Annotated in this window: 48 protein-coding genes and 1 riboswitch (2 of these 49 running past the window's edge); of the genes, 14 read left to right on the forward strand and 34 right to left on the reverse strand. The window is 57.3% G+C overall.

Features of this window, described 5'->3' with window-relative positions:
- The 5 genes from IFT53_RS13805 to IFT53_RS13825 form a co-directional block, all read right to left on the reverse strand.
- Nucleotides 1-550 carry the beginning of a methyl-accepting chemotaxis protein gene (locus tag IFT53_RS13805; protein ID WP_192065402.1) on the reverse strand. The gene continues 1,211 nt to the left of window position 1, outside the view, so the window shows 550 of its 1,761 coding nt (coding positions 1-550); its start codon is at nucleotides 548-550; its stop codon lies beyond the left edge, outside the window.
- A gap of 298 nt (nucleotides 551-848) precedes the next feature.
- A complete protein-coding gene (locus IFT53_RS13810; RefSeq protein ID WP_042620080.1) occupies nucleotides 849-1,325 on the reverse strand; it encodes a chemotaxis protein CheW in 477 nt (158 codons plus the stop codon).
- Between the two features lie 219 nt (nucleotides 1,326-1,544).
- Nucleotides 1,545-5,705: a translocation/assembly module TamB domain-containing protein gene (locus IFT53_RS13815; RefSeq protein WP_192065404.1), complete on the reverse strand. Its 4,161-nt coding sequence runs from the start codon at nucleotides 5,703-5,705 to the stop codon at nucleotides 1,545-1,547.
- Between the two features lie 40 nt (nucleotides 5,706-5,745).
- The gene (locus IFT53_RS13820; RefSeq protein ID WP_192065405.1) at nucleotides 5,746-7,671 is read right to left on the reverse strand and encodes an autotransporter assembly complex protein TamA; all 1,926 of its coding nucleotides are present in this window, start codon (nucleotides 7,669-7,671) and stop codon (nucleotides 5,746-5,748) included.
- A 172-nt stretch (nucleotides 7,672-7,843) separates the two neighbouring features.
- On the reverse strand, nucleotides 7,844-8,095 hold the full coding sequence (locus tag IFT53_RS13825) for a YMGG-like glycine zipper-containing protein (protein ID WP_042620082.1): 252 nt from the start codon (nucleotides 8,093-8,095) through the stop codon (nucleotides 7,844-7,846).
- Nucleotides 8,096-8,470: 375 nt separating this feature from the next.
- On the opposite strand from IFT53_RS13825, the gene hemA reads away from it, so the two are divergent.
- A complete protein-coding gene (gene hemA / locus IFT53_RS13830) occupies nucleotides 8,471-9,688 on the forward strand; it encodes a 5-aminolevulinate synthase (protein ID WP_192065407.1) in 1,218 nt (405 codons plus the stop codon).
- 70 nt (nucleotides 9,689-9,758) lie between these two features.
- On the opposite strand, the gene IFT53_RS13835 is transcribed toward hemA, so the two are convergent.
- Nucleotides 9,759-10,415 carry a metal-binding protein ZinT gene (locus tag IFT53_RS13835; RefSeq protein ID WP_192065409.1) on the reverse strand — a complete coding sequence of 219 codons (657 nt, stop codon included), beginning with the start codon at nucleotides 10,413-10,415 and terminating at the stop codon, nucleotides 9,759-9,761.
- Between the two features lie 183 nt (nucleotides 10,416-10,598).
- Nucleotides 10,599-11,798 (reverse strand): 1-deoxy-D-xylulose-5-phosphate reductoisomerase, encoded by a 1,200-nt coding sequence (gene dxr / locus IFT53_RS13840; protein WP_192065411.1) that lies wholly within the window; start codon nucleotides 11,796-11,798, stop codon nucleotides 10,599-10,601.
- Between the two features lie 134 nt (nucleotides 11,799-11,932).
- Here dxr and IFT53_RS13845 point away from each other — a divergent pair, with 134 nt between their 5' ends.
- Together IFT53_RS13845 and IFT53_RS13850 are read left to right on the forward strand one after the other, a co-directional pair.
- Nucleotides 11,933-12,625 (forward strand): phosphatase PAP2 family protein, encoded by a 693-nt coding sequence (locus IFT53_RS13845; RefSeq protein WP_192065412.1) that lies wholly within the window; start codon nucleotides 11,933-11,935, stop codon nucleotides 12,623-12,625.
- 18 nt (nucleotides 12,626-12,643) lie between these two features.
- Nucleotides 12,644-13,876 carry an FAD-dependent oxidoreductase gene (locus IFT53_RS13850; protein WP_192065414.1) on the forward strand — a complete coding sequence of 411 codons (1,233 nt, stop codon included), beginning with the start codon at nucleotides 12,644-12,646 and terminating at the stop codon, nucleotides 13,874-13,876.
- Here the strand turns inward: IFT53_RS13850 and IFT53_RS13855 are convergent.
- From IFT53_RS13855 to IFT53_RS13885, 7 genes are all read right to left on the reverse strand, one after another.
- A complete protein-coding gene (locus tag IFT53_RS13855) occupies nucleotides 13,866-15,053 on the reverse strand; it encodes a glycosyltransferase family protein (protein ID WP_192065416.1) in 1,188 nt (395 codons plus the stop codon). The two genes, IFT53_RS13850 and IFT53_RS13855, sit on opposite strands and share 11 nt — an antisense overlap.
- Nucleotides 15,035-16,282: a glycosyltransferase gene (locus tag IFT53_RS13860; RefSeq protein WP_192065418.1), complete on the reverse strand. Its 1,248-nt coding sequence runs from the start codon at nucleotides 16,280-16,282 to the stop codon at nucleotides 15,035-15,037. Before IFT53_RS13860 ends, IFT53_RS13855 begins: the two co-directional genes overlap by 19 nt.
- Before the next feature lie 35 nt (nucleotides 16,283-16,317).
- Nucleotides 16,318-17,520: a glycosyltransferase family protein gene (locus tag IFT53_RS13865; RefSeq protein WP_192065419.1), complete on the reverse strand. Its 1,203-nt coding sequence runs from the start codon at nucleotides 17,518-17,520 to the stop codon at nucleotides 16,318-16,320.
- 70 nt (nucleotides 17,521-17,590) lie between these two features.
- Nucleotides 17,591-18,766 (reverse strand): ABC transporter permease, encoded by a 1,176-nt coding sequence (locus IFT53_RS13870; RefSeq protein WP_192065421.1) that lies wholly within the window; start codon nucleotides 18,764-18,766, stop codon nucleotides 17,591-17,593.
- Nucleotides 18,763-19,761 (reverse strand): ABC transporter permease, encoded by a 999-nt coding sequence (locus IFT53_RS13875; RefSeq protein ID WP_192065422.1) that lies wholly within the window; start codon nucleotides 19,759-19,761, stop codon nucleotides 18,763-18,765. Before IFT53_RS13875 ends, IFT53_RS13870 begins: the two co-directional genes overlap by 4 nt.
- A 1-nt stretch (nucleotide 19,762) precedes the next feature.
- Nucleotides 19,763-21,664: an ABC transporter substrate-binding protein gene (locus IFT53_RS13880; protein WP_192065424.1), complete on the reverse strand. Its 1,902-nt coding sequence runs from the start codon at nucleotides 21,662-21,664 to the stop codon at nucleotides 19,763-19,765.
- On the reverse strand, nucleotides 21,661-23,553 hold the full coding sequence (locus tag IFT53_RS13885; protein WP_192065426.1) for an ABC transporter ATP-binding protein: 1,893 nt from the start codon (nucleotides 23,551-23,553) through the stop codon (nucleotides 21,661-21,663). The genes IFT53_RS13880 and IFT53_RS13885 overlap by 4 nt, the downstream gene beginning before the upstream one ends.
- Nucleotides 23,554-23,749: 196 nt before the next feature.
- Here IFT53_RS13885 and IFT53_RS13890 point away from each other — a divergent pair, with 196 nt between their 5' ends.
- Entirely contained in the window at nucleotides 23,750-24,712 is a 963-nt protein-coding gene (locus IFT53_RS13890) for a glycosyltransferase family 32 protein (RefSeq protein ID WP_192065427.1), read from the forward strand.
- Here the strand turns inward: IFT53_RS13890 and IFT53_RS13895 are convergent.
- Both IFT53_RS13895 and IFT53_RS13900 read right to left on the reverse strand, forming a co-directional pair.
- Nucleotides 24,704-25,444: a polysaccharide deacetylase family protein gene (locus IFT53_RS13895; RefSeq protein WP_192065429.1), complete on the reverse strand. Its 741-nt coding sequence runs from the start codon at nucleotides 25,442-25,444 to the stop codon at nucleotides 24,704-24,706. The two genes, IFT53_RS13890 and IFT53_RS13895, sit on opposite strands and share 9 nt — an antisense overlap.
- Entirely contained in the window at nucleotides 25,441-26,535 is a 1,095-nt protein-coding gene (locus tag IFT53_RS13900; protein ID WP_192065431.1) for a glycosyltransferase family 4 protein, read from the reverse strand. Before IFT53_RS13900 ends, IFT53_RS13895 begins: the two co-directional genes overlap by 4 nt.
- A 106-nt stretch (nucleotides 26,536-26,641) precedes the next feature.
- Here IFT53_RS13900 and IFT53_RS13905 point away from each other — a divergent pair, with 106 nt between their 5' ends.
- Together IFT53_RS13905 and IFT53_RS13910 are read left to right on the forward strand one after the other, a co-directional pair.
- Nucleotides 26,642-28,003 (forward strand): nucleotide sugar dehydrogenase, encoded by a 1,362-nt coding sequence (locus tag IFT53_RS13905; RefSeq protein WP_192065432.1) that lies wholly within the window; start codon nucleotides 26,642-26,644, stop codon nucleotides 28,001-28,003.
- A gap of 13 nt (nucleotides 28,004-28,016) precedes the next feature.
- Nucleotides 28,017-28,496, forward strand: coding sequence for a class I SAM-dependent methyltransferase (locus IFT53_RS13910; protein ID WP_192065434.1), 480 nt, complete (start codon nucleotides 28,017-28,019; stop codon nucleotides 28,494-28,496).
- Nucleotides 28,497-28,499: 3 nt separating this feature from the next.
- On the opposite strand, the gene IFT53_RS13915 is transcribed toward IFT53_RS13910, so the two are convergent.
- The 9 genes from IFT53_RS13915 to IFT53_RS13955 form a co-directional block, all read right to left on the reverse strand.
- Entirely contained in the window at nucleotides 28,500-30,158 is a 1,659-nt protein-coding gene (locus IFT53_RS13915; protein ID WP_192065436.1) for an adenylate/guanylate cyclase domain-containing protein, read from the reverse strand.
- An 84-nt stretch (nucleotides 30,159-30,242) separates the two neighbouring features.
- Nucleotides 30,243-31,103, reverse strand: coding sequence for an MBL fold metallo-hydrolase (locus tag IFT53_RS13920; RefSeq protein ID WP_192065438.1), 861 nt, complete (start codon nucleotides 31,101-31,103; stop codon nucleotides 30,243-30,245).
- Nucleotides 31,104-31,293: 190 nt separating this feature from the next.
- Nucleotides 31,294-31,749 carry a cyclic nucleotide-binding domain-containing protein gene (locus IFT53_RS13925; RefSeq protein ID WP_042620125.1) on the reverse strand — a complete coding sequence of 152 codons (456 nt, stop codon included), beginning with the start codon at nucleotides 31,747-31,749 and terminating at the stop codon, nucleotides 31,294-31,296.
- Nucleotides 31,750-31,791: 42 nt separating this feature from the next.
- Nucleotides 31,792-34,509: an ABC transporter transmembrane domain-containing protein gene (locus tag IFT53_RS13930; RefSeq protein ID WP_192065440.1), complete on the reverse strand. Its 2,718-nt coding sequence runs from the start codon at nucleotides 34,507-34,509 to the stop codon at nucleotides 31,792-31,794.
- A 200-nt stretch (nucleotides 34,510-34,709) separates the two neighbouring features.
- Complete coding sequence (locus IFT53_RS13935; protein WP_192065512.1) at nucleotides 34,710-37,157, reverse strand: glycoside hydrolase family 2 protein; 2,448 nt, start codon at nucleotides 37,155-37,157, stop codon at nucleotides 34,710-34,712.
- 14 nt (nucleotides 37,158-37,171) lie between these two features.
- Entirely contained in the window at nucleotides 37,172-38,158 is a 987-nt protein-coding gene (locus tag IFT53_RS13940) for a DUF1839 family protein (RefSeq protein ID WP_192065442.1), read from the reverse strand.
- Nucleotides 38,159-38,165: 7 nt separating this feature from the next.
- A complete protein-coding gene (locus IFT53_RS13945; protein ID WP_192065444.1) occupies nucleotides 38,166-39,074 on the reverse strand; it encodes an amino acid--[acyl-carrier-protein] ligase in 909 nt (302 codons plus the stop codon).
- A gap of 4 nt (nucleotides 39,075-39,078) precedes the next feature.
- Nucleotides 39,079-40,260 (reverse strand): acyl-CoA dehydrogenase family protein, encoded by a 1,182-nt coding sequence (locus tag IFT53_RS13950; RefSeq protein WP_192065446.1) that lies wholly within the window; start codon nucleotides 40,258-40,260, stop codon nucleotides 39,079-39,081.
- Nucleotides 40,260-40,511, reverse strand: a complete 252-nt coding sequence (locus IFT53_RS13955) for an acyl carrier protein (RefSeq protein WP_192065447.1) — start codon at nucleotides 40,509-40,511, stop codon at nucleotides 40,260-40,262. The genes IFT53_RS13950 and IFT53_RS13955 overlap by 1 nt, the downstream gene beginning before the upstream one ends.
- Nucleotides 40,512-40,678: 167 nt before the next feature.
- A riboswitch (TPP riboswitch) is annotated at nucleotides 40,679-40,790 on the forward strand.
- A gap of 104 nt (nucleotides 40,791-40,894) precedes the next feature.
- Here IFT53_RS13955 and thiC point away from each other — a divergent pair.
- The 6 genes from thiC to IFT53_RS13985 are packed head-to-tail and all read left to right on the forward strand — an operon-like array spanning nucleotide 40,895 to nucleotide 46,077.
- Entirely contained in the window at nucleotides 40,895-42,718 is a 1,824-nt protein-coding gene (gene thiC, locus IFT53_RS13960; RefSeq protein WP_192065449.1) for a phosphomethylpyrimidine synthase ThiC, read from the forward strand.
- Nucleotide 42,719: 1 nt separating this feature from the next.
- The gene (thiO, locus tag IFT53_RS13965; RefSeq protein ID WP_192065450.1) at nucleotides 42,720-43,715 is read left to right on the forward strand and encodes a glycine oxidase ThiO; all 996 of its coding nucleotides are present in this window, start codon (nucleotides 42,720-42,722) and stop codon (nucleotides 43,713-43,715) included.
- Nucleotides 43,684-43,881: a sulfur carrier protein ThiS gene (gene thiS, locus IFT53_RS13970; protein ID WP_192065452.1), complete on the forward strand. Its 198-nt coding sequence runs from the start codon at nucleotides 43,684-43,686 to the stop codon at nucleotides 43,879-43,881. The genes thiO and thiS overlap by 32 nt, the downstream gene beginning before the upstream one ends.
- Before the next feature lie 3 nt (nucleotides 43,882-43,884).
- Nucleotides 43,885-44,658 carry a thiazole synthase gene (locus IFT53_RS13975; RefSeq protein ID WP_192065454.1) on the forward strand — a complete coding sequence of 258 codons (774 nt, stop codon included), beginning with the start codon at nucleotides 43,885-43,887 and terminating at the stop codon, nucleotides 44,656-44,658.
- Nucleotides 44,659-44,716: 58 nt separating this feature from the next.
- On the forward strand, nucleotides 44,717-45,715 hold the full coding sequence (locus IFT53_RS13980; RefSeq protein ID WP_192065455.1) for a P1 family peptidase: 999 nt from the start codon (nucleotides 44,717-44,719) through the stop codon (nucleotides 45,713-45,715).
- On the forward strand, nucleotides 45,712-46,077 hold the full coding sequence (locus IFT53_RS13985; RefSeq protein WP_192065457.1) for a winged helix-turn-helix domain-containing protein: 366 nt from the start codon (nucleotides 45,712-45,714) through the stop codon (nucleotides 46,075-46,077). The genes IFT53_RS13980 and IFT53_RS13985 overlap by 4 nt, the downstream gene beginning before the upstream one ends.
- Here the strand turns inward: IFT53_RS13985 and modC are convergent.
- From modC to IFT53_RS14005, 4 genes are all read right to left on the reverse strand, one after another.
- Nucleotides 46,071-47,147 (reverse strand): molybdenum ABC transporter ATP-binding protein, encoded by a 1,077-nt coding sequence (gene modC / locus IFT53_RS13990; protein ID WP_192065459.1) that lies wholly within the window; start codon nucleotides 47,145-47,147, stop codon nucleotides 46,071-46,073. The two genes, IFT53_RS13985 and modC, sit on opposite strands and share 7 nt — an antisense overlap.
- Nucleotides 47,144-47,845 (reverse strand): molybdate ABC transporter permease subunit, encoded by a 702-nt coding sequence (gene modB / locus IFT53_RS13995; RefSeq protein ID WP_192065461.1) that lies wholly within the window; start codon nucleotides 47,843-47,845, stop codon nucleotides 47,144-47,146. The genes modC and modB overlap by 4 nt, the downstream gene beginning before the upstream one ends.
- 54 nt (nucleotides 47,846-47,899) lie before the next feature.
- The gene (gene modA, locus IFT53_RS14000; RefSeq protein WP_192065514.1) at nucleotides 47,900-48,688 is read right to left on the reverse strand and encodes a molybdate ABC transporter substrate-binding protein; all 789 of its coding nucleotides are present in this window, start codon (nucleotides 48,686-48,688) and stop codon (nucleotides 47,900-47,902) included.
- A gap of 130 nt (nucleotides 48,689-48,818) precedes the next feature.
- Nucleotides 48,819-50,102: an NAD(P)/FAD-dependent oxidoreductase gene (locus tag IFT53_RS14005; protein WP_192065463.1), complete on the reverse strand. Its 1,284-nt coding sequence runs from the start codon at nucleotides 50,100-50,102 to the stop codon at nucleotides 48,819-48,821.
- A 238-nt stretch (nucleotides 50,103-50,340) separates the two neighbouring features.
- Here IFT53_RS14005 and IFT53_RS14010 point away from each other — a divergent pair, with 238 nt between their 5' ends.
- Nucleotides 50,341-50,577: an Lrp/AsnC ligand binding domain-containing protein gene (locus IFT53_RS14010; protein ID WP_042620128.1), complete on the forward strand. Its 237-nt coding sequence runs from the start codon at nucleotides 50,341-50,343 to the stop codon at nucleotides 50,575-50,577.
- Nucleotides 50,578-50,644: 67 nt separating this feature from the next.
- On the opposite strand, the gene IFT53_RS14015 is transcribed toward IFT53_RS14010, so the two are convergent.
- The 3 genes from IFT53_RS14015 to epmA form a co-directional block, all read right to left on the reverse strand.
- The gene (locus tag IFT53_RS14015) at nucleotides 50,645-50,836 is read right to left on the reverse strand and encodes a hypothetical protein (protein ID WP_192065465.1); all 192 of its coding nucleotides are present in this window, start codon (nucleotides 50,834-50,836) and stop codon (nucleotides 50,645-50,647) included.
- A gap of 380 nt (nucleotides 50,837-51,216) precedes the next feature.
- Entirely contained in the window at nucleotides 51,217-52,269 is a 1,053-nt protein-coding gene (locus IFT53_RS14020) for a lysine-2,3-aminomutase-like protein (RefSeq protein ID WP_192065467.1), read from the reverse strand.
- The gene (epmA, locus tag IFT53_RS14025) at nucleotides 52,266-53,330 is read right to left on the reverse strand and encodes an EF-P lysine aminoacylase EpmA (RefSeq protein WP_192065469.1); all 1,065 of its coding nucleotides are present in this window, start codon (nucleotides 53,328-53,330) and stop codon (nucleotides 52,266-52,268) included. The genes IFT53_RS14020 and epmA overlap by 4 nt, the downstream gene beginning before the upstream one ends.
- Nucleotides 53,331-53,578: 248 nt before the next feature.
- Between epmA and efp the strand changes: the two genes are divergently transcribed.
- Complete coding sequence (gene efp / locus IFT53_RS14030; RefSeq protein WP_042620118.1) at nucleotides 53,579-54,148, forward strand: elongation factor P; 570 nt, start codon at nucleotides 53,579-53,581, stop codon at nucleotides 54,146-54,148.
- 130 nt (nucleotides 54,149-54,278) lie between these two features.
- Here the strand turns inward: efp and IFT53_RS14035 are convergent, their stop codons facing one another.
- Both IFT53_RS14035 and IFT53_RS14040 read right to left on the reverse strand, forming a co-directional pair.
- Nucleotides 54,279-55,730, reverse strand: a complete 1,452-nt coding sequence (locus IFT53_RS14035) for an efflux transporter outer membrane subunit (RefSeq protein ID WP_192065470.1) — start codon at nucleotides 55,728-55,730, stop codon at nucleotides 54,279-54,281.
- 141 nt (nucleotides 55,731-55,871) lie between these two features.
- Nucleotides 55,872-57,671 carry the 3' portion of an efflux RND transporter permease subunit gene (locus tag IFT53_RS14040; RefSeq protein WP_042620120.1) on the reverse strand. 1,290 nt of this gene lie beyond the right edge of the window, so 1,800 of the gene's 3,090 nt are visible here — the last part of the coding sequence; its start codon lies beyond the right edge, outside the window; the stop codon is at nucleotides 55,872-55,874.

Below are 57,671 nucleotides of genomic sequence, written 5' to 3' on the forward strand. Positions count from 1 at the left end.
AGGCAGGATCGCAGAAGATTCTATGATGTTTGCCGACAATATCGCCAAGGCTATATTTCATGGCATTGCAGAAATTCTCATTCGCGGTGATGATTTCGCCCGTCGGCTTGAACTCGATCATGGCTTGCGAACGTGAAATCGCTTCCAGTTTGCTGTTGTCTTCCGCAGCCTTGACCTTTTTCTCGGTAATGACGGTCGCAGTCTTGACGACTTTGTAGGGCCGCCCGCCACGAAACACCGGATTGTAGGACGCTTCGATCCATGCCTCGCTGCCATCCTTGCGGATGCGCTTGTACTCACCGGCATCATATTTGCCTTTTGCGAGGGAAGCCCAGAAATTGGCATATGTTGGAGAAGCGACATAGTCCTTGTCGCAGAATATGCGGTGATGTTTGCCAATGATTTCGGAGAGTTCATAACCCAGCGCTGAACAGAAATTCTTGTTCGCGTTGAGGATGTTACCTTTAAGGTCGAACTCGATCACGGCCTGAGAGCTCGATAGAGCTTCCAGAACGTGGCGGGCATCCGCGTTTTTCCCAAGCCAAAGCATATGATCTCCCAATGAGCTGTCATGCCGCGGCAGTACGCATCAGTATCCGCGTGTGTTTCGTAGAGTTGTCAGCTTCTTATGTCTTCTAGGTTGTATTAAACATCACGCGCATTAATTTTTGATTTATTAGTTAGTCAAAATAAGTATATGTCTATAACAATCAAATTTATCCGTTATTTTATTAGTTTTATTCTATAATTATAGTGCGTCACCTTTTGTTGTTATTACGAGCAAACGAAAAAACGCCGCCCGATGTCGGGCAGCGTTTTTGATAGTGAAGTCCTGTGGAGCCTGGTGCTTATGCGGCCAGATCGTCCAGATCCGAACCCTTGAACATCTTGGCGAGGTTTAGGAAGCAGATCATACCATGCTCATTGGCAATGATGCCTTCGGAGAAGGACTTGTCGAACGATGCAGACACTTCCGGAACCGGCTGAACCTGGCTTGCAGGAATGGTCAGAATGTCTGAAACGCGATCCACCAGCATGCCGATGACCATGTTATGAACTTCTGCCACGACAATCGCGCTGCGCTCATTGGCAACGGTGCTCTTCATGCCAAGCTTGTAGGCGAGATCGATAATTGGAATAACCGAGCCGCGAAGGTTCATCACGCCGATGACGTCCTTCGGTGCGTGTGGAAGAGGAGTGGAAGGAGCCCAGCCGCGGATCTCACGGATCGTGGTCGTTTTGACGCAGAACTCCTGATCGTGCAGACGAAACGCGATAATCTCGAGGGTATCGCCGCCGAAGTTTGTTGAAGTAATCGTAACCATCAGAATTCTTCCCAATCTTTGTTCTGGGCTGTGCAAGCGCACCGACGCTAGCGTATCCGGACTTTGGCTTCCTGCCTGGTGTACGAACAACCGGGATGGTAGTCCCGGCTTCATCCGCTCAGTGTTAACAGAAATATGTTTCTCAAATCTAAACTGCGTTAACAAGTTCTCAGAATATATGCGCCATGCGGAAGTCTTTCGCTGGCGTGTTCCAGCCTATCAATATTCTTTTTCGTAGAATATGCCCGCTGCACCTTCGCCATCGCCGCCTGCCTCGCCGCGCAGCTTTACGCCGCGCCCGACATCCAGATTGATGATGGCCTTGGCACCGGAACTGCCGCTTTGTTCCAGCTCCAGGTAGGTCTTGTCATTGAGATACTTGCCCGCCGACACCCTGGCCTGACCTTCTGAGTCAGTGGAGATATCCAGATCGTCGATGCCAAGATTGCTGCGCAAGCTATCAAACAGCGATGTGGACCGCCCACCCGCCAGTTGCCCCGCCGCATCTGCCAGCCGGGCAATCTGCAACGCCGAGAGCTTCGACATGGATTGGCCAAAAATCAGCTGCGCCATGACCTCGTCCTGCGGAAGGGCAGGGGACGAGGTAAAGCCGAATGCCGGGTCGTTTGCGTTCCCTGTCACCGATACGGTGACCGTGGTCGAGCCTGCGGTCGATTCCGCCGCCATGTTGAGAACCGGCACAAGGCCGCCGCCAAAGGTTATGTCGCCGGTGGTGAAATCGAGGCGGCGGGTCAGGATTTCCAGCCGGCCACGCTTCATTTCAAAGCCGCCGGAAACGGCGGGAGCAGCCGCTGTGCCGCGTACCGTCAGGCTGCCCGTCAACTCGGCATCGATGCCGCGACCACGCACGAATATGCCGCTGGGCGCGTTGATCTGAAGATCGAGCGCTATGGGAGAGGAACTGCCAGAGCCACCCTTGTCGGAATTGATTTCCCGGTCCTGGGCCCGAACGGCTGGCGGCGCATTCTTGTGTTTGATGTTGATCTGGGAAAGCGAAGCGGGCAGGCGTTCCGGAATTGTGATCGCACTTTTTTCAAGTGTGATGGTGCCCCCCAGAACAGGTCCGTTCAAAACGGGACCCTTGAGCGTCAATGTGCCGCTGGCAACGGTTGTGAACAACGTACCGTCATTATAGGCGGCGCGATTGAGCGTGATCGTCAGGTCAGCCGGAAACCCGGAACCGGGCGTGATGCCAACCGAGCCCGTACCTGAAACGGTGCCGCCGCCAGCCAATTTGCCTGTCAGGCGCGAGATCGTTGCCTGATCGCGCTGGAAATTGATCGTAGCGCCGAGATTGTTGACCGTGAGGTTTCTGCGCACATCCGTCACGCGTGTGCCATCTGTCGTCACGCTGCCGCTGATGAGCGGGGCGGCGACAGTGCCGTCGATTTTGACATCGAGCGAGGCCTTGCCTTCAACATCAAAGCCTTGTGCGGCGGTTTGTGCGGCGACTGCACCGAAGGGCAGGTTGCCCCGGAATGCCATTGAAATGGGCCGGTTGCCGCCAACACCCAGCGTGCCACCACCGGAAAGGGCTAGACCGCCCTGTCCGGTCACATTGGTGTCCAGGCGCAACGTGCCGCCAGCAAAGCGGCCATTGGCCTTGATGCCGAGGGCACCGAGCCCGGCAGCGCGCGTCTGGCTGACTGCCGCGTCGGACCATGTCAGATCATAATCGACAGCAGGATCGGATGCAGGTCCCTTGGCGACGACTGTGCCGGAAATTGTTCCGGCTGCATCAAGGCCGGGAGAAAACGCATTTGCCAGATTGGCGGGGAGGGCGCGAATATTAGTATTCAGATTAAGCGTCGATCCAGCTGTACCGCTGACCTCAACGCGTCCGTTTCCGGTCTGGATGACAATGCCTGAAAGGCGTGCAGATCCTGCCTCGACTGCGATGGCCGTCGGCTGCGCGAGCTTGACCGGAATGCCGCGTGGGGTCGCCGACAAGGCGTCGATCTTGACCGCGATGGCGCCACCGCCCGTATCGGCGCTGCCCTTCAGGATCAGCGGCGCGTTGTCATATCGGGCATTAAGGTCGAAGGCCGTGGCCGTGCCTGAGTGGTTGATATCAAGGTTCAAGCCCGAAATGGCGACAGCACCGGCATTGATTGCTTGTGCCTGCACCGTGCCGTTGACGGCGAGTGCTTGCAGATCGTCCACCTTGAGGTCGGCCACGAATTTTGAAACGGCTGCCGTACCCTGTCCAACGGCGTCACCGGAAGCGCCGATGATCGCCGCTATTTTTCCGCCCGCATTGGATAGCTCGATGTTGCCTTTGATATCACCGTTGGCCTGCTGCGCTGCAAGCGCCGCCAGAAGCGAAAGGTCCGGGAAGTCGAAGGCGAGTTTGCCGCTTGGGAGGAAGTCGGGTGTGAACTGAAGCTGGCCGGTCAGCACATTGCGCCCGACCGTAACGTTGAGCTGCGGAATGGCGGTTCCGTTTTCGCCCTGAACGAGTTCGCCCGTTGCATCGATGACCTGACCATCCAGCGACCCGCTTGCCTGCAGCTTTGCCTGGGGAGCGTTGAGGTCGGCTTTTCCGCTCGCAGAAACGTTTAGCGCCTCCAGAGCGCGGCCTGCCAGTGTCGCTTTGGCCGAATTGAGGCTCAGCTGGAAATCGGCAGCCGTGAGTGGTCCCTGAGCTTCGAGCGAAAAGCCGAGTGCACCGGATGCCTGCGGGGTGAGTTTTTCCAGCGCTGGCAATCGCCCGCCGAGCTTTGCCGCCACGGTGCCGTTTTCAAGCGAAACATCGCCATTGGCCTCCAGCGTGCCGGATTTGACGACGAGATTTTCGACGCTCGTGCGGCCGCCGATCGTGCTGTTGACATAGGCATCGATGGCTATGGTCGTGTCGAATTTCTCAGCAAGGGCTGGTGGCAGAACGGCGGGAAGCACGAACAGCCGCAGATTTGTGGCGATGGTTTTGGCCGTGAGGTCATAGGTGCCGCTGCCGGTGCCGCCGATGCTCGCACTTTCCAGTGTCACGCCTTCGAATGCGATGCTCTGCGGGGAAATGCGCAACGGCGCATTCAGCGTCAATGGGGCCTTGATGGCTCTTTCGAGGTCCGGTGCGGTCATGGCGGATTGCGCAATGCTGAGCGATGTCTTGACCGTACCCGTCTGGTTGGCCAGATTGAGATCTTCACTGCTTGCGGTGAGCTTGACGTCTTCCACGCGGCCCTGGGGTGCAGCCAACGAGCGCAGAGATGCGGACAGGCCAAGCTTTGCGGCTGTGGCATTGCCGCGTAGGGAGAGGTCGATGCCGTTGACGAGCGCAGCAATCTCACCGCCTTCAAGCGGCAGACGGATATCAACCGGCCCATTCGTGCCGATGAGATTGGCCGAGAGGTCATTCTGGCCCTGCTGATCGATAGCACCGGATGCTGTCAGCAAAAGCTTGCCGGTTTCAAGATTTCCACTTTCAACACTGATCCGCCCGCCGGGTGCGATGCTGGCTGCAAGGTCAAGCTTCGTCTGGCCTTCAAACAGCTGGCGCAGAAGTGGTGGCAGCAGCATGTCAGGCTGTCCGCCGCCATGCAGTTCGAGCCGCCTTGTGTTGTCGCTTAAGAGTTGATGGCGACCTGTCACGTCAAGCACCGGGTTGCCTGCAACATTGCCAGTCAGCGTCCCTGTCCAGTCGGAAAGTGCGCCCTGGCCCTTCAGGTCCAGCGCAACGGCTGGCGCGTTTGGTAAGCGCAGAAGCGTAGCCAGCAGGCCGCCTTGCGGTTCACTTAAGGAAGCGTCAAGCTTCAGCACATTGTCTTCAGGCGCAAAAACAATATCCGCCTTGACCTGCGCGTTAGGCTCATCCTTGCGATTGGCGGTCAGAAGGAGTGTGATCTTGCTGCTCGTCGCCGTGCCCTGACCTTTGGCGGCCAGTTCGAATGCGCGGCCAGCGAGTTTTTCGCCGAGCCTGATATCCGGCAATGCCAGATCATCAATGGCGATCTCGACCGGGAGGGAAAACCCGCCTGAACTTTCTGGCTGCGGCTCGCTGGGTGGAAGGGGCGCTCTGTCGAGGCTGATATTCGCAGCGCTGATTCGGTGTGCGTGAAACGTGCCGCGCAGCAGGTCCAGAGGCGCCCAGTCCACTTCCACGCCGTTCAATTGCGCATAGGTGCCTTCACGGTCGGCAATCGTCACCTGCGCCAGACGCAGATTGCCCGTTAGCAGGCCTGATGGTGCGGAAAGGGTGATGGTTTGGTCCGGTGAGGAAATGAGAGTTGAGACCCGTGATGCCGCAAATTGTGCGCCTGTCGGTGTCAGGCCGACGAGAAGGACGGCCACCAACAGCAGACCCACGACGCCAAGGGCGACGTAGATGATTGAGGTCAACAATCGGATCAATGCGGTCATCAAGCGTCATCACTCTGCTGGTTGCGAAAGGCTGCTGTCCTTAGAAGGACTGGCCGATGCCGGCATAAATGCCAAAGCTGCTTCCACCCTCATATTTCTTGAGAGGCATGGCGACATCAAGACGCAAGGGTCCGAATGGCGTTGCATATCGAAGGCCGAGACCCGCGCCAGCGCGGAAGTCGGAGAAATCAGGTGCGAAATCCGACGAGACGACACCGGCATCAACGAACGGCACGAGCCCGATGGTTTCCGTGACTTTGATGCGCGCTTCCACCGAGCTGACGATGTAAGAGCGTCCGCCGGTGGCCTCGCCCGCATCATTATAGGGCGAAATTTCCTGGTAGCTGTAGCCGCGAACCGAGCCGCCGCCGCCGGCATAAAAGCGCCGAGTGGCGGGTACATCTTCCAGCGAACTTGCCCCAATCAGCACGCCGCCTGCGATTTTGCCGGCCAGCACCACCTGATCGTCTGATCCCAGCCCCTTATATCCGGTCGTGGAGCCTTCAAAGGTCGAGAAGATCGTCCCGTTCAAGGCTTCAAAACTGGGCTTGGCTGAAACCGCAGCCCTGAAGCCCTCGGTCGGGTTCAGCTTGTCGTCACGCATGTCGCGCACGAATTCCAGCGGAACGGATGTTGTCAGATACTGGTTGGTGCCGAACGCATCCTCGGTATCCGTCCATTCCACTTCAAATCCGGCGGATGCAGTGTCGTAATCGTTGAACTCATAGGAAAAGCCCGCATAGCCGGTGACGGATCGGGCGTCGTAGCTATCCGGATGCTCGGTCTTGGCCTTGAGGCTTGCCGTAAACGTCGTTTCCGGCGTGATGACGCCGGGCTTGGTAAAGATTATCCCTGCCGAATAATCCATATCCTTTGCGTTGGAGGCCTCGCCCAGACGCGATACCGCACCTTCGATGCGCAGCGATTCGGCCCGCCCGAACAGATTGCGATGGCCCCAATAGCCTTGCAGGCCAATGCCTTCGGTGGTCGAGTATTGAGCGCCGACGCCCAGATAGCGGTGCTTTCCCTCCGACACTTCAATTGTCAGTGGTATTGATCCGTTGGGCGCCAGTGCGGACGCTTCCTTGATGCTGACGCTGGAAAAGACGCTGAGCTTGCGCAGACGGTCTGCTGCCTTGCGCAATTTCTCCGGGGAATAGGCTTCGCCACCATTGAGCCGCGAGTAGCGCCGGATGAAGTCTGCATCCACAGTGCGTGGGCCTTTGATGGAGACATCGCCAAGCGGTGCGACAGGTCCACCTTCCGCAGCCATGGTCAGATCGACCGAATTGTTGGCATGGTTGGCGACGGCCTGCCGGGTGGTCAGAGCTGCAAGAGGACGACCTTCAGCCTTCAGGTCTTCAACCAGTTTGTTGCCCGCTTTGATGATGGCGAGCGATCCCGCATCACCGCCCGTGACAAGGCCGTATTGCTCCAGATCCCGTCCTGCAACATCCCCCTCCAGCCTGACATTGCCCAGCGTAAACACCGGGCCGGGCGTCACGTCGATGACCACAGGCACGGGTGCGGAGCGGTTAAATGTGGGGTTAGGCGGTATGGAGTCGATATCTTGCCCGGCCACGGTAATCTTGACCGTGCCGCCATAGCGGGCGTTTTCATAAAGTGCTGCGACCAGGCGCTCCCGGTCATCACGCGCGCGAATCAGAAGACCAAGATCGCCCGATGCCGGTTTTTCCGGCTCGGCTGCCAGAAGGGAACTGTTGTTAAGGCTCTGCTCAAGCTTCGTGTCGGCACCCGGCGCATTCAGGGTTACCGCGAAGGTGACCGGATCGAGAACCTGTTGCTCTTCCTCGTCAGAGCCGAAAAGCGTGATGCCAAATATCTTGAAGGCGTAGGCGTTACGAGCGAAGCCCGGATACATTACGATTGACGCCGCAACCGCCATCGCGGTGCCAGCCTTCCAGAACGCAATACTCATCTTTGGGTCAGTCCGTCGTTTTGGCATACGCTTCTTTATGGTTGAGCATGTACTATCGAAGCCAGTGGTTTCCCGTCCGTTAATATTCAAGTTTAATCATAAACTTAATGATATGGCACCTGAAAAAGCACATTTTGGGCCCTGCAAACGCAAAAGCCCCGGCGAACCGGGGCTTCTTTCTGTGCCAATAAAGGCGTAATTAGCGGCAACGAGCCGTGTAACGCTGACCGTACTGGTCGCGGTAGTAGCAATAGCCTGGCTCGGAAGCATTGCCGATCAACGCACCACCAACGCCACCGATTGCAGCGCCGACGGCTGCGCCGCGTACGTTGCCGGTGACTGCGCCGCCGATGACTGCGCCGGAAACTGCACCAATCGATGCGCCCTTTTCAGTCTGCGTGCAGCCTGCAAGCGTCAAACCGATGACGGCGAAAATAATAGCCTTTTTCATGAACTCTCTCCAACGTTACATTCGAGCTTTTCTAGCTCTTTTGGTAGGCGTCCCATGGGTTATCTGCGGCGACTGCTACCTCCGACCGCAACAGATATCTAACAACTCGAATGTTCTTATGGAAGCCCCCTTGGCAGGCAACGCTCCCCATCCCCAATCGATTGTGACTGCTGAACGGGGTGCGGCGAAAAAAGTTCCATTTTGCCGCTGGTTTGATGTGAATCAATTTTGCGGTTTACCAATTATCTTATAGTTATGCTTAGAATGGTTCAAATGTAGGGGCGAATTGACGCAGTTTTCGACAAACAGCGTCGATGGGGTTGACGGTTCAAGGAGGTGAGCCGACAACGTACGTTAAGAATTCTGGAGCATGGAATGGACTTCGAGGCATATTTCAAGACCGAGCTGGATGGTTTGCATTCGGAGGGTCGATACCGCGTGTTTGCCGATCTTGAACGGCAGCAGGGAAATTTCCCTCGGGCAACGCGCTATACCGCCAGTGGCGACAAGCAGGACGTAACTGTCTGGTGCTCAAACGACTATCTCGGCATGGGCCAGAACCCCAAAGTCGTGGAAGCGATGAAAGCCGCCATCGATCACTGTGGCGCGGGTGCGGGAGGCACCCGGAATATCTCGGGCACCAACCACCATCATGTTCAGCTTGAGCGCGAGCTCGCGGACCTGCATGGAAAAGAATCGGCGCTCGTCTTTACCTCCGGCTACATTTCCAACTGGGCGACGCTCGGCACGCTTGGTCAGAAGATTCCCGGGCTGATCATTTTTTCCGACGCCCTTAACCATGCCTCCATGATTGAAGGCATCCGCTATGGCCGTTGTGAGAAGGTCATCTGGAAGCACAACGATCTTCAGGACCTCGAAGCCAAGCTGAAGGCCGCCGATCCGGCAGCGCCGAAGCTGATCGCCTTCGAATCGGTCTACTCCATGGACGGCGATATTTCGCCGATCAAGGAAATCTGCGATCTGGCTGACCAATATGGCGCGATGACCTATCTGGATGAAGTGCATGCCGTTGGCATGTACGGCCCACGCGGCGGTGGCATTGCTGAACGTGAAGGTCTGATGGATCGCCTCACGATTATCGAAGGCACACTCGGCAAGGCTTTCGGTGTCATGGGTGGCTACATCGCCGCCTCTCACGCCCTGTGTGATTTCATCCGGTCTTTCGCCTCAGGCTTTATCTTTACAACCGCACTTCCGCCGTCTCTTGCTGCCGGTGCTGTCGCCTCGATCCGGCATTTGAAGGCTAGTCCGTTTGAGCGGGTTCGCCATCAGGAGCGGGTGCGTACCCTGCGGCAGATGCTGGATTCCAGTGGCATTCCACACATTCACAATCCAAGCCACATCGTGCCTGTGATGGTGGGCGATGCGGCCAAGTGCAAATGGATTTCGGATATTCTTCTTGATGATCACGGCGTTTACGTGCAGCCGATCAACTATCCGACTGTACCGCGCAAGACAGAACGCCTGCGCATCACGCCGACGCCGCTGCACAGCGATGCTGATCTGGAGCGTCTTGTGGGTGCATTGCATCAGCTCTGGTCGCGTTGCGCGCTTGCAAGAGCCGTCGCCTGATACCTGCTGAAATGATAGATTGAGCAAAGGCCGCGACGGATCCAAGTCGCGGCCTTTCTTCTTTCAGATGCTAGTGTTCGAGCATCTCATCGACAATCTGCTTTGCATTCAGCGTGGCAGGATAATAGGTCGGCCAGTTGGTGAGCTCGGCCAGAACGGTGCTGCGGTCGTTGCCCCAGAAAAGATGGTAATGGCCCGCTTTTTGCGGCGCGATTGTGTGATCGCTGAACTGTATGAACTGCGGAGCGGAAGCGTCGCCTGTGGTCTTCTTGAAAATGTACCGGACCCCGCGATTACCCTTCTTGTACTTCAGGATTTCCAGCCCGTCCGATGCGTATTTGGCCTCTAGCGGCTTGCCGTCGCGATAGAAGGTGACATCTTCGCCCTTGATGACAATGCGCTCTACGTCGGTCTTGTAACCGATGGCGTAGTCGTCGCGATGTTCCTTGGCGGTCTTGGTGCCATGCTCAGCCTTGTGCGCCATAACCGGGTCCAGCGAGCCATCAAGCAGATAGGGGTAAACCGACTGCCAGTCGCCTTCCCAATCGGAAAGATCGCGTGGCTTAACCTGACCATCTTCGAAATAGCCCTTGTAGATATCGTTCGCGGCCTTGGAATGGTCATGCGCGTGGCTGTGGGAATGTCCCTTGTGGTTGTCTGCCATGGCAGCCGTGGTCAAAAGCAACGTGGTTCCGATCGATAGCGCTATGGCGTGTCTGCTGATCATTAGGGGTCCCTCAAATCGTTCATGGTCATCATCTTAGGTAATGTAATTACATTACATGTCCCGCTTAGCGAATTTTTCTCAGGCAGGCAATGCTGCATTTGCGATTATGGAGATTTGACGCAGCTTTGCCATGTCGCTGCCGATCATGGCAGCGCACCCATCTTCATCCGTGTGATGGTGGTTTCAGGCCGCCTGCTGCCGGTTCAGAATGGCTTCGCGCGCATGGATGCGGGCCTCGGCGTCTGCTACCAGCACATCATCCATCGTCTGGGCCGATTGTCCGTTGTTCAAACGATCCATGACGATTTCGACGATGTCGGCCATATCGAGAAAGCCGATCTGGCCATCCACAAAGGCGTGGAACGCGGTTTCGTCAGCGGCATTCAGTATCGCACCCTGCGCCCCGCCACGCTCCAGTGCGGTTCTGGCCAGCCGTAGCGCGGGGAAGCGAACCTCATCAGGGGCTTCGAAATCCAGCCGCGCGAGCTTGGTGAAATCCAGTCTTTCAACGTCAATCTCGCCGCGTGCGGGATAGGTCAGCGCGTAAGCGATGGCCGTGCGCATATCCGGGCAGCCAAGCTGGGCGATGACAGATCCATCCGTATAGGCCACCATGGAATGAATGATGGATTGGGGATGGACGATCACCTCGATCTGGTCGGGGCGAAGATCGAACAGGTATTTCGCCTCGATCATCTCCAACGCCTTGTTGAACATGGAGGCGCTGCCGATGGAAACCTTGAGGCCCATCGACCAGTTGGGATGGGCGCGGGCGATGTCTGCCGTGACACCCGCCATCTGTTCGCGGCTGAAGGTGCGAAACGGACCGCCGGATGCTGTCAGTACGATACGCTCGACATTGGCTTTGTTGGCAGGCTCCAGGCACTGGAAAATGGCGCTGTGCTCGCTATCAACAGGTATGAGCGTGCCGCCGCCCTGTTTCATGATGCGGATGAAGACGTCGCCCGCCGAAACGAGACACTCCTTGTTGGCCAGCGCAATATTGGCACCGCGCTGCGCCGCCGTCAGCGTCGGCTCAAGCCCCGGCGTTCCGGCAATCGCTGCCATGACCCAGTCGGCATCCATGCAGGCTGCTTCCTGCAAGCCGTTTTTGCCCGCCGCGACTTTGATATCGGTGCCAGCAAGCGCCTCTTTCAGAGCCTGATAATTGCCCTCGTCTGACGTGACCGCCAGCTTAGCGCCCAGCGCACGGGATTGCTCGGCCAGCAGTGCTATGTTGCCAGCGCCGGTCAGCGCCATAATATCGAACCGGTCACGTCCGCCAAGTTGATTGACGACATCAACCGTGTTCGTGCCGATGGAACCGGTGGAGCCCAGTATGGTCAGCTTTTCGGGGGAGGTCGGGCCATTGGAATGCGTCATATGTATCCGGCTTTTCTCAACTCTGTCTCTCAAGCGTCTACAAGCGAAAGGTGGGTATAACAAGAAGGAAAGGCACTCTTGTCTTTGGGGGACACCAAACGCATAGTCCAGCACTGTTCATCAAGAGAAGTAGCATGCGACGTTTTTTTGTTTCCAGTGGCTGGATTTTGGCAGCGACCTTCGTTCTGGTGCTGGTCCTCATTCCGTTTGATCCCGCTATTTCGCAGCGGGCGCAAGCGCTTCCCGCCCCGGTCGTCGGCTTCAACAATGCCATTACCGATTTCGGAACATTTCGCTGGATGCTCTACAGCACAGGTCTTCTGGCTATTCTCGCCTATGTCGTCTCGCGTGTGCTGACGCGCTCTGCCTATGCCACACGCCTTGGAAAGGCATGGTCGCTCTTGCTCTATTTCTTCCTGACCATCGGCACTGCAAGCATCCTCGTTCATCTTCTGAAGTTTCTGATCGGGCGGGCAAGGCCTGAACTGTTGCTGGAAATGGGTGCTTACAGCCTGACGCCGTTTACCGGCGACCATATCTATGAGAGCTTTCCATCAGGACATTCGGCAGCTGCCGGGTCTTTCTTCGGCGCCTTCATGATGCTGATACCGCGTTTCCGCTTCGTGTTTATCGGGCTTGCTCTTGTTATCGGCGTGTCCAGGGTTATCGTCGGTGCGCATTACCCAAGCGACGTGGCAGCAGGTCTCCTTCTGGGAACATGGACGGCGATGGCATTTGCTTTCATCTTCGCCCGCTCCGAGTGGATTTTCCGTTTCGACGCAAATGGCTGGCCGCATCCGAAAAACGCGGTGAGTTCAGCTGGATGATCGACAAGAGGAACCTCAATGGATCACGCTGAAACGCAAGCCGTTCGCTCTATCAAGACCACGGTGGTGATTGCGGGTGGCGGGCCAGCTGGCATGATGCTGGGGCTTTTGCTGGCGCGTGCCAATGTTGATGTCACCGTCATCGAAAAACACAGCGATTTCCTGCGGGATTTTCGTGGCGACACCATTCACCCCTCGACGCTTGAGATCATCGCGCAACTCGGCTTCATCAGGGAATTTCTGGCGCTGCCGCACACGCGGGCGGAAAAGCTGCACGCCGAAATTGGCGGCAGGAAAATAGCCATCGCCGATTTCTCGTGGTTGCCGGTCAAGAACCGCTTCATCGCCTTCATGCCACAATGGGATTTTCTGAACTTCATTGCGGGCAAGGCTGGGCAGTTCGAAAACTTTCGATTGCTGATGAACGCACCGGTCAAGGAACTGATCCAGGATGACGGCAGGGTGCGCGGACTTGTTGTCGAGACACCAGAAGGCGCGCTTAACATCGAAGCCGATCTGGTGATCGGAGCTGACGGGCGCAATTCTATCGTCAGGGAAAAGGCCGGTCTGGAAATCGAGAGCTTTGGTGTTCCAACCGAAGTGGTCTGGATGCGCCTGTCAAAACAGGATGGGGATCCTGATGAGACCATGGGGCATGCCGGTCCGCGACAGGGCTTCGTGCTGATTGATCGCGGCGATTATTGGCAGTGCGGCTATGTGGTGCGCAAAGGCACCTATGCGGAGTTCAGGGAACAGGGGCTGGAGGCTTTTCAAGAGCGCGTTGCCGAAGTATGCCCTCTTCCACGTGAACGCCTGTCGGAAATTGGAAGCTGGGACGATGCATGGCTGCTGACGGTGCGCATCGACCGCCTGAAACAATGGTGGAAGCCGGGGGTGATCTGCATTGGTGACGCGGCACATGCGATGTCGCCAATCGGCGGCGTGGGTGTCAATCTTGCCATTCAGGATGCGGTGGCGGCGGCCAATGTGCTCATCCCGATCCTATCGGCCCGGCGCTTGATTGCGGATACCGATCTGGCGGCCATCGAGAAGCGCCGGACCTTCCCGACAAAGGCGACGCAACGTTTGCAGTTGATGATGCGCAGTAAGAACAAGAAGGATCAGGCTGACGCCAAAAAGGCGAAGGGACCACCCGCCTTCGTGTTGGCCATCATGCGCTTTCCACTGCTCGCCCATCTGGCAGGCAGGCTGATTGGTCTGGGCTTCCGGCGCGAAAAGATCAATTATTGAGCTTGTCGAATTCCCGCTCGTCATAGAGACGACGCAATATTTTGGCTGTGCCCGCCGCCCCATCCAGATCGAGATCGATCTCATCAGGTTCCGGCAGCTTCAACGCCTGCTGGATGGCATCCGCCATGGATTGCGGTGATATGGCGCTTTCTTCCAGCACATGGGCAAGCCCCAGTTTTGCCAGTCGCGATGCGCGCGCGCCCTGTTCCGTTTCTCCACCGGCAGCGAAGGGAATGAGGAGCGAGCGGCACTTGGCCTGCAGGATGTCGCAAACTGTATTGTAACCGGCCTGCGAAATGGAAAGCTTTGCGCCTGACAGCAGACTTGCAAAATCCTTGCGAAACCGGAAGACCGAGATGCCCTCACCAGCCTGCGCTGAAATGGCATCGAAATCCGCTTTCGGCATATTCGGGCCGGTGATAAGGCACCAGCTCTTGACCGCATCGATCATGGGTGCAGCGTCCAGTGCTGCGCGGATGAGTGCCGCCCCGACAGCCCCGCCGCCTGCGGAAACGACGACATCGAATCTCTCCTGCGGTGGCTCCTGCCTAGGTGCTGCGACAAGGCCGGTATAGACGATGCGCTGGCTGATCTGGTCTGCCAGCGGAAACGTCTCTTCCAGCCGCACGAAATTCGGGTCTCCATGCACGAGAACGGTATCGAAGTGCTTTTTGACGAGCGCAATCGTCTCTTCGTCGCGGCCGGGTTTGGCACGTTCCTGCAAGATGTCACGCAATGATGTCATCACAAGCGGACGCTCGATGCTGCGCTCGATGGCGCTCAAAAGTGGCATGAGTTCGAAACGCACCTGCCGTCGCCCAAAAGGGAAAGCCTCGATGATGACGATATCGGGTCTGGTGCCGTGATAGGCGCCCAGTAGCATGCTGGTGCGGCTGTCCTTGAACATGTCATCCACCGGCTGCCCGGTGGCATCGACGAGACCGGAGAAACTGCCGTCGCTGACGGCGATGGGGGGCAGTTCGATGTGGCGGATACCTTCGCCCGGAAAGCCCGGAACAGGCGTTCCACCCGTTGCCAGCGTTACGTCGAAACCGTCTGCGACCAGAGTGCGGGCAACGCGGCTGGCGCGGGCGATGTGGCCGATGCCAAGCAGATGTTGCACATAGAAAAAGACGCGGGGTGCGGGTTTCTTTGCGGTCACTGGGTTTTCTCCCATTCCTGCTCGAACAGTGCCTTCAACTCGGTGATGCTGTTGCGGTGGTCAAATGCGGTGCGAACGCGGCTCTCTGCCGCCATTCCCAGCCGGGAGCGAAGGTCCGGGTCGATGATAGCGCTTTGCAGCGCCTGGGAAAAGGCTGCGGGATCATCGGGCGCTGTCAGCAATCCGTTTTCACTATCCACGAAGAATTCCGGTATGCCTGAGATGTTGGTGGAAATGCAGGCAAGGCTCTGGCTTGCCGCTTCCACCAGCACGTTAGGAAGCCCATCGCGATCACCATCGCTGGTGATGCGGCAGGCGAGCGCGAAGAGATCCGCCGCGCGATAATGCTCCAGCACCTGTTTCTGGTCCATCGCCCCGGTCCAGGTGATCCGCTCCGAAAGCCCGAGTTCGGATGCCAGCGCCTTGAGTGTGGTCAACTCGTCTCCACCGCCAATATGGGTGAATTGCCAGTGCAGCGATGGTGGCAGCGCTGCCAGCGCACGCAAAAGGATATCTATGCCCTTTTTCTTCACGGCCCGGCCGACGCTCAAGATACGGACAGGATCATCCGGATTGGAGCCAGTGCGAGGCGGTCGCGGGGTGTCATTGTGTGGAAAGCGCGTGAGATCGAGGCCGTGATAGCTCAGATGCACATTGGCTTTTTCGCCGGAAAGATTTTGCAGGTGACGGAAGCCGCTCGCGGTACAGGTCACGGCCCAGCGGGCGCTGTCCAGCTTGGCCGCCAGATCCCGATCGCTCGAGGTCCAGATATCCTTGGCGTGGGCGGAAATCGTCCACGGAATGCCTGTAATCAGATGTGTGTAGGCGGCGACGGATGCGGGTGTGTGGATGAAGTGAACATGCAGCCAGCCAGCGTCGGCAGGCCATTCATGCGCCAGCACGGCAGCCTGACCGAAACGGCGAAAGCGATTGCGTGAGAGATCATGGCGAAGGTCCCCAAAGAAACGCCTAAGCGCCTGTCCGAAACGCGGTTTGCTGCGGCAAGCCCAAAAGGCTTTCAGCACACGGAGAGGTTCCTCATGCAAATATTCCGGCAGGTAAGTTACCTTGGCGCGGATTTCATCATGCACCGGGTGGCGCTTCTTGTCCGTCGGGCGGCGCATGGACACAAGTTCCAGCTCCAGCCCTGCCTTTTCAAGGCCCAGCAGTTCCTGCGCGATGAAAGTTTCTGAAAGGCGTGGGTAGCCTTTCAGCAGAACCATGATTTTCTTGTTGCCGGTCACGATATCAGCATCTCTTTCTGGGTGCAGACCCAGGCTCAGGCATTGGCGGTTTTGGCGGTGTCTTCAGGTTGAAGCCATTCCGCAATCCGTTTGGAAATGTTTTCCAGCCCATCCAGTTTGAGGTTACGGCCATTGGCTGAGGGAGGCGCGCGCTTGAGCAGGTCCTTGAGCGCCTGCGCCATACGCAGCGGGTTCTCCGCATCTTCAGGCAAGAGCATGTCAAACAGCCCCAGTTCCGATGCGCGGCTGGCGCGGATCAATTGCTCTTCACGCGGTACGATGCGCGGCACGATGAGGGCTGGCTTGTCGAATGAGAGGATTTCGCACACCGTGTTGTAGCCACCCATGGAAACGACGGCCTTGGCTCCCGCAACAATGTCTTCCATGCGATTGTCGAATTCGATGATCTCGATATAGGGAATATCGGATGTGTTCTGCATGAAGCGCAGGCGCTGCTCGCCCGGCATATAGGGGCCGAGAACGATCAGGGCTTTGTGCGTCAGCTCCGAGTCTGCCTTGTAGGCATTGATCACGTCGTCGATCAGCTCACTGCCATCGCCGCCGCCGCCCGTCGTCACCAGAATGTAATCGCCTTCGGTGCGATGCGATGTGCTTTCCGATTGGGTCTTCGAGCGTTGCAGGAAACCGACGAAATCCATCTTGTCGCGCACCTTTGGGGGCACATCCAGCCCCATCAGCGGATCATGGAAATCAGGTGGACCATAGACCCAGACGTGATCGTAATAACGCTCGATCTTGGGGAGGATATCATTGCGCTTCCACTCGGCTTCCAGCAGTTGCGGCGCGTCCATCACGTCGCGCAGGCCAATGACGAGCTTGGTACCTTTCTCCTTGAGATAGGCGAGCGTTTCCTCCACCTCTCCACGCAGCCCCATGGGTTCCTTGTCAACGATGAAGATATCCGGCTGGAAGCTTTCGGCGGTGTGATAAATAATCGAGCGGCGCATCTTCAGGGTTTCCTGAAGATCGATATGCCGGTCGAGCGAGGTATATTCGCCGTTTCGCAATTTGATGACGCTTGGGATTTTGACGAAATCCACCCGGGCGCGATAGTCGAAGGCACCGGCAATTGTTGCGCCTGAAATGATCAGAACGTTCAGACCACGATAATCCTCGACCAGCGCATGAGCAATGGTTCGGCAACGGCGCAAATGGCCGAGACCGAACGAGTCATGGCTATACATCAAGATGCGCACGTCTTTCAGGCGAGTGCTCATGGACAGCACCTCTTGTTGCGGTTCGCTTGACGGGTCTTGTTGGTTGGATGGGGCACTGGACAGTCCGTGGTTATTTAAAAGGGTCAGCCGCATCACGTAGTCCATCGCCGAAGAAATTAAAGGCCAAGATGACGAGGACTACCGGTACTGTCGGCAGAAGAAGCCATGGATAAAGGGCAATCACGCTCACACTTCTCGCTTCTGTGAGCAGAATGCCCCAACTTGTGATCGGTGGGCGAAGGCCTAAGCCTAGGAAGCTGAGTGCGGTTTCACCCAGAATCATGCCCGGTATTGTGAGCGTCGCGGATGCGATCAGGTGGGACATGAAGCCGGGAATGAGGTGCCTGCCGATGATGCGCGGGGTGCTGGCACCCATAAGCTGCGCGGCCAAGACATAGTCTTCCTCGCGCAGTGCCAGAAGCTTGGAGCGCACGGCACGAGCAAGCCCGGTCCAGTCCAGAAGCCCCAGAATAAGGGTGATGCCCAGATAGACGAGGATGGGGCTCCACGTGACCGGCATGATGGCGGCCAGCGCCAGCCACAGCGGAATGCTGGGAATGGATTGCAGCACCTCGATGATGCGCTGGACGATCAAATCGAACACGCCGCCGCGATAGCCGGCAAGGCCACCAATCACAATGCCGAGCACGAAGCTCATGGCGACACCCAGCAAGCCGATTGTGAGCGAAATGCGGGCACCATAGATGATGCGCGACAGCACGTCGCGTCCAAGACGGTCGGTGCCGAGCAGATACATCTGGCCGTCTTGCGCAGGGCAGACCAGATGCACGTTGCTGTCGAAAAGACCCCAGAACCTGTAGTCGTCACCCCGGCAGAAGAAGCGCAGCTTCTGAACATCCGTTGGCATGTCCGTATAGACCCGCCGCAGGTTTTCCATGTCCAGGCTCATGGTTCGCCCGTAGACGAAGGGGCCGATGAACTCGCCATCATGGAAAAGGTGGATGGCCTGCGGAGGCGCGTAAATATTCTCAACATTGCGGGTGTGCAGATTATAGGGCGCAAGAAATTCGCAGATCATGATCGACAGATAGACGAACAGCAGGAAGGCGCCGGAATAAAGCGCCAGCTTGTGCTGTCGAAACTGCCACCACATCAGCCTGAACTGAGAGGCTTTATTGAAGGCGGCCATGCCTGATGTCGTTGGCTCTACGAGACTGGGATCGAACGGAGCGGTGGAGACGAAATGCGGCAATGGCTCGCCGGGCTTTGGAAGGGAGGTGGTCATTTCAGGTTACCACCTCCAAAGCGGATGCGCGGATCGAGAATGGCCAGTGCGATATCAGAGACGAGCACGCCAATCACCGTCAGGAATGCGAGGAACATCAGGAAGGAACCAGCCAGATACATGTCCTGACTTTGCAGGGCGCGGATCAACATCGGGCCGGTCGTTTCCAGCGATAGAACGATGGCCGTAATTTCAGCACCTGAGATAATAGCTGGCAGAATTGAGCCGATATCCGAGATGAAGAAGTTCAGCGCCATGCGCAGCGGATATTTCGTCAGCACCTTGAAAGGGTGCAGACCTTTGGCGCGGGCCGTGACCACATATTGTTTTTGCAGCTCATCCAGCAGATTGGCGCGCAAGCGGCGGATCATTCCAGCCGTGCCCGCCGTGCCGATGATGAGAACCGGTATCCACAGATGCTCCAGAATGGACTTGAACTTGGCCCAGCTCATATCCTGGTTCAGAAATTCACGGTCCATCAGGTGGCCGATGGAGGTGCCGAACCAGATATTGGCAAAATACATGAGGATCAGCGCCAGCATGAAATTAGGAATGGCGATGCCCAAAAGCCCGATGAAGGTCAGGCCGTAATCACCCCAGCTGTATTTATGCGTGGCCGAATAGATGCCGATGGGGAAGGCGATGATCCAGGTGACGATGATGGTGACAAAGGACACCAGCATGGTCAGCCACAGGCGGTCGCCGACGACTTCGTTGACGGGAAGCTGGTATTCGAAGGAGTATCCAAAGTCGCCGACCAGCATGCCGGTTGCCCAGCGAAAATACCGGATCGGCGCTGGCTGATCGAAGCCATAGCGGACCCGCAATTCTTCAATCTCGGCCATATTGGCCGTTTCACCCATGGCCCGCATTTCCGAGACATAGCTCTCGAAATAGTCCCCCGGTGGCAATTCGATGATGGTGAAGACCAGCATCGAAATCAGGATGAGGGTAGGGATCATTACCAGAAGGCGCCCTAGAATATATCTGAGCATGTCATGCGTCTCCGTCGTACCAGAACGCATCTGGCATGTAGACACCGAGATAGGAGGTCGGCTCGAAACCGTAGAGCGCCTTTTCCGGCACATTGCGCATTCGGGCCGCGTGCACGATGGGCTGCAGCGCGCTGTTGACGATGCCGATGGAAAAGACTTGCTGCGAGTAAATCCCCAGCATTTCCAGCCAGATGGCCCGCCGCTCTTCCTCGGTGATGCTGACCCGCCATTTCTTCAACAGAGCCAGAAGATCGGACGCCGCGGCAAGATCCGGTGCCGTGCCTTCGCGCCCGCCGGAGAGATAATGGACGCCCCAGACCGGCCATTGCAGCTGATCGTCGCCAGTCGGTGCCAAGCCCGCGGGCAGCATGTCCGGCGTCGGTACCGCATTGTCCATGCCAAACCACACCGACATCATCACCTCGCCGCCCATGGCGCGCTTGCGAAATACATCGCGCTGCGTGGGACGGCTGGAAAGCGAGATGCCGAGCTTGCGCCAATGGTCTGTTACCAGTTCCATCACATCTGTTTCCAGCGTGCTTTCGCCAGCCGTTTCAACGATGATATGGGCAGGCCGCCCATCGGGCAGCAGGCGCACGCCCTTGTCATTGCGGTTGGTCAGCCCCAGCTCGTCCAGCAGGGCATTTGCCATGGCAGGGTTGAAGTCAGCCCATGCCTTGGCAAATTCCGGACGAAACAGCGAGCTTTCCGGCAGGACGGTGTCAGCGCTTTCCTTGGCAAGCCCGTAGAAGCAGACCATGTTGATCTCATGCCGGTCGATACCGACCGAGAGGGCACGCCGCATCCGCACATCGCGGAACAGTGTTCGCCAGACTTCATCGCCGCAATTCAGGTTCGGCAACAGGCAGACGCGCGACCCCTGGCTGCGCGTCCAGAGACTGACCTTCAGCGGAAAGCGATCTTCCGCATCCTTGAGATAGGTATAGTCGTTGAAATCGAGCCCCATGAATTGCAGATCGCTATCGCCTGATGCGGTCTTGGCGGCAATGATTTCCGACGAGGTCACATTCAGCAGGAAGCGGTCGAGATAGGGCAGTTGCAGGCCGTTTTCATCGACGCGGTGATAGTAGGGATTGCGCTCGAAAATGAACTGTTCCGAAGGCGGATAGGTGATGTTGCGCCAGGCGTCGAGCGTCGGCAGATCCGGGTTTTCAGGCCGCACCTGCCGCGACATCTTGATGTGCAGGCTGCTCCAGTCATCCACCTTGTTCTTTTTTGCCAGCTTAGCCAGATTTTCAGGGGTCTGATATTTGGCGTGGAACTGCTTCATATAGGCAGCGGGCAGGCACAGGCGTGCAGGAGACGCACCAGCCAGCTTGGCCAGAAAGTCGGGGTTCGGACCTTCCCACGTATAGCGCACCGTGAGGCGATCAATGACCTCCACCAAAGGTGGCTTTTCATAAACCAGCAATTCAATCGGGGGGCCGCCCTTATGAATCTCCCGGTTCATCGCTACCTCTTCCCAGAAATAGCGGAAATCTTCTGTCGTGAAGTCGCTTCCGTCAGACCATTTGTGGCCATCGCGCAGCTTCAGCGTGAAGATGCGTTCCTGATCGACCGTATATCCTTCCAGAATATCCGGCTGGAAATTGAAGCTCTCATCATAGCCAACCAGCCGTGCATAGCTGTTGATCGGCATCAGGCGGATATCGCGCTGACCACCGATCAGCATGCGCACCGAGCCACCGTGTTTACCCGGCTCGCGCCCAAGGCTTTTCAGGTTCATCACGCGCGGGTTTTTCGGCAGCCGCTGGTCGAGCGGCGGCAACTCACCCTTGTCGATCTTTTCCTTCAGAAACGCCGAATCCGTATAGGCGGCAAATGCCTTGAACGGGGCGAAAACGGATGCGAGGAGGGCGAGGGTCGTTCGACGCGTGATCACGAGCGTAACTCCGCAACATCAACATTTCCGTTTGCCAGCACGAGGTGCCCGCCGCCGAGATCGGCCGTGATCAGATCGCTATCATCGCTCTGGCGGAACTGCTTGCCCCAATCAAATTTGCCGGTGGCGCTGATCTTGGCGATGGTGCTGAAATCCAACGGCCTGTCGAGATCCGGGAACGGAACGGCGGCCAGCAATGATTTCGTATAGGGATGCACCGGATTGCGCATCAATGCTTCGCGTGGCGCAAGCTCCACGATTTTTCCCTCGCACATCACGGCAACGCGGTCGGCCATATAATCCACCACGGCAAGATTGTGGGAAATGAACAGGTAGGTCAGGCCCAGCTCCTTCTGCAAATCCTTCAAAAGGTTGAGGATCTGTGCCTGAACCGAAACATCGAGCGCCGAGACGGGTTCGTCGCAGATCAGCAATTCCGGGCCCAGTGTCAGGGCTCTTGCAATGCCGATGCGCTGACGCTGCCCACCGGAAAAGCTGTGGGGGTAGCGGTTGAGCGCACTTTCGCCAAGGCCGATGGCTTTGAGCAGGTTACGAACCTTTTCGGCGCGGGATTTTGCATCGCCGCGGCCGTGAATTTCAAGCGGCTCGCTTAGAATGTTGCTGATTGTCATGCGCGGCGAAAGCGAGGAAATGGGGTCCTGAAACACCATTTGTATCTTGGTGCGCAGTTCCCGCAGGTTGTCATCCCGAGCGTTGAGAACGTCGATATCGCCTGTCTTGCTGTGAAATGTCAGGGACCCTTCATCGGGACGCACGGCACGCATCAATATCTTGCTGACTGTCGTTTTGCCGCTGCCGCTCTCGCCCACCAGCCCTAGGCACTCGCCGCGGAAAATATCGAAACTTACACCATCGACTGCCTTGGTCGCGGTGGATTTGCCCGAGCTGAACCAGCTTGATTTGCGGGTAGAGAAGGTCTTGCTGACATTGTTGACGCTGAGCAGTACACCCTTGGTCTTGTCCACGGCCTCGGTTTTCTTGCCGATCAGGCTTTCCTTGTCGATGACGACATCACGAAGCGCTTTCAGCCTCTCGCCGGGCTTCATGTTGAAGTGTGGCACGGCGGCCATCAAGCCCTTAAGATAAGGGTGGGAGGGCGCGCGGAAAATATCGTCGACCGGACCGGATTCCATGATTTCGCCCTGATAGATGACGGCCACTTCGTCGGCTATATTGGCCACGACGCCAAGATCATGGGTGATCAGCAGCATGCTCATGTTCAGGCGGCTTTGCAGATCGCGCAGCAGCTTCAGGATCTGCGCCTGAATGGTCACGTCAAGCGCCGTCGTCGGCTCATCGGCGATCAGAAGAGCAGGGCGACAGATCAGCGCCATGGCGATCATGGCGCGCTGGCGCATGCCGCCTGAAAGCTCGAAGGGGTACATGTTGCAGATTTTTTTCGGGTCGGAAAAGCCGACAAGATCAAGCGTTTCCTCCATTTTTTCCTGCCGCTCTGCAGGCGTCAGTACAGAGTGAATCCGCAAGGCTTCATCGACCTGATTGCCGATTGTGTGCAGCGGCGAAAACGAGGTCATCGGTTCCTGAAAGATCAAGCCGATGCGGTTTCCCCTGATGGCCCGCATGGGCTTGCCATCTGGCTCCAGCTGCAGCAGATCGATAGCGCCTTTTTCGGAACGATCAGGATCTGAAAACAGCACGCGACCCTTGACCCGTGCCGTGCGGGGCTGGATTCCCATGATGGTCTGCCCGATGACGGATTTGCCCGAGCCGGATTCGCCGACCAGCGCGGTGACCTTGCCCGGCAAAATACGCAGGCTGGCATTTCTGACGGCATCGATCTTGCCGCCCATCAAAGAAAAGGAAACCTCGAGATTCTCGATACGAAGCAAATCGGCGCCTGAACTCATGCCAAGGGTTTCCTCACCGTTCTTATTGTGCCTGTGGCAGTTATTTAAGGGCCATAAAACCTACGTTATCTTAGGGCTGTAGTTCTGTCTATGCTCCTGAAACAGCGAAAATATCAGCTCGCTCTTTCTATCGCGTGTCGCATAAAACCATGTAGATCGAAGATGTGTCCGAGTTATTAAACCCGAGGAAGCCGAGATGCCAGACAAGGCGTATTTTGATAAAAAACTGGCTGAGGCGCGCGATCTTGTGGCTGCGGGTGAATTTGCGCAGGCCCGTGCGGCCCTCGACCGACTGGCAGGCGAGCAAGAGCGTGGCCTGATGGGGGAAGACACCGCATTCGGCCTGCCTCGCAGACTTCACTCGGTGCATCTGCGGTTGGCCAAGGCGCTCGGTGATGAGGTGAGCCGCACCGGCTATCAATATCTCTTGGTGCCGCCGCCGGAAGTTCTTGCGCCCTATGGCCGCTTCTCAGGTGACGAGCGCCGCATGATCGCCGCTGTGAACCGCCAGCCTGTGCCGAAAATCCTTCACCAGATATGGATCGGCAGCAAGCCGGTTCCCGCATCGACGCAGGCATGGGCCTCCCACGCCAAACGCAACGGGCTGGACTATCGACTGTGGCGCGAAGCCGATCTTGAGCGTGAGGGCATTACCTCCAACCCGCAATTTTCCAGAATGCTTGACGATGGCGACTATCCCGGTGCCGTGGACGTTGCGCGTTATCTGATCCTGTTGAAGTTTGGCGGCATCTATCTCGACTGCGATTTTTATCCCGCGCGGGACGATGTGAGCTTCTTCGACACATTGCCGATGATCGGCCTGACGGCATTTGGCGAAGAGGTGCCGCGCAAGACCGGGCAAGGCAGCCTGCTTCTGGCCAATTCCTTCATCGCCGCGCCGCCCGGCCATCCGGTCTTTAGCCGGATGCTGGACGCCTTCCCCGACATATTGAAGAGGCTGCCGAAAGCCCCCGCGTGGTGGGCAACCGGCCCGTTGATCTTTACCGTCGTGGCAAGGGCTGGTTCGGTGACGCTGGCGGCTGCAGATTTCGTTGTGGAAACGCTGCCGGATCGGGCACCGTTCAGTGCAGTTGAGGCAGTTCGATCGCGCGCCGGTGCGGATGGCGATGGTCTGCTGATCGCCTGGAAATCATGGTAATTCAGCAAGCCATTGCCGTGATGACCGCCAGCGGCAAGCGGGGTGGCTGGTCGTGATACTTAACAGCGATTGCAGGAAAGCCCAAACGCTTTCATCATGATCCAGATGGTGGGTCAGAATTCCCGTCATGCCGCCGGTTGCATGGGCCTGGCGCATGCGTGCAGCCGTTTCTGCGAAGAGCACATCATGGTCTTTGCCGCCGCGTGTCCCGCGCCAGTCGATGACATCGACATGGGTGTTGAGAAGGGGAAGCCTGTCAGGCTTTTCGGGGCCGTAGACCGAAAGCGCTTTGTAACCCGCCTGCGGCAAATGTTCGATAACGGCCTGATCGATGCGGTTCCAAGGCGGCACCAGCATCGGCACGAAACGCTGTTCATGCAGAGACCGTAGTTTCTGCAGCCCGGATTTTAGTTCCCCAACAACGGTCTCAAGCGGTCTGTGCAGTCCAAGTTCCCGCTTCTTCTCGTCTGGTCCGGCATGGTTCTGGTGCGCCCAACCGTGGACAGCTACGTCGATGGCGCTCGTGCATTCAAGCCGTCTTGCAAGCGCCTCGCCAGTGGGGTGCGGTATGACGGCCAGTGTCATCGGTGTTGAATGCCGTTGCGAAAGCTCCAGCAACCGTTCCAAGGCGGGGCTTGGCTCAGTGGCATCGTCATCGCGCAGCCAGAGATCGGCGACGATATTCTTGCTGGCGAAGTCATCCAGAGTTTCGATGAGCAGTTTAACGGTCATGATGGCTGGCTCGGCAGGTTTTCGAGAATGGAATTCAACATGATGGCGGCCTGTTCGATTGCGCGTTCTACGCAGGCAAAGTGGCGTGCTTTGAGGGCCATTTGGTGTCGCAATTCGTCTTCGGTCATCAGTTTGATGATCGCATCGGCATAGGCAGTGACATTGCCGGGTTGCGTTAGAATGCCGGTTTGACCGTCTTTCACGACTTCCGGCACGCCTGCGATCCTCTCGGCAATAACAGGCAACCCCGCCGCCTGTGCCTCCAGATAGGCCAGCCCATAGGCTTCTCCATGGCCCGGCCAGACATAGATGGATGCATGTGAGAGAATGTCGGCGATGGCTTCAGGTGTCTTCTCGCCGTGCCAGACGATACGGTGAGCATCGATCGCGCCAAACAAGTCTTGCGCTTCGCCCCGCTCGGGGCCGTCGCCAATGATGTCGAGCGTCCATGGCAAATCTGATGGCAGCAGCTTGAGCGCCTCGGCCAGTGCTGCGTAGCTGCTCATCTTGTCACCGGGGCGCATCATCGCAACGGTTGCAAGGCGGTAGCGGGTGGGGGAGGGCGCCTGTTTTGCAAAGGTTGCGGCATCAATAAAGGGTGGCAGTATGGCAAGGCGCAGGCCTTGATCCGCCTTTGAAAGCCCGTCGAAATCTCTTGTTGTGAAGCAGATGTTGATGGCGGCAAAACTGAGATCAGCAAGAAGTATGGCCTGCGTCTGCGCCCAGCCCGTGGCATTTCGTTTGGGAGAATAGGAAGCTTCAGCCGTCACATAGGCAAGGCCGAAACGCTGGCATAGATCAGGTCCGAGAAGGTCTCGCGCCTTGTAGTAGGGATGGTAGCAAAACCAGATATCCGGTTTGCCGTCGCCAAGCCAGTTCGTGGCGATCCGTTGTTTTTCCACTTCGGCTTCTGCTTGCAACGTATCCCCGCTGCCTTCAGGCTCGCGCTGAAAACTGCGAAGCTCCGATACCACCTCGACCTCATGCCCACCGAGACGCATGGCCTGCATCAACAGTCGCGCCATCAGCCGGTCTCCAGAGGGGACGGGGTGGTCGGGAGATTTCAGGGGGGCATAGAAGGCGATTTTCATCAGCTAGTTCTGCTTTGCGATCAGGGGCTTCGTCAATGGGTGATTTGAGAAGGGCAAACCTTGACACTGCCTCTGTTCTCACCCAACTGATGGGCATGTTTTCTTCATGCGCGGAGCGCACTCAGCTTTGACTTCCTCTTCAAACGCACAACAGCTTCTTGAGCTCATCCAGTCCAAAAAGGCGAAGGCCGGGGTCATTGGCCTTGGTTATGTCGGCTTGCCACTGGCCATGACAATCGCCAATTCCGGCTTCAAAGTGGTGGGTTTCGATATTGATCCTTCCAAGATCGTGGCCATCGATGCCGGTGAAAGCTACATCGAAGCGGTGTCACACGATATTTTGAAGAATGCGTGCGCCGATGGCGGCTTTGTCGCGACCTGCGATTTTGCGCAGCTTGCCGATTGCGATGTTATTGCTATTTGCGTGCCGACGCCGCTGACGAAATATCGCGACCCCGACCTCTCCTATGTCGAAAAGACCTGTCTTGAAATCGCGAAGACGCTTCGTCCAGGACGGCTTGTGGTGCTGGAATCCACGACCTATCCCGGCACGACGGACGGCATCGTGAAGACCATTCTGGAAAAGACGGGCCTGAAGTCGGGCGTGGATTTCTTCCTTGGCTTCTCGCCTGAGCGCGAAGATCCCGGCAATCGTGAATTCCAGACTTCGACCATTCCAAAGGTGGTCTCGGGCGAAGGCGCTGATGCAGCCGAACTGATGATTGCCTTCTATGGCTCAGTCGTCAAAACCGTTGTTCCCGTTTCCACCAATGCTACGGCTGAGGCCGTCAAGATCACGGAAAACGTGTTTCGTGCCGTCAATATCGCGCTCGTCAATGAGTTGAAGGTCGTCTACGAAGCGATGGGTATCGATATCTGGGAAGTCATCGATGCGGCCAAGACGAAGCCGTTTGGCTACATGCCGTTTTACCCCGGCCCGGGCCTTGGCGGCCACTGCATTCCCATCGATCCATTCTATCTGACGTGGAAGTCACGCGAATACGACCTGCCAACGCGCTTTATCGAGCTTGCCGGGCAGATCAATACGGGCATGCCGCGCCACATTGTCAGCCGCCTTGCCGAGGCGCTGGATGTGCATGGTGGAAAGGCGCTCAGCCGTTCCCGCGTTTTGATTGTGGGCCTGTCATACAAGAAGAACGTGCCTGATATTCGCGAAAGCCCGTCTCTGAAGCTGATCGAGCTGATTGCCGAGCGCCACGGTCAGCCGTCCTATTTCGACCCCTACGTCGCGGAGATACCGAAAACCCGTGAATATGGCGACCTTCTCGGTATGAAGTCGGTGACGTGGGACAAACAGACGATCAGTGCGTTCGATGCGGTTCTCATCGCCACGGATCACGACAATGTCGATTATCAGAGCCTCAGCGAATGGGCGCCGCTCATCATCGATACGCGCAATGCCTTTGCCAAGCGTGGCATCGTGGCCAGCCACATCATCAAAGCCTGAGGCAGGAAAAGATATGAGCAGACTAGACAGCTTCATTCGCCGCCTGAGCGCGCAACGGGATATTCTCAACCACGTCCATGCCGATATGGGCCTCCCCGCTGGCCCCATCATGGAAATCGGGCTTGGCAATGGGCGCACGTTCAATCACCTGCGCGAGCTGTTTCCAGATCGCCGGATCGTAGCCTTCGATCGGGCCATGGGCGCGCATGCATCGTCCGTGCCGGATGAGAAGGATATGGTGATCGGCGAGATCGCGCAGACCGCGCAAGCCTATCTCGGCATCGAAGCGGCGCTGGTCCATGCCGATATTGGCACGGGCTATCCTGAGAAGGACGCGGTCACGCTGACATGGCTGCCGCAGCTTGTTGCCGGAATGCTGGCTGAAGGTGGCGTGGCAATCAGCGGGCTGCCGCTTGAGGAAAAGACGCTCAATCCTCTTCCCGTACCGGCATCCGTGCCGACAGACCGTTACTTCCTCTACCGAAAAATCTAGGCCTTAGAGAAAGCGTCGGCTTTCGCTGTCGGAGATCAGGAAAACCTTCATCTGCGCGCTTTTTCCCCTGATAGGAATGGTGCGGCTCTGGAGGCTTTCCGCTGCGTGTCCCGACTGCTGAAGAACCGGCTCGGAAATCACGATGGCGGTGTCGAATTCCTTGGCGGCCGTTTCAAGTCGGCTTGCCACATTGACCGTATCGCCAATGGCGGTCAGGGTTTTCGCAGAGCCGTAGCCCATGACGCCGACAATGGACGGGCCTGCGTGAATGCCGACGACAATGCGCAATTTGACCGCGAACTGTTTTTCCAGCTCCTCGTTCAGTGCCTCGATATTTTGCAGGATGAGCGCTGCGGCCTTGAGTGCGTTTCTGCTCGCGGTTTCGGCGTTACCTTCGAGACCGAAAAGTGCCATGGCACCATCGCCGATGAATTTGTCCAGCCTGCCGCCTGCCTGTTCCACCGCCTTGCCGACAACGGTGAAGTATCGGTTGAGCAGGAAGACCATGTCATAGGGCAAGCGCGCTTCCGAAAGAGCTGTGAAGTTGCGCAGATCGCAGAACATCACCGCGATGTCCTCTTCACGTCCGGGGCGGATGGGCTCGCCATCGGCTGGAATATCGTCCGTTTGCCTTGATGTCAGAAGCAGGGCCACACTCAGATTGTGCTTGGGACGAAGCTGGCACCCGAGCCGCACATCGGTATCAGCATGGATACGCTGCAAGGTGGCTTTTTCCATGCTGGATGGTTCCGGCAGGGTGCCATCGCTGCTGATGATACGCACGCGGCATGTAGAGCACCGCCCTTTTCCGCCACAGGCCGAAAAGTGTGGTACTTCACCCGTCCGGCTTGCCTCCAATATGCTGAGCCCGGCCGGTGCTTTCACCACAGCCCCATGGTCATAGCGAATTTCAAACGAATTTAATCGTTGACGCCAACTGCGCACGCCACGAAGCGCGAAAACCAGCACCACGGCCCCGCCGAATAGCACCTTGGCGTAAACTCTAAATCTATCGATGATCGTTTCGAGGTCCGCCTGATGGGGATGGATGACCCGCGGCGGCGGCGGCATGTATTCCATGATCCTGCCCGCATCGGCAAAACCCAGAAGCGCCAGAATGGGCACCAGCACGGCAATGGTGAGCAGGTAGGGTGAGATGCGCTTGTACCATTCCCGGTAACGCAACCAGAAAAATACGCCGAGGCATCCATGCGCCCATATCAGGACGAGCGCGATACTGTGCCAAAGACCCAGGCTGGGATTACGCACCCAGTAATTTCGAATGACGATCTCGTAACCAGTGTCGATATCATAGAGCATGCGCGACAGGCGAATACCGCTGGCGTGATCGATGATCATATAAGGAATGACAAGCCCGATGATGATTTGCAGGGCTTCGCGCGCAGGCATTTTCAGCGAGCGCCTGATATAGATTGCGCGCAGAACAAGCCCGATGTGAATAAGAACCGAGCCGTAGAGGAGCACGCTGCTAACGGGGTTGAGCCAGATGAGAGTGAACCACCAGCGACCCTGTTCAGCCGTTTGTATTGAGATCAGCGCCAATGCATGGTTTGACAGATGGCTAAAGACAAAAAGGAGCATGATCAGGCCGGACAGCAATCGCGCACGTCTGAGCGACGTTTCCGACACGATATGGATCATGCTTTCCGTTTCCTGTTGGCGTCTGTTATCCGCATTCGGCAATGGCGGGGGGAGACGTTTACCACCTCCTGCTAAACGCCACGATCAAAGATCAATCGTCTGGCCATCGCGCGCGGCAAACGCACCTGCAAATTCCCTCTTTGCATCGGTGTCGATGATATCAAGATCATCATCGGTGCGGAAAGGTGCGTGGTGAATAAGGCCAACGCTTTTGGCTTTCGCTTCCTTGGCCAGAAGGATCGCATGCTGCCAGGATGAGTGGCCATAGCCGCGATAGGTGTCCATCTCAGCGTCGGTAAAGCTTGCGTCGTAGAGGAAGAGGTCCACACCGTCGATGAGCTTCAACACGGCTTTATCCAGTTTGCCATCTTCATGCTCGGTATCTGTAATAATAGCAAAGCTGCGGCCTTGCCAGTCGATGCGATAACCGATGGCGTTTCCGGGATGTCTCAGCATGCCGGTGGTGATGTTCAGTTCGGGGTTCACGGCCAGCACATCGCCGGCCTTGAAGTCCTTGGTGATGATCTGCGCACAGCAAATGTCCAGCGGCGCTGGGAACCATGGCGGGCTCATGAACTCGCCGACCATTTCGCGCGTGGTTTTTTGTCCCGCCAGATGGCCGGACCAGATACAGACGTCGTTATCGCGATTGAAGAACGGTTTGAAATAGGGAAAGCCGATAATGTGGTCGTAATGACAGTGCGAAAAGAACATGTTGACGTCGCACACGCCCTCGGCCTTCAGAGCCTGGCCAGCGGGCAAAAGCCCTGACCCCGCGTCAAACAAAAGCACATGTTTTCCGCACCTTACCTCGATGCAGATCGTGTTGCCGCCATACTTCCGGAATTTGTCCCCCGAGACGGGTAGTGTTCCCCGTGCTCCCCAAATCTTGACCCGAAATTCTTGTTTATCGTCCCGACGAAGATCGTCGGAATGCAACGCCATGGTATACTCCAATTTACCACGCACACCCTTGCTATCCTCCGATAGGTGCCGTGTTATCCCTCTTGCTTAGCTGTTGGTCTCGGAAGACATAACGAGCTCTGGCTTTAGTACGTTCAGCATTTCAGTTTTATTACAAGAGTACCACTTTTATTTTTCTTTTGTTCGCTGGTGCTTGAGGATGATGTTCCCGTTAGGCACCCGAACCCGATTTGGCCTTGCTCAGCTCGCTCGTTGTTTGCGTCAAGCGTTCGGCCAGCACGCGCATGACCTTGATGGTAATGTCCGGAAAATCTGACATCAACTTGAAAAACTGTTCCTTGCCAATGCGCAGGGCCTCCACCGATGTCGATGCACGCACCGTTGCCGTTCTTACGCTGTCGCACAGAATGGCAATCTCACCGACGATGGCGTTTCCGCTCATCTCGGTCAGCTTTATCTCGCCGGAAGGGGAATCGATCAGGACATCAACCTTGCCGGTCAACAATACATAGGCCGCATCGCCCAGATCACCCTGCCGGAAAAGCTCATCTCCGGCGTGGTAGGAAACACGGTCTGATGCAAAAGCCAGCAACTTCAGCTTGGAGGGCTCCATTCCGCTGAAGAAGGGAACGCGTTTCAGCATCTGAATTTCGTCTTTGAAAAGCATTGCCTTGTCCTGTTCGTGTTCCTGTTTGAGCATTCTTGCAAACTATGCTGCAATCATTTCCTTAAATGTACCGTTTTCTTCCACAAGAGTCTCGTATGTTCCATCTGCGACAATCGACGACTGGTTGATGACGATGACACGATCAAACATTTTCGACAGGGAAGGGTTGGATAGAACCCACAATACGGCCGGGTCCGCGCCATCCTTTTTGAGGAAGGTGATGACGTTATCGACGATTTCCTGCTGGAGCCGGTGATCGAGGCCGGGAAGCGGACGGTTCAGGACGTAATAATCCGACTTGCGCATCAAGGCTCTGGCCAGATTGAGCTTCTGCCGCTGCAATGGTCCCAGCCGCTTGCCGCCTGCGCCCAGATTGAATTCAAGGCCGACTGCCAGCACCTTTTCATAGAGGCCCTGCTTCTTCATGGCGTCGGCAACAATCCGGGTGATGCGCCGTGAGGCATCCGGGTATCTGTGGCTGATCTTCCCGAAGAGAATATTATCGAGAAGGCTCGTTGATGTCGCGTATCGCTCTGGATCATATGGCTCGATCCAGCTGCGCAGATCATTTGGCAATTTCTCGTGGAACATGTGCCGCACCTCGATGATCTTGTCCATCACCTCCTGCGTCAACAGGCCGAAGCGCTGCCGTGGTTCGATATAGAAGAAAGCCAGCCTTATCATTGCACGCTGCTCGGTCTCCGTCGCATCGGCGTAGCTCTTGCCCTGAAGGCGCTGCAACATCTGCTGGTAACCGGGAATGTCATCCGCAGTCATGAAGGTCAGTTGCTGGAAGAACGGGTGGTCAGGGGGAAGATCACTGAAGATTTCAACGACGTTTTCGGCGATGGTGTAGCCCATGTCGAACAGGGTGTTGGACAGACCGCTGCCACGCATCAGGGAGCGGAAGTAATCGCTGTTGATGATCTTGAGGCTGGAGGCATCGGCATCGCGCAAGGTGCCAAACATGATGTTTTCGCCAACCGTTGCCTCAGCATTGTAACTGCTGGGTTCGAACGGCACGATAAGGCCGCTGAGGTTTTCTGCGTCCAGCTCCGCACGCAGGGCCTGCCTGAGTTCAACGATGCGGGCCGCGAGATGCAGATCCGCCAACGGATCAATCGAGGAGCGCAGCGCAAATTCCAGAATATCCGGCGATAGCTGAACCGTATCGAGAACCGTCAGCATGGATTTCAGGAATTGCTCTTCCTCGTCGCTGCCTGCGGGGCTGGACTTATAATCGATCCAGTCGCTGTTGATGTCGATATCGGGATTTTGAGCCAGCTTGGCTTCGCGTATTTCCCACTTTCGATGCTCAAGCGCCGCGCCGGCATATTCTTTCGGCTTCAAGGGTGCGTGTTTGAGGCCATAGACAAGATTGTCCTTCAGGCTTGCATGGAAGAAATAGGTGTCGGCGGAGACATAGGAAATACGCCGGCCGGTAACCGATTCCGGCAATTCAAGGAGATCCTTGTCCCCGAAAGTGATTTTTCCTGAGGTCGGCCATAATGTGCGGCCCAGCGCATCGGCCAGCGCTTCGGCACCTGAGCCACCGACAATGGCAATGGTTTCGCCGGGATTGATGGTCAAGGTGGCCTGATCCAGCAGGCGGGTGCCGCTATCATCATCCAGTGAAAGCGCTGATACGACCAGAGGTCCGGTGATGGCCGCAGCCGCTTCCGGCGACAGTGTCTGAATCTTGGCGTCGAGCATGGATGGCGAATCGAACTGCTCGAACACCTGCTCGTATTTGACCTGAACGTCCTGACGCGCCTGATCCCAGTCGATCAGTTCCTTCAAGGGGCCGGGCAGTTCCTTATAGGCGTTGATGACCGCAACCAGCTGGCCCACATCAAGGCTGCCTCTGAGCGTGAGATAGCCGCCCAGGGCGTAGAAGAAGAACGGTGTGAGCTGCGCCAGGAAGTTATTGATGAACTTGACGATGAACTTCCACTGGTAGAGATCGTAGCGGATCTTGAAGATCTCGCCCAGTCGGTGGGCTGCATCCGCCCGCTCGTAATTGGATGTATCATAGGCGTGGATCGTGCTGATACCATCCACCATTTCACCGATACGGCCTGCCAGTTGGCGGGCGCTGAGCTGGCGTTGTCTGCCAAGGTCGATCAGGCGACGGCGCATTTTCGGGATGATGCCGACCTGGATTGCGGCCATGAAGGCGGCAATCAGGCCAAGCCAGAAATTCTGCACAAGAATGAAGAAAAGGGCTGCTAATGCCTGGCCGCCAAGCAGCGCCGGCTGCACGAAGGCATCGCCGGTAAAGCCACCAAGGGGCTCCACCTCATCCTTGATCATGCTCGATATTTCCGAGCCTTTCACACGCTTGAAATGGGAAGGCGGAAACAAAAGAACGCGTTCAATCAGCTGGAAGCGGATGCGGCGCAGCAGGCGCTCGCCAAGGCGGCCCTTGTAGGTATTGATGTAGAATTTAAACAGGCCATTGATGATGACGAGCGCCAGAAATGTCAGGCTCAGCCCCATCAACATGCCAAGCCTTGATAGCTCGATACCGGGGAAAAGGGTGATTGTACCGACGACTGGCAAATCCAGCGTCAGGTGCATGAAGAGCTGCGTGGAGTTGACGCCCTCGAAACCATCGCCCTGGATCGGCCCATTGACGATCTGCTTTGGCAGATCAAAGGCAAGGAAATAGGGGATCATCGACAGAGCGACGATCAGCAAAATGTAAAGCTGCTGCCGCCGCGTATGATTCCAGATGTAGCGGGTTAGATTTTTTTCCATGTAGGACTTCTGCGCCTTGCCGAAACTGGACGGTACTGGATGTTTTGGGTTGCGTCAAAGCAGCTGTTGGATTGGGTATAGTATCAGGTCAAATATGGGATATGCGCGTATTTGCAGAGAAAGACGAGGCATGTCGCCCCGGTGGGCGCGACCCGTCGAGGCAGAAGTATTTTCGAATAAGCGCGTTATAGCGCAATTCCCTAGAAACGGAATACGTGGCTGCTGCCGAGAGAGCGAATTTCACCGTGGGCCATGTCTTCCCGTGCAGGATCCAATCGCACCAGCTCGATGTGGCGCCCCGGTCCGGGGCTTAGGTGAAACCCGTCATCTGCTGGACGAAAGCCATCCGCTTGAATGTGCACCGACTGCGCGAACCGGTCAGTGGTGATATGAAGGATAGGGCGATTGCCGTCTTCCGTGACCGTCGCCTGTAGTGCTGCCTGATGCTGTGCACGCCGCCTGCCCAACGGAAAGTGAAATGCATCCGCAATCAACGCGCCCGACAGGCGATCAAACAATCTGGCGACCGTCACATCGTGGGATGGAGGGCCGAAACGGTAGGCATAGGTCGTGTCGAAGAACGCACCGAACAGGTCGGTCGCAGGGATAACTGTGCTGTCGCGTGACGCAAGCGAGAGGCTGCGTTTGCCGGTCACGACGGGCTGAATTCCATCGCGCAGACAGGTGATCTCAACGTCGACATCGATGCTCTCATGGCGTTCATTGATGAGGTGGATATCAAGCCCGTTGGTGCCTTCATCCAGGAGACTGATCTGGACAGGCCGGAATGCGCGTTTGAGACCGTACCAAGCTGATTTCGGCTCTCCCGTCTGGTCGATTACACCCCAGCCAGCACCGGACATCAGGTCCTGCAGCGTCCAGACCAGTGCGCCCCGGCACCGCGAACCCACGCGTCGCCATTCCGCAAATGTGGCTTCCATGACTTCCGCAGTCACTGCCCGCGACAGATCAAGATAGATGTCGACGTTCTCGCGGCGGATCGTTGCCGGATCGACGTCGTAGAGGAGCTTGAGGTAATGGTCGCGAACATCCTCGAAATCCCAGGAGGCACCGCGATCTCTCGGCACGCGCGCTTTCCATAAGGGGTCATGAACAGGTTTTGCCGGCAGATGTTTTTCCAGCGTGCGTTGCTGGGGTACGTTGGAGAAAGCCAGGCACTCTGCCGCAAACCGCACATCTGCGCGGCGCGCATCCTCCAGCGGTCTGCAATAGGCACCCACGCCGTAGTAGTGGCCAACCTCTGCATTCGGGAAAAAGGGCAGTGCTCCACCGAATGGCGAATTGGGAACATAGACGATATCGGGGCGCAGGCGCGCAACATGGCCTGGCAAGATCTCTTCCGTCAGCGGCCCTTTCCAGAACTGTTCGGAAAGGCCGAGCATGGCCGCTTGCTGGTACATTTCACTGCCGCCGCACAGGACGACAAGAGACGGTGACAGGCTCGTTGCACACAGCAGCTGGCTGACTTCGGCCTCGACATGGGCGAGGAAAGCAGCATCCTTTGCCGGGTAATCGAAGTTGGCTAGCATCATGTCCTGCCAGACCATCAGGCCGAGTTCATCACAAAGTTGAAAGAATTCGGGGGTCTCATAGGCCATGGTGCCGCCAATGCGGATCATGTTCATGCCCGCTCGCGCGGCCAGCCGCAGCCAGGGTTCATAATCCTTTCGGTGTCCGGGCAGCCGCACGATATCGGCGTTGGTCCAGACCGCACCGCGACAAAACACCGGCTGGCCATTGATTTTCAGGCCAAAGCCCTTGCCGTCCTCGCCCTTGTCGATCTCGACCCGGCGAAAGCCCGTCTTGCCGAGTGAATATGTTTCCCCGTCAATGTTCAGCTGTACATCGAAAAGGGTGGGGTTGCCATGGGTGGCGGGCCACCATGGCGCGATATCGGGAAGGCTGAGTGCGCCCTCGAAAACGTTCTCTTCACGGGAATTGAGCGTCGTTGTAACGCCATTGCATGTCACGGTGGCGGCTGACGCTGGTGTGTTGATGCGCAGTGCTGCCCGCAGCAGACCGGTGCCATCGGCATTCAGCTCTGTTTTCAGCGACAGGACTTCGAAAGCGGGCTCTCTTATGAGGCTAATGGCGCGCCAGGGGCCGACAGTGTGGATCTCCGGGCACCAGCCGGGCATGTAGCCCAGCGCCGTTGTTCTGATCAGCCGCAGGCCTTGAGAGCTCATCATTTGCGGACGCCAGCGAGCACGCGGCCCGGTCTTATCCAGACGGGGCGCAAGAGCCCGGAAACAGACCGCGATTTCATCGGCGCCGGTCAGTGCGAAGGGAACATCCAGCGCTTCGAACATGCTGACGGACTGCGCGACGCGTTCGCCGTTGATAAAAATCTCGGCAATGGTTGCCAGACCGTGGAAGCGCAGAATGGCGGGGCCAGCTTGATCGCAGATCAAGGTCATCCGGTACCAAGCGTCATGGCCGTTGAGTGGTCTTGGCTTGTCCCTGTCGAATTGCCCGATATTTTCCAGCGCCTGCGCGACGGTTCCGGGAACGGGCGCTGACAGGGTCTCGATATCAGGTGGAATATCGGTGGGCGTTTCGTAGGCACCACTGTCGCTCAGCGTCAGGGTCCAGCCCTCGCTCAGCAGCTCCTCAGTGGTGTGGACCATGGCGGATGGCGCTGTCACGCCGCCTCGCTTGTTTTGGCCAGAGACGTCTCCAATTCCCCCATCAGATCATACCAGGCGGCAATGGCGGGATCGAGAGCGGTGGCAAGAGGTTCGAACTTGCGGCGGGCAATGGCCCGGGCAAGCTGGAACTGCACCGACTTTGCCACTTCCGATATGCGCAATGCGTGCGCGCCCGCTTTGCCAAACCGCGCGTCTCCACCCATCCACTCCAGATGGCTGGCTGCCAGTTCAAAATTGGCACCGAACTGGCGCAGCGTGTTGAAAGCATATTTGTGGAAATAGCCGAAAGGCCTGTCAGCAACCTCTTCCACCTGCGCGGGGAAGACAGCCGCGAACGCCTTGATGGGATTGTGTCTGGGACGCCGTGCGAAATGGTGGGCTAGCAGCCGTTCAGCGGCCTTGCGCGTTTCTCCCTCTGAAACACGGTCTTCGGGAAATTTGGCAAATTCCGTGTAGGGCAGAAAAGGCAGATCGGCATCTCCAAGATGGTGTTGGAAGATGCCTGAGAAATCGTCATCCTGAAGCGCGAAATAGCCGCCATTGTGAAAATATTCGAGCTTGCGGTTCTCAAGGTCCATCCGGTTGATGGCAACCGTCGTCTTGCCGTGGTCCTGGCGATATCCCACACCCTGTGTGTCGGGCATGTAGAAGCTGTCCATCTCGATGAGGCAGATCCGGCCGCGCTGCAACTGTGCTGCAATGTGGTTTTCGAGCCTGTCGAAAATCGCAAGCTCGCTGACACGGATGCCGTAGAGTGCGTCGAGATCTTCCAGTGGCACCTTGAAGAAGGTGAACTGGTCACCTTCAAAATCCTGGGTCAGGGTGAAGCCGAGCATGGCTTCCGGCGCATATCCGCTGGCGGCCAGAAGCTCGATCCACAGGTCGACATAGCAGTTCGTTTCCGGCCACATCCGCTCCAGTGAGTGAAGCGGATGGGGAACGTGATGTGCAGCGTCCAGAGCCGGAAAAATGCTTGTCATGCCAGCCTTAGCCCCAAAGCGTATCGCGCACTGGCTGCGGCCATGCGTCCACATCCAGACCGTGTTTTGCAAAGAGCGCCAGCGCAATGCGCTCAAGGCCGAAGCCCACACAGGCCGTGTGTGCCACCGCGCCATCGCTGAGGTTGAGGCCCCATTTCGCGCCGAAAGCGTCCTGATGGTAGTTGAAGCTCATGCAGGCCGTCAGATTTTCGGTTGAGGTGACCGGTATCAGCAGCTCAAACTTCAGGTTCTGGTCACGCTGGTTGTTGGCCAGCATCTTGCCTGCGCGTCCGAAGAAGGGATCATTGGCAATGTCGATTTTCACGTCGAGGCCGACCTTCTCCATCATCTCCACGCCGCGATCCATCCACAACTGGCGGAATTCCGTGACGTCGCTTTCCGTGCCCATGCGAACATATTCACGCATGCGGAAAAGCTGCTGGCGCGCAGGGTCCTTGGAGGGTTCATGGCGGAAGCAGTAGGACTGGATGTCGTATAGACCACCGGCTGCCGGAAGGGCGCCGCGCTTGGCAATCGTCGGATAGAGCGGATAGCAGGCCGCCGGTGTCAGAACGATGTCCGTTGCCTTCTGGTCCTTGGTCCAGTCGGTTCCTTCATCCATGCTTTTCAGCAGGCTGACATGGTCCAGCTCGCAGCCACAAAAGGAATGCACGGTTCCGGCCAGTTGCGGAAAGCTCTTCATGTAGCCGCTTTTTTCGAAATAGGCGCGGTTGATGCCGGGCGGGAAGCGAATGGCTTCGGCCTTGTCAGGGCCACCGACCCTATCGATCAACCGCTCGAAAGCAACGATGACGTCTTCGAACTGGCCGCTTCGACCATAAAGGCCGTCCACGCCGGTATCGATCAAAAGCCCTTTGTCGAACAGGCGATCGAGAAAGGAAGTCTGCATGTCCATGGTCTTATCCCAAAAGGCTGATGTCCTGCTTCTGAACGAGCAGGAGATTGGCAGAATTGCCCAATATGCGGTCGTTTGAAATCATGAGCTGCGCTGAATGCGCATCGCGTAAATGTCTGCCGAGACTGTAAGGCGTCCCGTTTTTGTATCCCATGATGCCGCAGATCAGCATGGCATGGTTGATGATTTCCAGAATGGTTTCGGACGAGCAGATCTTCACATTGTTCATGGCGATGGCAAAGGCCATGGACATGAGTGTCTCAGGGTCGTCCTTGGTCTGGTCGTAGGCCTTGAGGCCAGCGATGATGTTCGATTTGACGATTTGCAGCTTGTTGGAAACCTCTGCCAGCCGAATTGCACCCGGAGGCGCGACACCGGGCGATTTGCGGGCGGCTGCGCGAACGAAAGCCTGGGCACGGGCAACAGCATCAGCCGCAATGCCGTACCACACACCACTCCAGAAAAGATGCGATGTGGCCAGCATGGATTGCGCCGCAATTTCGGCAAAGGGTTTCTGGAAAATCTGTTGCGACGGGGCTTGCCCCTTGAAAAGAAAGCCATCGGAGCAGGTGCCACGCATGCCGAGCGTGTTCCAGATATGGGTTCTTTCAAGGCTGTACTGATGCTTCAGGAACACCGTCATCACCTGGTCTGTTGGCGCAGCATCGGCATGGGCGCGCGAGGTGATCAGGATTGCATCGGCTTCGCTGCCGTAGGAAATGACTGTCGCGTCTTTCTCAAGACGGCAAACTTCGCCATCCACGTTAATCGCGCAGATCGAGTTGCGCAGATTTCCGCCAATGCCGCCTTCTGTTGTGGCTGAACCCAGCAACAATTGTTCATCGGCCATGCGGCGCATGAAGGCGCTGTGCCATTCACTGTCTTCCCCATGCTCGACAAGGCTCGATGCCTTGATCTGATGCATGGCAAAGATCATTGCTGTCGCGGAGCAGGCCTGCCCCAGGGTGCAGCAGACATCGGTGATTTCGCTCGGACTTGCGCCTTCGCCGCCCAGATGGACGGGAACCTGAATGCCAAGCAGGCGCTCTTGTCGAAGCGCTGCGATTCCTTCCTTTGGGAAGCGCCCTGCCGCGTCGACATCGTCTGCGTGGCGCGCAGCGATCGCGGCCACGCGCGTTGCTCTAACGGACAGCGTTGCATCGCTTGTGGCCACGGACAGGTCCATCAGGCAGCCTCTTTCCCATCAAGAATGGTTTTAACGGTCGCTTCGATTGCGGAAATGCTGGCGAAAGATTTACGGTTCAACATGCTGTCTGGAAACTCGATATCAAAAGCATCTTCCAGTCCGAGCATCAGCTGCACCGAGGCAAAGGAAGAAAGTCCCGCAGCGTAAAGATCTGCTTCATCTACAATTGTATCAACGGGAACAGGAAGTTGGCCGAATTTCGAGAGTATTTCACGAATAGTTGAATTCATTTCAAGTAGTCTCCAGTCGAGTAAGCGCGATCATAGCTCAATATCGGAATTACGCTTTAAAAAATAAAATTGGAATAAACGGCTAGGTTAATTTGTCGTGACTAGGTTTGATTTCGGCGCAGGTTTGGTAACGCCTTGACAAATCATGCTCACGGGTTTCTCATTGGCGCATTCACCAGGGGTGTCCCGTCAAGGGGCTGAGATACTGCTACGATGCGCAGTGACCCGTTGAACCTGATCCAGTTCATACTGGCGTAGGGACGGTGCACACGCGCAGACAGCAGCCTGGCTGCTACGGATCACGTCACACATCCGTTTGCCCGTGGTTTTTCGTCTTTCATGCTCGAACTGGGTCTCCAACTCTTTTGCTTTGGAGCCTCACGATGAACATTGTTGCCAAGACTATCACCCCCACAGTCACCACCGGTCCGCTTCCCGCCTCGACCAAGGTTCACAGGGCAGGCGTGCTTTACCCTGATATCCGCGTTCCCATGCGCGAAATTGCCCTTCACCCCACAGCGGGTGAGCCGGCTGTCACGGTCTATGACGCTTCCGGCCCCTACACCGATCCCAAACATATCCTCGACATCGAAGGTGGATTGCCGCGCCTTCGCCACGCCTGGGCCGTGGCACGGGGGGACGTGGAGGCCTATGAGGGCAGACACGTCAAACCTGAGGATAACGGCTTTGCGACAGGCGAAAGGCTGACACCTGAGTTTCCCGTGCGAAACCAGCCGCTGCGGGCGAAAGACGGCAAGGCCGTGACGCAATTGGCCTATGCCCGGGCAGGCATCATCACGCCAGAGATGGAGTTCGTCGCGATCCGCGAAAATCTTGGCCGCGAAGCCGCAAAGGAAAAGCTGGTTCGAGATGGCGAAAGTTTCGGCGCTCACATTCCCGATTACGTCACGCCGGAATTCGTGCGGCAGGAAGTTGCGGCAGGCCGGGCGATCATTCCGGCCAATATCAACCACCCGGAAGCCGAGCCGATGATTATCGGTCGTAATTTCCTCGTCAAGATCAATGCCAATATCGGCAATTCCGCTGTGACATCATCCATGGCGGATGAGGTCGACAAGATGGTCTGGGCGATCCGCTGGGGTGGCGATACGGTGATGGACCTTTCGACCGGTCGCAACATTCACAACATCCGCGAATGGATCATCCGCAACGCACCGGTGCCGATTGGAACGGTTCCGCTCTATCAGGCACTGGAAAAGGTGGGTGGCATTGCCGAAGACCTGACTTGGGAGGTTTTTCGCGATACGCTGATCGAGCAGGCCGAGCAGGGCGTCGATTACTTCACCATCCATGCCGGGGTGCGATTGCACTACATTCCGCTGACCGTCAACCGCGTGACTGGCATCGTGTCGCGTGGCGGCTCGATCATGGCCAAGTGGTGTCTGCACCACCATAAGGAATCCTTCCTCTACGAGCATTTCGAAGAGATTTGCGACATTTGCCGCGCCTATGATGTGTCCTTCTCGCTGGGCGATGGTCTCCGTCCGGGCTCGATTGCCGATGCCAATGACGCCGCGCAATTTGCCGAGCTGGAAACGCTGGGCGAGCTGACGCAGATTGCCTGGGCGAAAGATTGTCAGGTGATGATCGAAGGTCCGGGTCATGTGCCCATGCACAAGATCAAGGAAAACATGGACAAGCAGCTGAAGGTCTGCGGAGAAGCGCCCTTCTACACGCTTGGGCCGCTGACGACCGATATCGCGCCGGGTTATGACCACATCACGTCAGGCATCGGGGCTGCGATGATCGGCTGGTTCGGCACCGCCATGCTTTGCTATGTGACGCCTAAGGAGCATCTGGGCCTGCCTGATCGTAACGACGTGAAGGTGGGTGTGATTACCTACAAGATTGCCGCCCATGCCGCCGATCTTGCCAAGGGCCATCCCGCCGCGCAGATCCGCGACAATGCGCTGTCACGCGCGCGTTTCGAATTTCGCTGGGAGGATCAGTTCAACCTGTCGCTGGACCCGGAAACGGCCCGGTCCTTCCATGATGAGACCTTGCCGAAGGAAGCGCATAAGGTTGCGCATTTCTGCTCCATGTGCGGTCCCAAATTCTGTTCGATGCGCATCTCCCATGACATCAGGGCCGAGGCACAGAAGGAAGGTCTGGAGGCCATGGCGGAAAAGTTCAAGCAGGGTGGCAGCCTCTATATGCCGCTCGATACGCCCGTTGCCGGTGAGTGAGATGCGTATTCTCGTCAAAGGAGCGGGCGTCATGGGACTGACGGCCGCTCTGGAAATGGTCAGACGCGGTCTTTCGGTTGATATCCATGACACCGCAGCGAAGGCGGGGCACGGTGCGTCCTGGTATGCCGGTGGCATGCTGGCGCCCTGGTGCGAACGGGAAAGCGCCGACGAGGCCGTTATCCGGCTTGGGTCTTCCGCGTTGGACTGGTGGGATGAGGCAACGCAGGGTCTTGTCGTGCGAAACGGCACGCTGGTGGTTGCCCCGGCACGCGACAAATCGGAGCTTGCCCGGTTTGCCGCGCGCACGAGCCAGCATCGCAGCGTCAACGAGGAGGAGATTGCCGCATTGGAGCCCGATCTTGGCGGGCGCTTCCGGCATGGGCTTTTCTTCGAGCGCGAAGGTCATCTTGATCCAAGACTGGCCCTCGCGGCGTTGCAGCAGCGGCTGATCTCGATGGGTGTTGCTTTTCATCTGGGTGGCGAGCCAATCACTGAGACCGGATTTGACAGGATTGTCGATTGCACCGGCCATGCCCAACTCGGCACGCTTGAGAAGCTTCGTGGTGTCAGGGGTGAAATGCTCTATCTTGCCACTCCCGATATCGCGCTTTCCCGGCCCGTGCGTCTGCTGCATCCGCGCATCCCGCTCTATGTCGTGCCGCGTGAGCCGGGGCGTTTCATGGTGGGTGCGACCATGATCGAAACCGAGGATGCCGGGCCGATATCCGTGCGCTCGATGATGGAGTTTCTCAACGCCGCCTATGCGCTCCACCCGTCTTTTGCGGAAGCCAAGATTGTCGAGACGGGCACCGGCATCCGCCCCGCCTTTCCCGACAATCTGCCGTCCGTCACCCGCAGCGGAAATACGCTGTTCATCAATGGCGCCCACCGCCACGGCTTTCTGCTTTCACCCGCCATGGCCATCAAGGCTGCAGATAGTCTTGAGAATAAGGAGGTTTCCCATGAAAATTCTCGTCAATGGGCAAGAGCATGATCTCAGCGCCGACACCCTGTCCCAGCTTCTGGCAAGCCTCGATTTTGAGGGTGATTGGCTCGCGACAGCGGTCAATGGCGATCTGGTCCATGCCGAAGACAGGCACGGTTTCCATCTCAAGGATTTCGACCGGATCGAAATTCTCTCACCCATGCAGGGAGGATAAGACATGTTGACGCTTTATGGACGTGAGGTCAGCTCAAGACTGCTTCTGGGCACGGCGCGCTATCCGTCACCTTCGGTTCTGGCGGATGCTGTCCGCGCCAGCCGAACGGATATTCTGACGATTTCGCTGCGGCGGGAAACGGCGGGTGGCAAGACCGGCGGGCAGTTTTTCGAGATGATCCGCGAGCTGGACCGCCTCGTTCTGCCCAATACGGCTGGATGCCATACGGCCAAGGAAGCGGTACTGACGGCGAAAATGGCACGCGAGGTCTTCAAGACCAACTGGATCAAGCTTGAAGTGATCGGCCATCACGATACGCTGCAACCGGATGTCTTCGCCTTGGTCGAGGCGGCGCGCATTCTGGTGGATGACGGGTTTGATGTGTTCCCTTACACCACGGACGATCTTGTCGTGGCCGAAAAGCTTGTTGACGCTGGATGCAAGGTGCTGATGCCATGGTGCGCGCCGATTGGCAGTGCGATGGGACCGCTGAACATCACGGCACTGCGCTCCATGCGCGCCCATTTTCCAGATGTGCCGATTATCGTGGATGCAGGGCTCGGTCGCCCCTCCCACGCAACTGCCGTCATGGAGCTGGGTTATGATGCCGTGCTTTTGAACACGGCGGTGGCGGGTGCCGGCAACCCCGTCATCATGGCAGGGGCCTTTGCGAAGGCTGTTGCGGCGGGGCGGGAAGGCTTTCTGTCAGGTCTGCTTGAGCCGCGCGACATGGCGGTTCCATCGACACCCGTTATTGGAACAGCAGTGTTTTCGTGATGCGTTGACAGGAGGGGGCAAGGGCGGGATACCGAGAGAACCATGGAGGGTCCCGCTCTTGCACAATCTTCTGAATGATATTGATGGCGTGGCGGTTGGCCATGCAACGGATCTTGCTCTGGGATCTGGCGTCACCGCCATTGTCTTCGATGAACCGGCCATTGCATCCGGCTCCATTCTGGGTGGTGCGCCCGGCGGTCGGGATACAGCACTTCTCGATCCTTCCATGACGGTTGAGACCGTGGATGCTTTCGTTCTGTCCGGCGGGTCCGCTTTCGGGCTGGATGCGGCGGGCGGTGTTCAATCCGGATTGCGGGAGCTTGGCCGGGGTTTTGCGGTCGGCCCAACCCGTGTTCCCATCGTGCCGCAAGCCATCCTGATGGATCTTCTGAATGGCGGAAACAAGGATTGGGGTCTGCATTCCCCTTACCGCGACATGGGCTATTCGGCCTTCAAGGCGGCATCAAAGGCGCCCTTTGCGCTTGGCACCATTGGCGCAGGAACCGGCGCAACCACCGCGACGGTCAAGGGTGGCTTGGGCTCCGCCAGCGCGGTCACCTCATCCGGCCACAGAATTGCGGCCATCGTTGCCGTCAATGCGCTCGGCTCTGCCACTGTTGGAAGCGGCGATCATTTCTGGGCGGCACCTTTTGAGAGTGGTAACGAGTTTGGGGGGCTTGGCATGCCGCCAGCCTTTACGGATGCCGACGTTGCCATGCAGATCAAGGGCGTGACGCTGACCGCCACCACAATCGGTGCTGTGGTGACCGATGCCGTCCTCTCAAAAGCGCAAGCGCATCGCCTCTCCATCATGGCCCATACCGGTCTGGCGCGCGCCGTTCTGCCATCCCATCTGTCCAGCGATGGTGACACCATGTTTGCGGCAGCGACTGGCCGCAAAGCCTTGACCGGGCCAGCCGATTTTCTTGAACTGTGCCATCTGGCAACCCTCGTCATGGCGCGCGCCATCGCACGTGGTGTGTTTGAAGCCACGGCACTGCCTCATGACGGTGCGCAAAGATCCTGGAAGGACCGCTTCGGAGCTGATCCAAGATGAGCGAAAGGAAGGCTCCATTGAAACCCGTCTTGCGCATCGATTTTCCGCCTGATGACCGTCTCGGACGCGGCAAGATCCAACTGATGGAGCTGATTGTATCAACGGGTTCGATTTCCGCCGCTGGCCGGGCCATGGACATGTCCTACCGCCGTGCCTGGCTGCTGGTGGATGCGCTGAACCACATGTTCCATCAGCCAGTCATCGAATCTCAGCGGGGCGGCAAGCAGGGCGGCGGCGCAGGCTTGACGCCTTTTGGCGAAGAGCTCTTGGGCCGCTGCCGGGATATGGAGCAGCGTGTCGTTGATGCTCTGAAAGCCGATATGGAGTGGCTGGAAGCCAATCGCCGTGAGGCACCTCAATAGGGATCGAATGCTGCCGATTTGACGATGACAAAGATCGGCATCCCGGCTTCAAGCCGCAGCCGTTCCACCGAAAGCTGCGTGATGCGCGACTGGATGATATCGCCGCCGCAATCCGTCTGGACCATGACCATGCCGTCGGATGCGGGCATGATCTCAGCAATGGAGCCTTCCAAAATGTTGAGTGCGCTGAGGCCCTCCGGCCTCACGGTCGCTAGCATGACGTCCCGCGCTGGAATGTGAACACGAACGGCCCTGCCCACGTCGGCCCATTGTGTCGGCACCTGCAAGGCCTTGCTGGTGAGGCGAAGGGTGGCAAGACCATGCTCCCTGTCAAAAGCCTCGATGGTGCCTGAGAGAATGCTGCCCGCTTCGCGGCGCTCAAGGTGGGTGCTGAAGGCCGGGCGCGAGAGAATGGTTGCGGCGGGACCATCGATCTCCACGCGCCCGTTTTTCAACACCACAATCCGGTCTGCCAGACGCGAGACTTCGGTGATCGAATGGCTGACATAGATGATCGGGATTTTCGTCTCGTCCCGCAATCGCTCCAGATAGGGAATGATCTCCGCCTTGCGGGCTTCATCAAGCGCCGCCAGAGGTTCATCCATCAACAGCAGGCGCGGCGAGCAAAGAAGTGCACGGCCAATGGAGACGCGCTGCTTTTCACCACCGGAGAGATTTTCCGGACGGCGTTTCAACAGGTGGCCCATGCCCAGCATCTCAATGATGTCTGCACTTTCAGCAGGCTTTGCCGACGCACCGGAAAACCAGCGGCCATAATGCAGGTTTTGCTCGACAGTGAGATGCGGAAACAGTCGTGCTTCCTGAAAGACATAGCCGAAGCGGCGCTTGTGGCAGGGAATGCATATGTGTCGCGCGCTATCGGCCAGCACTTCGCCATCCAGTTCCACCAGCCCGCGTTGTGGTTTGGTCAAGCCCGCTATGATCCTGACAAGAGAGGTCTTGCCGGATCCGGAACGGCCAAACAGGGCGGTAACGCCGGTTCCAGCGCTGAGCTTTGCTTCCAAGGTAAAGGCGCCAAACCTGTGTTCGATGTCGAGGTGAAGGGTCATTCGGCGCTGACCTTCTTGCCGATCCATCGCGCCAGAAATTCAGAGGCCAGCAAGGCAAGCATGGAAATTGCGATGGCGACGACTGTCAGCCGCAGCGCGCCCGCATCACCGCCCGGCACCTGCGTGAAGGTGTAGATGGCAGCAGAGAGTGTCTGTGTTTCACCGGGGATGTTGGACACGAAGGTAATCGTCGCGCCGAATTCTCCCATCGCCTTGGCAAAGGCCAGGATCATTCCGGCAATGATGCCGGGTAGCGTCAGCGGCAAAGTCACCGTCAGAAACACCCAGAGCGGGCTTGCGCCCAGCGTGCCCGCAGCTTCCTCCAGCTTGCGGTCCACGGCTTCAATCGAAAGGCGGATCGAGCGGACCATCAGCGGAAACGCCATGACAGCGCAGGCGAGAGCCGCACCCGTCCAGCGAAAGGAAAAGACGATACCGAAAGACTGATCGAGAAACTGGCCGATCACGCCCCTGCGCCCGAACAGAATGAGAAGAACAAAGCCTGTGACGACAGGCGGCAGGATAAGCGGTAGGTGGACAATGCCGTTCAGAATGGATTTTCCCCAGAACTTCCCACGCGCCAAGGCATAGGCTGTCGCAATGCCGAAGGGAAGGCTGGCCAGCATGGCAATGGTTGAGACCCAGAGGCTCAAACGAATGGCCGTCCATTCTTCCGGGGTAAGCGATATCAAGTCCACTCTGCCATTCCTGCTGGTTCCACGGTCCCGCTCAAACGGCCCTGATATCAGACCTTACTTCACAATCGTAAAGCCCTGCTTTTCAAAGAAGGGAGCGGCTGCTGAGGATTTCAGAAAATCGAGGTAGCCCTGTGCGGCGGATTTTTTCGAGTCTGCTAGAATGGCTGCGGGATAAATGATGGGATCGTGGCTATCTGTGGGAAACGTGCCGACGATTGCAACGCCGGGATCGGCGGCGGCATCGGTCTGATAGACAATGCCATAGGGTGCTTCGCCGCGTGAAACGAGGAGGAGGGCGGCGCGGACGCTTTCGGCGCCTGCGACTTTGTTCTCGACGGAAGGCCATATGCCGAGCTTTTCAAGCGCACCTTTGCCATATTTTCCGGCGGGAACGGTTTCAACCGCCCCCATGGCCAGCTTGTTTTCACCCAGACGCTGGCCAAGATCGAAACCCGGTTCGATCTTCACCTGTGTCGCCTGATCGGATGGTGCGATCAGCACCAGTTGGTTGCCGAAAAGATTGGTCCGGCTGTCCGCACGGATAAGCTTTTTGCCTTCCACATAATCCATCCACGCCAGATCGGCCGATATGAAAAGATCGGCAGGGGCGCCCGCTTCAATCTGCTTTGCCAGCGCTGAGCTTGCGGCATAGGATGCCGTGACCGAGATTCCGGTCTTTTTTGTCCATTCAGCATTGGCGGCATCCAGCGCATTCTTCATGCTGGCTGCGGCAAATACAGTGAGCTTTTCCTGCGCCATCGCCGTGCCTGAAAGCCCAGCAGCGATGAGCCACGCGCTAAAAAGGGTCGCAAGTGTTTTTCTGGCGAGAACACGCCGGGACATTCCCATGGCCATACACCCTGTTTTCGAGAAACGCTGGAATAAGCCCACTTAAGCGCCATCCGTTATGTTTTCAAGGATATATCGATCCTCGCGAAGGACTGTAGATCATTTTACGCTGTAAAAGCAGGTTCTAGAACCGTTCCCCGGTGAAATGGGCGACTTGAGCGCCAGCTTCGTAATAGGCTTCTTTCAGAACCCGCAGGCTCTGCGCTTTCGGCACGGTGACCGGCAGCGGAAGATCGTCCTCGCTGATGTCATCCGCGACATGGGCCGCCAGCGTCTTGCCGAAAACGGTACCCGGCGCGATGCCACGCCCGTTATAGCCACAGAAACCGACGATGTTTTTTGCGAATTTGTGAAAGCGCGGCACGGCATTGTCGGTCATGCCGATCTGGCCGTACCATTCGCATTCGAAATCAATATCGCCCAATTGCGGAAACAGCCGTGCGAGAGACCGTTTGGCCCATGCTCGGTGCACGGCGGTTCCGGTGTTGCGCAGGGATCCGACGCTGCCGAACACAAGCCGTCCGGCCTGATCCATGCGGAAGGATGACAGGATCTCTTTGGTATCCCAGCAGCCTTCACGGTTTGGCAGAATGGTCTTTCGCACATTATCGCCAAGGGGGCGTGTGGCGAAATTGAAATAGGGCAGATAGACCTGCTCTTCGCGGATGATATTCCACGGTCCGGTGCTGTAAGCCTCGGTCGCCACGATGACCCAATCCGCCCCCACGCTGCCTTGCGCCGTTTTGACCGCCCAGCCATCGCCATCTGCATCACAGGCAATAACAGGGCTTTCCGTGTAGATCGTCACACCAGCCTTCTGCGCGGCCATTGCAAGGCCGCGCACATAGGCTAGCGGCTGCAAGGTTCCGGCGCGCTCGTCCAGCAAAGCGCCGCTATAGGCGTTTGAGCCGACACGGGCCGCTGTTTCCTGCGCATCCAGAACCCGCACGGGAGCGCCTCTTGCCGCCCACTGGGCGCACCGTTCGCGCACCTCGGCCAGCCCCTTTTCGCCAACGGCGCAGTGCAGTGTTCCATTCGTTTCAAGTTCGCAGGAAATATCGTGCCTGCCGATGACATCTCTGACGACAAAGGGCGCGTTGCCCAGGAGGTCGAGCAACCGCTCGCCATAAACGGGGCCTAGTACATCAGGCAGCTCCTTGGGCATGACCCACATTCCACCATTGATGAGGCCGACATTGCGGCCCGCACCGCCAAAGCCAATGGACTTGGCCTCGACAACGATGACGCGGATGCCGCGTTCTGCCAGATGCAGGGCAGCCGACAGGCCGGTAAAGCCTGCGCCCACCACGACGACATCGGCAGTCTCGCGCGTTTCGAGTCTGCTTGTCACCGGCGGTTCAGGCGCTGTCTTTTCCCATAGGCCGTGAGAGCGAGGATCGTTGTACATTGAAGTGCCCCAAGGAAGCAGATGGTTTATGCGCATGTCGCAACGGCCAGCTTACAGACGCCGTGACACTGTGAAAACCGACATCTCGTCATCATGTCATGCCGGGCACGAATATGAAGGCGAGATTGCAATGGGAATGATGGTCAGGCTTGAAACCTGCGCCCGGCTCGGCCAATAGTGGTCTCACGTGAAGGATTGCGCCGAGGCGCTCACATCAATTGATGACGGGAAAGAAATAATGAAGCCCATTTTCGTTCAGCTTCAGTGCACACCCGGCAAGACCTATGAAGTTGCCGATGCCATCTACAAGACGGAACTGGTTTCCGAGCTTTACTCCACCAGTGGAGAGTATGATCTTCTGTTGAAGATTTATCTGTCGCCGGAACAGGATCCCGGCAAGTTCATCAATGAGAACATCGTCAGCATTCCCGGCATCGTGCGCTCGCTGACGACGCTGACTTTCACGGCGTTCTGAAGACGAAAAAAAGGCGTTGTTCCCCTGGGGAGCAACGCCTTTTTTCGCATCAACCGAGGTGGCTGTTTCAGACCATTGCCGCGACTGTGCGGTTGCGCACGAGGTTGCTGATGGCAACACGCACGTCATCGGCGCTGTCGAAGCGCTGGTCGTCAAGGTCATGCACGTGGAATTTTACAGCGATAAACTTCAGGCGGTTCTCGTCCGGCACAACAATACCAACCGGCTCACCCGCGAATTCAATAACTTGTCTTTGCATAATACATACTCCCGCCGTGGCTCGTCACAGCATTTCGTCGAATCGAATTTGAAAGAGTGGATGACTGTTAGGTCACATTCGACAGCAGCGGGAACACATCACTGTGCGGCCGGACCAGGCAAACCCTAGGTCAAGGATTGCGGCGATGCGTTTCAAGTAAGACATGACACTCTCCCTGCTCTGATGCTGATCTGGACATGGTGGAGAATCACTCTCCAACAGAAAGAACTGATACTCCAGATCAGTGGCGTAATCAATGAAGATCAATATAGGTAGAATATTTTTCTTTATGATGACAGGACGGGGGCGGAATTGTGAAATTTTTGTTTCTTTTGGCCCATTTGGTCAAGGCCCCGGAAAACCGCGATTTTTGGATGTCATCACGCGCCGGACGGCGGGTAGGCATGATCGTTTCCGTTGAAATCAGAGACTGTGTAGCAACCATCGGCATGTTTCGCGACCGCAGTGTGACTGATGACGGCTTTTCCGTGGCCGCCGGGAATATCCAGAACATAGGTTGGCTGGCACAGGCCTGATATGCGCCCGCGCAGCGCAGCGACGATTCTCTGCCCCTCTTCCACATCCAGCCGGAAGTGGCTGGTGCCCGGCGCAAGATCGGGATGGTGGAGATAATAGGGTTTGACACGCGCTTCCACGAAGGCGCGCATGAGATCTGCCAGAACGGCGGGATCGTCATTGATGCCCTTGAGCAGAACTGTTTGGCTGATCATGGCAATGCCAGCATCGACCAGCCTTGCGCATGCCGCCCGTGCATCTGCCGTGAATTCACGGGCATGGTTGGCGTGAAGCGCGACATAGGTCGTCTTGCCACTGGATTTCAGCGCTTCGACCAGCTCTGCATCAACACGCTTGGGATCAACCACGGGAACACGGGTGTGAAAGCGCACGATTTTGACCTGGCTGATCGCTTTGAGACCCTCCATGATGGTGGCAAGCCTGCGGGGAGACAGCACCAGCGGGTCGCCGCCGGTGAGAATCACCTCCCAGATTTCCTTGTGCTCGGCGATGTAGGACAGCGCGGTTTCCAGCTCATCACCCGTCATGGTGCCATTGCCCTGCGGCCCCACCATTTCGCGGCGGAAGCAGAAGCGGCAATAGACCGGGCAGATATGGACCGCCTTCAACAGCACGCGGTCCGGGTAACGATGCACAATGCCGTGGACGGGGCTGTGGGCTTCATCACCAATCGGGTCGGCGCGCTCTTCCGGGGTGCTGAGAAGCTCTTTTTCGCTTGGAAGGAATTGCAGTCCGATCGGATCAAGCTTGTCCGTCTTGTCAATCAGCGCAGCCATGTCGGGTGTGACTGCGATGGCGTAACGTTCCTCGACCGGGCGAATGCGTTCAAGCTCCACCTCGTCCACCAGACCTGCTGCCAGCAGATCGGCTGCCGATTTGAGGCTGCGCACCGTCATGAGCCGTAAGCCGCAACGGGTGCCCACATGACGAGATCGATGCGTGGCGCGCCCGTGGCCAGCATGACCAGCCGGTCAAAACCAAGCGCGATGCCGCTGGCTTGCGGCATCGCGGCCAAGGCTGCCAGAAAGTCTTCGTCTATCGGGTATGTTTCACCATAGATGCGTTGTTTTTCGCGCATCTCGGCTTCAAAGCGCAGTCTTTGTTCGGCAGCGTCGGTCAGTTCACCAAAGGCATTGGCCAGTTCCACGCCGCAGGCATAGAGCTCGAAACGCTCTGCCACGCGGCTATCGCCGGGTGAGCGCCGCGCAAGTGCTGCTTCGCTGGTGGGGTATTCGTCAAGAATTGTCGCTCGGCCAAAGCCAAGCTGCGGCTCGACCCGCTCAACAATCACCCGGCTGAAGATGTCGGCCCAGCTATCGTCATGGGAAATGCGGATGCCAGAGGATACCGCAAGGGCCGCGAGATGGTCACGGTCGGTTTCGCCCGTTGCCGCAACCGTCGCCAGAAGATCAATCTGCGCATACCGCGAAAAGGCCTCGGCAACACTGATGCGCTCCGGTTCAAGGAAAGGATCGACCTCACTATTGCGGTAGCGGAATGTTTTCGTCTTTGCGGTCTCTGCGGCAAGGCCCAGCAATTGCGCGCTATCCCGCATCAATGTTTCATAGGTTTCGCCAGCCCGATACCATTCCAGCATGGTGAATTCGGGATGATGGAGGGGGCCACGTTCGCGGTTGCGGTAGACATGGGCAAAACAGGCGATGCGCGGCTCGCCCGCCGCCAGCAGTTTCTTGCAGGCAAATTCCGGCGATGTGTGCAGATAAAGAGGAGCGTGTTCTGCGCTGGTCGTGATCCCGGTTGTGGCAAAAGCGTGAAGGTGCGCTTCGTTGCCGGGAGAAACCTGCAACGTGGCCGTATCGACCTCGATGAAATCATTTTTGGCGAAGAAACCGCGAAATGCGGCCTGAATGGCGTTGCGGCCAAGCAGAAAGGGCCGGCGATCGCTATGAACATCCGGTGTCCACCAGGGAGAGGTCGTGTCGAGGCTGTTACCCATTCGCGGTCTTCTTCACGGTTGTTTCTTTCGCGGAGCAGAGGAAAATGCGCTGTTGCGGCACTTCGGTGGCCTCGGTTCTCTTGAATCATCGGAAAACCGCACCGCAGTTTCGCTTGAATGCTCTAGAAGGCTGGCCTTTGTCCCGAATTTAGGGTAGTTGCGCCCCATAAAACACACAAAACGTCCATCGGGTCGATGCAGCCGCGCGGTCCTTTACGACGCATTTCATTGAGTTACAAGGAAATCCTATGGTCAAGGTTATCGCCTCATCCGTGCGCAAGGGCAATGTCATCGACGTTGATGGCAAACTTTACGTCGTTCTCAACGCCAATAACTTCCACCCTGGCAAGGGTACCCCGGTGACGCAGGTCGATATGCGCCGCATCTCTGACGGTGTGAAGGTTGCCGAACGCTGGCGCACCACCGAGCAGGTCGAGCGCGCTTTCGTTGAAGACCTCAACTTCCAGTTCCTTTATGAAGACGGCGAAGGCTTCCACTTCATGAACCCTGAAAACTACGATCAGGTCGTCGTGGATACTGAAACGATGGGCGAGCAGAAGGCCTATCTTCAGGAAGGCATGACCTGTGTTCTGTCCATCCATGAAGGCATTCCGCTGGCCGTCATCCTGCCGCGCCACGTGACACTTGAAATCATGGAAACCGAGCCGGTCGTCAAGGGCCAGACTGCTTCGTCGTCCTACAAGCCTGCTATGCTGTCCAACGGTATCCGCACCATGGTGCCGCCGCATATCGACGCTGGCATTCGCGTTGTCATCGCGACTGAAGACAATTCCTACGTCGAGCGCGCGAAGAACTGATCTTCTCAGCCATCACTCTGTTCTGCAAAAGCCCCGGATCGCTCCGGGGCTTTTTGTTGTTGTTTTGCGCACAAAAAATCCCGCAACTTTCGTTGCGGGATTGATGGTGACCAGACGCAGTTTGCTGCCTTTACATTCCCTTGGGAGTGTTGGCTGCAATGCGTGCGTTAGACGATGTGGTTGGCGCGCCGACCGCATAACCACCGCCCAATGCAACGCTGAGCGATACATAGTCCTGAGCGGTTTTCTGAACAGCTGTGGCCAGGTTTGCCTGGGCTGTCGAAACCTGACGCTGCGCATCAAGCACGTCGAGCAGGGACGAAGCGCCATCGCGGTAGCTGGCGGTCGCGAGCGACAGAGCTTCCTGATAGGAGTTGACGGTCTTGCGCAGGGCATCTTCCGTCTGCTTGTCGCGGGTTACGGCGGCAAGGGCGTTTTCAACTTCCTCGATACCGTTCAGCACGGTCGCCTTCCATACGAGATACTGCTCGCGGGCCGACGAATTGGCGATGTCGACATTGGCGCGCAGGCTGCCACCGTCGAAGATCGGCAGGTTGAGGCTCGGTCCGAAGGACCATGAGTTCGAAGTTCCGCGCGCGCCATTGTTAGCAATGTTCACGAGGCTTGGAGAAATGGAGCCGCTCAGCGTGATGCTTGGATAGAGGCGCGATTCGGCGACGCCGATCTGTGCCACAGCAGCGGCGAGATTGCGCTCTGCAACGCGGATATCGGGACGGTTGCGGATCAGGTCAGCCGGGATACCGGTAAGCGGTGCCTTGCGGGCGACAGGCTGACGCGCGCCACGCTGCAATTCGACAACCAGCGACGATGCCGGCATGCCGAGCAGGGTTGCAATGCGGTGTGCCGCCTGGCGGAAGGCAGTTTCGAGACCCGGCATGTCTGCAATTGTCGAGTTGACCAGACCTTCGGACTGCACGACGTCGAGACGCGACGCAGCACCGGCTTCAAGCTGAAGCTTCGTCAGGTCAAGCGTTTCGCGGCGGGACTTCAGGTTGGCGCGGGCGATAGCCAGACGTTCCTGATAATAACGCACATCGATATAGGCTGCGACAACAGAGGAGATCAGCGTCAGGCGCTGAACGTCCGCCGTTGAATAGGCTGCATCCAGAGAAGCACTCGCGCTTTCCTTGGAGCGACGGTACTGGCCAAAAAGATCCAGCAGCCAGGATGCGTCAAGAGCTCCAGCCGTGCTGTTGCGTACAGACGAACTGGTGGACGGGAAGCTGCCCTTGGTCTGCGACGTGATGTGGTTGGCGGAGCCTGTCAGGCTTGGAAGAGCGCCAGCACCGGCGACGGTGATCTGCGACTGTGCCTGATTGATTCGTTCGATGGCCTGGAGAACGGTCAGGTTCTGCGCCATGCCTGTTGCGACATATCCATTGAGACGGCTGTCGTTGAATGCATTCCACCATGCCACGGTTGCGACATCGCCATTGCTGGCTTTTCCGCCCTCGGCGAATTTGGCAGGAAGCTGAACCTCTGGTGCCTTGTGGTCTGGCCCGACAACACAGCCGGACAGAAGGAGCAAGGTCAGAGGAAGGGTAGCGCGAATGGACAGCATGGAGTGATCCCAATTTATTTCGGCGCACACGGCACCTTAGTCGAAACGAGCGTAGCGCAGTTATTGGCAGAGAAAATGCGGCTTATAATAAGCAATATTCCTAACAGCCTATTCCTGCTTTGCTAGCCTATTTTTGGTTTGTTAACGATTAGATATTCGCCTTATGATGACGAAGAACGATGGAATGAAGAAAATTCCCAGCAGTGTTGCAGAAAGCATACCACCCAGGACGCCGATACCGATCGCGTTCTGCGCTGCGGAGCCTGCACCACTCGCGATAGCAAGCGGCACGACACCCAGAATGAAGGCAAGCGAGGTCATGATGATGGGACGCAATCTAAGCTTTGCGGCCTCCAGTGTTGCGTCTAGCAGGGATAATCCGTGCTCCTGACGCTCTTTAGCGAACTCCACGATCAGGATCGCGTTTTTCGCGGCAAGGCCTATCGTCGTCAACAGTCCCACCTTGAAGTAGACGTCGTTCGATTGACCGAAGAAGTGTGCCGCCAGCAAGGCGCCGAGCACGCCAACCGGTACCGCCATGATGACGGAGAAGGGGATCGACCAGCTTTCATAAAGGGCTGAAAGGCACAGGAAGACGATCAGAACAGAAAGACCGTAGAGAAGTGGTGCCTGTGATCCCGATAGCCGTTCCTGATAGGAAAGTCCCGTCCAGGCCACCGAATATCCGCCGTCCATTTCAGATACGATTCGTTCCACCTCGTTCAAGGCATCGCCCGAGCTGAGGCCAGGAGGGGCGGCGCCTTCCAGCGAGAATGCACTGGCAGCGTTGTAAGCGGAAACGGATGGCAGCCCGTTGACCCATTTTGCAGTGGTGAACGCGGTGAACGGCACCATCTCATTGCTCGAATTGCGCGCATTCCAGTATTTCAGGTCTTCTGCCTGCATGCGGTATGGCGCGTCCGACTGGACGTAGACCTTCTTGATCTTGTTGTTGAGCGTGAAGTCATTGACCCGGCTGCCCGCGAAGATCGTCGTCAGCATGGTGTTGACTTCGGCAACGTTGAGGCCCATCGAGCCCAGCTTCTCCTGATCGAGTTCAAGCTTGACCTGGCTTTCCTGATCGCGGTCATTGGCGCGCATCGCCGTGACCTTGCCGCTGGCATTGGCGGTCTGGATCAACTGTTTCGATGCGTTGACCAGTGCTTCCGAACCCCGGTTACCACTATCGACAAGATACATGGAGAAGCCGCTGGAATTGCCCAGACCCTGAATGGCGGGAGGCAGGATGGGGAAGACCTGCGCTTCGCGGAAGGTCATGAAGGTTCCCATTGCGCGTTGCACGATGGCAGAGGCGGCCATGTTTGGCGCTGTACGCTGATCGAAGTCCTTCAGCTTGGCAAAGACGAGAGCATAGCTTTGTCCGCTACCGGTGAAGCTGAAGCCGTTCACAGCAAAAATGCTGTCGATCGTGTCTTTTTCCTTGTCGAGATAAAAGTTCTCGACTTTTTCGATGACCTTTGCCGTCTGCGCGCTCGTCGAGCCGTTTGGCAACTGAATGATCGTCATCAGAACGCCCTGGTCTTCCTGAGGCAGGAAGGACGATGGCAGCCGTGTGAAGAACCATGCGCAACCACCGATAATGATCGCGAACATGAGAAGTACGCGCAATGGCCGCTTTAGCAGATAGCCCACGGAATTCACATATCCCGTGGTTGTCCGGTCGAAGTTGCGGTTGAACCATGCGCCGGGACCACGGGTCTTCTTATGATGATCAACCGGCTTGAGCATCGTGGCGCAAAGTGCCGGTGTCAGCACGATGGCGACGACGGCCGATAGCAGCATGGCAGACACGATGGTGACGGAGAACTGACGGTAGATGATGCCTGTCGAGCCACCGAAGAACGCCATGGGAATGAACACAGCCGTCAGCACAAGGGCGATACCGACAATGGCGCCGGTGATTTCGCCCATGGATTTCTC

The organism is Rhizobium sp. CFBP 13644, assembly GCF_014842165.1.
GTDB classification, from domain to species: domain Bacteria; phylum Pseudomonadota; class Alphaproteobacteria; order Rhizobiales; family Rhizobiaceae; genus Agrobacterium; species Agrobacterium tumefaciens_C.

Excerpts from the sequence above, each read along its gene's own strand:
- IFT53_RS13810 (WP_042620080.1), bottom strand. The coding sequence starts at position 1,325 with ATGGTTACGATTACTTCAACAAACTTCGGCGGCGATACCCTCGAGATT.
- IFT53_RS13815 (WP_192065404.1), bottom strand. The coding sequence starts at position 5,705 with ATGACCGCATTGATCCGATTGTTGACCTCAATCATCTACGTCGCCCTT.
- IFT53_RS13820 (WP_192065405.1), bottom strand. The coding sequence starts at position 7,671 with ATGCCAAAACGACGGACTGACCCAAAGATGAGTATTGCGTTCTGGAAG.
- IFT53_RS13825 (WP_042620082.1), bottom strand. The coding sequence starts at position 8,095 with ATGAAAAAGGCTATTATTTTCGCCGTCATCGGTTTGACGCTTGCAGGC.
- hemA (WP_192065407.1), top strand. The coding sequence starts at position 8,471 with ATGGACTTCGAGGCATATTTCAAGACCGAGCTGGATGGTTTGCATTCG.
- IFT53_RS13835 (WP_192065409.1), bottom strand. The coding sequence starts at position 10,415 with ATGATCAGCAGACACGCCATAGCGCTATCGATCGGAACCACGTTGCTT.
- dxr (WP_192065411.1), bottom strand. The coding sequence starts at position 11,798 with ATGACGCATTCCAATGGCCCGACCTCCCCCGAAAAGCTGACCATACTG.
- IFT53_RS13845 (WP_192065412.1), top strand. The coding sequence starts at position 11,933 with ATGCGACGTTTTTTTGTTTCCAGTGGCTGGATTTTGGCAGCGACCTTC.
- IFT53_RS13850 (WP_192065414.1), top strand. The coding sequence starts at position 12,644 with ATGGATCACGCTGAAACGCAAGCCGTTCGCTCTATCAAGACCACGGTG.
- IFT53_RS13855 (WP_192065416.1), bottom strand. The coding sequence starts at position 15,053 with ATGGGAGAAAACCCAGTGACCGCAAAGAAACCCGCACCCCGCGTCTTT.
- IFT53_RS13865 (WP_192065419.1), bottom strand. The coding sequence starts at position 17,520 with ATGAGCACTCGCCTGAAAGACGTGCGCATCTTGATGTATAGCCATGAC.
- IFT53_RS13870 (WP_192065421.1), bottom strand. The coding sequence starts at position 18,766 with ATGACCACCTCCCTTCCAAAGCCCGGCGAGCCATTGCCGCATTTCGTC.
- IFT53_RS13875 (WP_192065422.1), bottom strand. The coding sequence starts at position 19,761 with ATGCTCAGATATATTCTAGGGCGCCTTCTGGTAATGATCCCTACCCTC.
- IFT53_RS13885 (WP_192065426.1), bottom strand. The coding sequence starts at position 23,553 with ATGAGTTCAGGCGCCGATTTGCTTCGTATCGAGAATCTCGAGGTTTCC.
- IFT53_RS13890 (WP_192065427.1), top strand. The coding sequence starts at position 23,750 with ATGCCAGACAAGGCGTATTTTGATAAAAAACTGGCTGAGGCGCGCGAT.
- IFT53_RS13895 (WP_192065429.1), bottom strand. The coding sequence starts at position 25,444 with ATGACCGTTAAACTGCTCATCGAAACTCTGGATGACTTCGCCAGCAAG.
- IFT53_RS13900 (WP_192065431.1), bottom strand. The coding sequence starts at position 26,535 with ATGAAAATCGCCTTCTATGCCCCCCTGAAATCTCCCGACCACCCCGTC.
- IFT53_RS13905 (WP_192065432.1), top strand. The coding sequence starts at position 26,642 with ATGCGCGGAGCGCACTCAGCTTTGACTTCCTCTTCAAACGCACAACAG.
- IFT53_RS13910 (WP_192065434.1), top strand. The coding sequence starts at position 28,017 with ATGAGCAGACTAGACAGCTTCATTCGCCGCCTGAGCGCGCAACGGGAT.
- IFT53_RS13915 (WP_192065436.1), bottom strand. The coding sequence starts at position 30,158 with ATGATCCATATCGTGTCGGAAACGTCGCTCAGACGTGCGCGATTGCTG.
- IFT53_RS13920 (WP_192065438.1), bottom strand. The coding sequence starts at position 31,103 with ATGGCGTTGCATTCCGACGATCTTCGTCGGGACGATAAACAAGAATTT.
- IFT53_RS13925 (WP_042620125.1), bottom strand. The coding sequence starts at position 31,749 with ATGCTTTTCAAAGACGAAATTCAGATGCTGAAACGCGTTCCCTTCTTC.
- IFT53_RS13930 (WP_192065440.1), bottom strand. The coding sequence starts at position 34,509 with ATGGAAAAAAATCTAACCCGCTACATCTGGAATCATACGCGGCGGCAG.
- IFT53_RS13935 (WP_192065512.1), bottom strand. The coding sequence starts at position 37,157 with ATGGTCCACACCACTGAGGAGCTGCTGAGCGAGGGCTGGACCCTGACG.
- IFT53_RS13940 (WP_192065442.1), bottom strand. The coding sequence starts at position 38,158 with ATGACAAGCATTTTTCCGGCTCTGGACGCTGCACATCACGTTCCCCAT.
- IFT53_RS13945 (WP_192065444.1), bottom strand. The coding sequence starts at position 39,074 with ATGGACATGCAGACTTCCTTTCTCGATCGCCTGTTCGACAAAGGGCTT.
- IFT53_RS13950 (WP_192065446.1), bottom strand. The coding sequence starts at position 40,260 with ATGGACCTGTCCGTGGCCACAAGCGATGCAACGCTGTCCGTTAGAGCA.
- IFT53_RS13955 (WP_192065447.1), bottom strand. The coding sequence starts at position 40,511 with ATGAATTCAACTATTCGTGAAATACTCTCGAAATTCGGCCAACTTCCT.
- thiC (WP_192065449.1), top strand. The coding sequence starts at position 40,895 with ATGAACATTGTTGCCAAGACTATCACCCCCACAGTCACCACCGGTCCG.
- thiO (WP_192065450.1), top strand. The coding sequence starts at position 42,720 with ATGCGTATTCTCGTCAAAGGAGCGGGCGTCATGGGACTGACGGCCGCT.
- thiS (WP_192065452.1), top strand. The coding sequence starts at position 43,684 with ATGAAAATTCTCGTCAATGGGCAAGAGCATGATCTCAGCGCCGACACC.
- IFT53_RS13975 (WP_192065454.1), top strand. The coding sequence starts at position 43,885 with ATGTTGACGCTTTATGGACGTGAGGTCAGCTCAAGACTGCTTCTGGGC.
- IFT53_RS13985 (WP_192065457.1), top strand. The coding sequence starts at position 45,712 with ATGAGCGAAAGGAAGGCTCCATTGAAACCCGTCTTGCGCATCGATTTT.
- modC (WP_192065459.1), bottom strand. The coding sequence starts at position 47,147 with ATGACCCTTCACCTCGACATCGAACACAGGTTTGGCGCCTTTACCTTG.
- modA (WP_192065514.1), bottom strand. The coding sequence starts at position 48,688 with ATGTCCCGGCGTGTTCTCGCCAGAAAAACACTTGCGACCCTTTTTAGC.
- IFT53_RS14005 (WP_192065463.1), bottom strand. The coding sequence starts at position 50,102 with ATGTACAACGATCCTCGCTCTCACGGCCTATGGGAAAAGACAGCGCCT.
- IFT53_RS14010 (WP_042620128.1), top strand. The coding sequence starts at position 50,341 with ATGAAGCCCATTTTCGTTCAGCTTCAGTGCACACCCGGCAAGACCTAT.
- IFT53_RS14015 (WP_192065465.1), bottom strand. The coding sequence starts at position 50,836 with ATGCAAAGACAAGTTATTGAATTCGCGGGTGAGCCGGTTGGTATTGTT.
- IFT53_RS14020 (WP_192065467.1), bottom strand. The coding sequence starts at position 52,269 with ATGACGGTGCGCAGCCTCAAATCGGCAGCCGATCTGCTGGCAGCAGGT.
- epmA (WP_192065469.1), bottom strand. The coding sequence starts at position 53,330 with ATGGGTAACAGCCTCGACACGACCTCTCCCTGGTGGACACCGGATGTT.
- efp (WP_042620118.1), top strand. The coding sequence starts at position 53,579 with ATGGTCAAGGTTATCGCCTCATCCGTGCGCAAGGGCAATGTCATCGAC.
- IFT53_RS14035 (WP_192065470.1), bottom strand. The coding sequence starts at position 55,730 with ATGCTGTCCATTCGCGCTACCCTTCCTCTGACCTTGCTCCTTCTGTCC.